General features: G+C 60.8%; 50 protein-coding genes, 2 tRNA genes and 1 riboswitch (2 of these 53 only partly in view). Of the genes, 29 read left to right on the forward strand and 23 right to left on the reverse strand.

Annotated elements, in window-relative coordinates:
• Positions 1–455, reverse strand: partial view of an LCP family protein gene (locus tag QNJ86_RS11450; protein ID WP_283832763.1) — the start only. Its footprint begins 1,201 nt before the window's first position; only the first 455 of its 1,656 coding nucleotides appear in the window; it begins with the start codon at positions 453–455; the stop codon falls past the left edge of the window.
• A 94-nt stretch (positions 456–549) separates the two neighbouring features.
• Complete coding sequence (locus QNJ86_RS11455) at positions 550–2,793, reverse strand: MurT ligase domain-containing protein (protein ID WP_283832764.1); 2,244 nt, start codon at positions 2,791–2,793, stop codon at positions 550–552.
• A gap of 279 nt (positions 2,794–3,072) precedes the next feature.
• Between QNJ86_RS11455 and QNJ86_RS11460 the strand changes: the two genes are divergently transcribed.
• The 8 genes from QNJ86_RS11460 to QNJ86_RS11495 all read left to right on the forward strand — a co-directional run bounded on the left by QNJ86_RS11460 (position 3,073) and on the right by QNJ86_RS11495 (position 8,455).
• Positions 3,073–4,653, forward strand: coding sequence for a polysaccharide deacetylase family protein (locus QNJ86_RS11460; RefSeq protein ID WP_283832765.1), 1,581 nt, complete (start codon positions 3,073–3,075; stop codon positions 4,651–4,653).
• Between the two features lie 177 nt (positions 4,654–4,830).
• On the forward strand, positions 4,831–6,105 hold the full coding sequence (locus QNJ86_RS11465) for an ArsB/NhaD family transporter (RefSeq protein WP_283832766.1): 1,275 nt from the start codon (positions 4,831–4,833) through the stop codon (positions 6,103–6,105).
• Positions 6,106–6,277: 172 nt separating this feature from the next.
• Positions 6,278–6,353, forward strand: a tRNA-Thr gene (locus QNJ86_RS11470).
• 184 nt (positions 6,354–6,537) lie between these two features.
• Complete coding sequence (locus QNJ86_RS11475; RefSeq protein ID WP_283832767.1) at positions 6,538–6,792, forward strand: helix-turn-helix domain-containing protein; 255 nt, start codon at positions 6,538–6,540, stop codon at positions 6,790–6,792.
• Positions 6,793–6,992: 200 nt separating this feature from the next.
• A complete protein-coding gene (locus QNJ86_RS11480; protein WP_283832768.1) occupies positions 6,993–7,208 on the forward strand; it encodes a helix-turn-helix domain-containing protein in 216 nt (71 codons plus the stop codon).
• 152 nt (positions 7,209–7,360) lie between these two features.
• On the forward strand, positions 7,361–7,666 hold the full coding sequence (locus tag QNJ86_RS11485) for a CdiA C-terminal domain-containing protein (RefSeq protein ID WP_283832769.1): 306 nt from the start codon (positions 7,361–7,363) through the stop codon (positions 7,664–7,666).
• Positions 7,667–7,955: 289 nt separating this feature from the next.
• A complete protein-coding gene (gene relB, locus QNJ86_RS11490; protein ID WP_283832770.1) occupies positions 7,956–8,183 on the forward strand; it encodes a type II toxin-antitoxin system RelB family antitoxin in 228 nt (75 codons plus the stop codon).
• Positions 8,180–8,455, forward strand: a complete 276-nt coding sequence (locus tag QNJ86_RS11495; RefSeq protein WP_283832771.1) for a type II toxin-antitoxin system RelE family toxin — start codon at positions 8,180–8,182, stop codon at positions 8,453–8,455. The genes relB and QNJ86_RS11495 overlap by 4 nt, the downstream gene beginning before the upstream one ends.
• A 10-nt stretch (positions 8,456–8,465) precedes the next feature.
• Here QNJ86_RS11495 and QNJ86_RS11500 read toward each other — a convergent pair whose 3' ends face one another.
• Positions 8,466–8,906, reverse strand: coding sequence for a helix-turn-helix domain-containing protein (locus tag QNJ86_RS11500; RefSeq protein WP_283832772.1), 441 nt, complete (start codon positions 8,904–8,906; stop codon positions 8,466–8,468).
• 66 nt (positions 8,907–8,972) lie between these two features.
• Between QNJ86_RS11500 and QNJ86_RS11505 the strand changes: the two genes are divergently transcribed.
• The 7 genes from QNJ86_RS11505 to QNJ86_RS11535 all read left to right on the forward strand — a co-directional run bounded on the left by QNJ86_RS11505 (position 8,973) and on the right by QNJ86_RS11535 (position 15,163).
• Positions 8,973–9,800 carry a stress response protein nst1 gene (locus QNJ86_RS11505; protein ID WP_283832773.1) on the forward strand — a complete coding sequence of 276 codons (828 nt, stop codon included), beginning with the start codon at positions 8,973–8,975 and terminating at the stop codon, positions 9,798–9,800.
• A gap of 194 nt (positions 9,801–9,994) precedes the next feature.
• Positions 9,995–10,480, forward strand: coding sequence for a universal stress protein (locus QNJ86_RS11510; RefSeq protein ID WP_283832774.1), 486 nt, complete (start codon positions 9,995–9,997; stop codon positions 10,478–10,480).
• A gap of 129 nt (positions 10,481–10,609) precedes the next feature.
• Entirely contained in the window at positions 10,610–11,308 is a 699-nt protein-coding gene (locus tag QNJ86_RS11515; protein WP_283832775.1) for a response regulator transcription factor, read from the forward strand.
• Complete coding sequence (locus tag QNJ86_RS11520; RefSeq protein ID WP_283832776.1) at positions 11,296–12,915, forward strand: sensor histidine kinase; 1,620 nt, start codon at positions 11,296–11,298, stop codon at positions 12,913–12,915. The genes QNJ86_RS11515 and QNJ86_RS11520 overlap by 13 nt, the downstream gene beginning before the upstream one ends.
• Before the next feature lie 54 nt (positions 12,916–12,969).
• Positions 12,970–13,716, forward strand: coding sequence for a TVP38/TMEM64 family protein (locus tag QNJ86_RS11525; protein WP_283832777.1), 747 nt, complete (start codon positions 12,970–12,972; stop codon positions 13,714–13,716).
• 178 nt (positions 13,717–13,894) lie between these two features.
• Positions 13,895–14,266 (forward strand): demethoxyubiquinone hydroxylase family protein, encoded by a 372-nt coding sequence (locus QNJ86_RS11530; protein ID WP_283832778.1) that lies wholly within the window; start codon positions 13,895–13,897, stop codon positions 14,264–14,266.
• 87 nt (positions 14,267–14,353) lie between these two features.
• On the forward strand, positions 14,354–15,163 hold the full coding sequence (locus QNJ86_RS11535; RefSeq protein WP_283832779.1) for a family 1 encapsulin nanocompartment shell protein: 810 nt from the start codon (positions 14,354–14,356) through the stop codon (positions 15,161–15,163).
• A gap of 74 nt (positions 15,164–15,237) precedes the next feature.
• Here QNJ86_RS11535 and QNJ86_RS11540 read toward each other — a convergent pair whose 3' ends face one another.
• Positions 15,238–16,893, reverse strand: coding sequence for an ABC1 kinase family protein (locus QNJ86_RS11540; RefSeq protein WP_283832780.1), 1,656 nt, complete (start codon positions 16,891–16,893; stop codon positions 15,238–15,240).
• Positions 16,894–17,126: 233 nt separating this feature from the next.
• Here QNJ86_RS11540 and QNJ86_RS11545 point away from each other — a divergent pair, with 233 nt between their 5' ends.
• The 7 genes from QNJ86_RS11545 (at position 17,127) to QNJ86_RS11575 (ending at position 28,185) form a co-directional block, all read left to right on the forward strand.
• Positions 17,127–18,101, forward strand: a complete 975-nt coding sequence (locus QNJ86_RS11545) for a DMT family transporter (protein ID WP_283832781.1) — start codon at positions 17,127–17,129, stop codon at positions 18,099–18,101.
• Between the two features lie 891 nt (positions 18,102–18,992).
• The gene (locus QNJ86_RS11550) at positions 18,993–20,330 is read left to right on the forward strand and encodes an FHA domain-containing protein (protein WP_283832782.1); all 1,338 of its coding nucleotides are present in this window, start codon (positions 18,993–18,995) and stop codon (positions 20,328–20,330) included.
• 51 nt (positions 20,331–20,381) lie between these two features.
• Positions 20,382–20,795, forward strand: coding sequence for an FHA domain-containing protein (locus QNJ86_RS11555; protein WP_283832783.1), 414 nt, complete (start codon positions 20,382–20,384; stop codon positions 20,793–20,795).
• Positions 20,795–22,003 (forward strand): Stp1/IreP family PP2C-type Ser/Thr phosphatase, encoded by a 1,209-nt coding sequence (locus tag QNJ86_RS11560; RefSeq protein WP_283832784.1) that lies wholly within the window; start codon positions 20,795–20,797, stop codon positions 22,001–22,003. Before QNJ86_RS11555 ends, QNJ86_RS11560 begins: the two co-directional genes overlap by 1 nt.
• Positions 22,000–24,795 carry an FtsW/RodA/SpoVE family cell cycle protein gene (locus tag QNJ86_RS11565; protein ID WP_283832785.1) on the forward strand — a complete coding sequence of 932 codons (2,796 nt, stop codon included), beginning with the start codon at positions 22,000–22,002 and terminating at the stop codon, positions 24,793–24,795. The genes QNJ86_RS11560 and QNJ86_RS11565 overlap by 4 nt, the downstream gene beginning before the upstream one ends.
• A gap of 90 nt (positions 24,796–24,885) precedes the next feature.
• Positions 24,886–26,871 carry a Stk1 family PASTA domain-containing Ser/Thr kinase gene (gene pknB, locus QNJ86_RS11570; protein ID WP_283832860.1) on the forward strand — a complete coding sequence of 662 codons (1,986 nt, stop codon included), beginning with the start codon at positions 24,886–24,888 and terminating at the stop codon, positions 26,869–26,871.
• Positions 26,872–27,078: 207 nt separating this feature from the next.
• Positions 27,079–28,185, forward strand: a complete 1,107-nt coding sequence (locus QNJ86_RS11575) for a C40 family peptidase (RefSeq protein WP_283832786.1) — start codon at positions 27,079–27,081, stop codon at positions 28,183–28,185.
• A gap of 74 nt (positions 28,186–28,259) precedes the next feature.
• Here the strand turns inward: QNJ86_RS11575 and QNJ86_RS11580 are convergent, their stop codons facing one another.
• Genes QNJ86_RS11580 through QNJ86_RS11595 form a run of 4 tightly spaced genes read right to left on the reverse strand, consistent with a single transcriptional unit; the run spans position 28,260 to position 33,665 of the window.
• Entirely contained in the window at positions 28,260–29,651 is a 1,392-nt protein-coding gene (locus QNJ86_RS11580; protein WP_283832787.1) for an ABC transporter substrate-binding protein, read from the reverse strand.
• The gene (locus QNJ86_RS11585; RefSeq protein ID WP_283832788.1) at positions 29,648–31,783 is read right to left on the reverse strand and encodes a hybrid sensor histidine kinase/response regulator; all 2,136 of its coding nucleotides are present in this window, start codon (positions 31,781–31,783) and stop codon (positions 29,648–29,650) included. The genes QNJ86_RS11580 and QNJ86_RS11585 overlap by 4 nt, the downstream gene beginning before the upstream one ends.
• Complete coding sequence (locus QNJ86_RS11590) at positions 31,780–33,309, reverse strand: HD domain-containing phosphohydrolase (protein WP_283832789.1); 1,530 nt, start codon at positions 33,307–33,309, stop codon at positions 31,780–31,782. The genes QNJ86_RS11585 and QNJ86_RS11590 overlap by 4 nt, the downstream gene beginning before the upstream one ends.
• Positions 33,306–33,665: an Hpt domain-containing protein gene (locus QNJ86_RS11595; RefSeq protein WP_283832790.1), complete on the reverse strand. Its 360-nt coding sequence runs from the start codon at positions 33,663–33,665 to the stop codon at positions 33,306–33,308. The genes QNJ86_RS11590 and QNJ86_RS11595 overlap by 4 nt, the downstream gene beginning before the upstream one ends.
• Positions 33,666–33,901: 236 nt before the next feature.
• Here QNJ86_RS11595 and QNJ86_RS11600 point away from each other — a divergent pair.
• Positions 33,902–33,977: transfer RNA gene (locus QNJ86_RS11600), tRNA-Arg, on the forward strand.
• Positions 33,978–34,291: 314 nt separating this feature from the next.
• Positions 34,292–35,005 carry a hypothetical protein gene (locus tag QNJ86_RS11605; RefSeq protein ID WP_283832791.1) on the forward strand — a complete coding sequence of 238 codons (714 nt, stop codon included), beginning with the start codon at positions 34,292–34,294 and terminating at the stop codon, positions 35,003–35,005.
• 155 nt (positions 35,006–35,160) lie between these two features.
• Here the strand turns inward: QNJ86_RS11605 and QNJ86_RS11610 are convergent, their stop codons facing one another.
• Entirely contained in the window at positions 35,161–36,918 is a 1,758-nt protein-coding gene (locus QNJ86_RS11610) for an FAD-binding protein (protein ID WP_283832792.1), read from the reverse strand.
• A gap of 335 nt (positions 36,919–37,253) precedes the next feature.
• Between QNJ86_RS11610 and QNJ86_RS11615 the strand changes: the two genes are divergently transcribed.
• Positions 37,254–38,918 (forward strand): helix-turn-helix transcriptional regulator, encoded by a 1,665-nt coding sequence (locus tag QNJ86_RS11615; protein WP_283832793.1) that lies wholly within the window; start codon positions 37,254–37,256, stop codon positions 38,916–38,918.
• 43 nt (positions 38,919–38,961) lie between these two features.
• Here QNJ86_RS11615 and QNJ86_RS11620 read toward each other — a convergent pair whose 3' ends face one another.
• Positions 38,962–39,210: a hypothetical protein gene (locus tag QNJ86_RS11620; protein WP_283832794.1), complete on the reverse strand. Its 249-nt coding sequence runs from the start codon at positions 39,208–39,210 to the stop codon at positions 38,962–38,964.
• A gap of 313 nt (positions 39,211–39,523) precedes the next feature.
• On the opposite strand from QNJ86_RS11620, the gene QNJ86_RS11625 reads away from it, so the two are divergent.
• Positions 39,524–39,820: a hypothetical protein gene (locus tag QNJ86_RS11625; RefSeq protein WP_283832795.1), complete on the forward strand. Its 297-nt coding sequence runs from the start codon at positions 39,524–39,526 to the stop codon at positions 39,818–39,820.
• A 274-nt stretch (positions 39,821–40,094) separates the two neighbouring features.
• Here the strand turns inward: QNJ86_RS11625 and QNJ86_RS11630 are convergent, their stop codons facing one another.
• The 6 genes from QNJ86_RS11630 to QNJ86_RS11655 all read right to left on the reverse strand — a co-directional run bounded on the left by QNJ86_RS11630 (position 40,095) and on the right by QNJ86_RS11655 (position 47,189).
• Complete coding sequence (locus QNJ86_RS11630) at positions 40,095–41,063, reverse strand: 4Fe-4S binding protein (protein WP_283832796.1); 969 nt, start codon at positions 41,061–41,063, stop codon at positions 40,095–40,097.
• Positions 41,050–41,805, reverse strand: coding sequence for a 4Fe-4S dicluster domain-containing protein (locus QNJ86_RS11635; RefSeq protein WP_420052748.1), 756 nt, complete (start codon positions 41,803–41,805; stop codon positions 41,050–41,052). Before QNJ86_RS11635 ends, QNJ86_RS11630 begins: the two co-directional genes overlap by 14 nt.
• A gap of 48 nt (positions 41,806–41,853) precedes the next feature.
• On the reverse strand, positions 41,854–42,531 hold the full coding sequence (locus tag QNJ86_RS11640; RefSeq protein ID WP_283832798.1) for a TorD/DmsD family molecular chaperone: 678 nt from the start codon (positions 42,529–42,531) through the stop codon (positions 41,854–41,856).
• A 305-nt stretch (positions 42,532–42,836) separates the two neighbouring features.
• Entirely contained in the window at positions 42,837–43,703 is an 867-nt protein-coding gene (locus QNJ86_RS11645) for a dimethyl sulfoxide reductase anchor subunit family protein (protein ID WP_283832799.1), read from the reverse strand.
• Positions 43,704–43,705: 2 nt separating this feature from the next.
• Positions 43,706–44,278: a 4Fe-4S dicluster domain-containing protein gene (locus QNJ86_RS11650; RefSeq protein WP_283832800.1), complete on the reverse strand. Its 573-nt coding sequence runs from the start codon at positions 44,276–44,278 to the stop codon at positions 43,706–43,708.
• Between the two features lies 1 nt (position 44,279).
• Positions 44,280–47,189, reverse strand: coding sequence for a molybdopterin-containing oxidoreductase family protein (locus tag QNJ86_RS11655; protein WP_283832801.1), 2,910 nt, complete (start codon positions 47,187–47,189; stop codon positions 44,280–44,282).
• Positions 47,190–47,885: 696 nt separating this feature from the next.
• On the opposite strand from QNJ86_RS11655, the gene QNJ86_RS11660 reads away from it, so the two are divergent.
• Positions 47,886–48,326, forward strand: a complete 441-nt coding sequence (locus QNJ86_RS11660) for a MarR family winged helix-turn-helix transcriptional regulator (protein WP_283832802.1) — start codon at positions 47,886–47,888, stop codon at positions 48,324–48,326.
• A 227-nt stretch (positions 48,327–48,553) separates the two neighbouring features.
• On the opposite strand, the gene QNJ86_RS11665 is transcribed toward QNJ86_RS11660, so the two are convergent.
• A complete protein-coding gene (locus tag QNJ86_RS11665; protein WP_347278127.1) occupies positions 48,554–49,264 on the reverse strand; it encodes an ATP-binding protein in 711 nt (236 codons plus the stop codon).
• Between the two features lie 34 nt (positions 49,265–49,298).
• Positions 49,299–50,828, reverse strand: a complete 1,530-nt coding sequence (locus QNJ86_RS11670; RefSeq protein WP_283832803.1) for an alanine/glycine:cation symporter family protein — start codon at positions 50,826–50,828, stop codon at positions 49,299–49,301.
• Between the two features lie 192 nt (positions 50,829–51,020).
• A riboswitch (glycine riboswitch) is annotated at positions 51,021–51,125 on the reverse strand.
• A gap of 655 nt (positions 51,126–51,780) precedes the next feature.
• Between QNJ86_RS11670 and QNJ86_RS11675 the strand changes: the two genes are divergently transcribed.
• Positions 51,781–52,587, forward strand: coding sequence for a hypothetical protein (locus QNJ86_RS11675; protein WP_283832804.1), 807 nt, complete (start codon positions 51,781–51,783; stop codon positions 52,585–52,587).
• A 56-nt stretch (positions 52,588–52,643) separates the two neighbouring features.
• A complete protein-coding gene (locus tag QNJ86_RS11680) occupies positions 52,644–53,057 on the forward strand; it encodes a hypothetical protein (RefSeq protein ID WP_283832805.1) in 414 nt (137 codons plus the stop codon).
• A 190-nt stretch (positions 53,058–53,247) separates the two neighbouring features.
• On the opposite strand, the gene QNJ86_RS11685 is transcribed toward QNJ86_RS11680, so the two are convergent.
• The 5 genes from QNJ86_RS11685 to QNJ86_RS11705 form a co-directional block, all read right to left on the reverse strand.
• Positions 53,248–53,760: a shikimate kinase gene (locus QNJ86_RS11685; protein WP_283832806.1), complete on the reverse strand. Its 513-nt coding sequence runs from the start codon at positions 53,758–53,760 to the stop codon at positions 53,248–53,250.
• Between the two features lie 18 nt (positions 53,761–53,778).
• Positions 53,779–54,819: a DMT family transporter gene (locus QNJ86_RS11690; protein WP_283832807.1), complete on the reverse strand. Its 1,041-nt coding sequence runs from the start codon at positions 54,817–54,819 to the stop codon at positions 53,779–53,781.
• Between the two features lie 33 nt (positions 54,820–54,852).
• Entirely contained in the window at positions 54,853–56,172 is a 1,320-nt protein-coding gene (locus QNJ86_RS11695) for a histidine kinase (RefSeq protein WP_283832808.1), read from the reverse strand.
• A gap of 147 nt (positions 56,173–56,319) precedes the next feature.
• A complete protein-coding gene (locus QNJ86_RS11700) occupies positions 56,320–57,231 on the reverse strand; it encodes a sulfite exporter TauE/SafE family protein (protein WP_283832809.1) in 912 nt (303 codons plus the stop codon).
• Positions 57,232–57,421: 190 nt separating this feature from the next.
• Positions 57,422–57,671 carry the 3' end of a glycosyltransferase family 2 protein gene (locus tag QNJ86_RS11705; RefSeq protein ID WP_283832810.1) on the reverse strand. Its footprint extends 1,049 nt past the window's final position, so the window shows 250 of its 1,299 coding nt (coding positions 1,050–1,299); its start codon lies beyond the right edge, outside the window; its stop codon occupies positions 57,422–57,424.

Genomic DNA, 57,671 nt, shown 5'->3' on the forward strand with positions numbered 1-57,671 from the left:
ATATCGAGCGCGCGGCGAAGGTCGTCGTCAATGCCGTCGTGCAGGTTGCTGGAAAGCGTTTGGTAGTAGGCGAACGCAGCACCGGCTCCCACCAGGCACACCACCAGCGCAACAGCGAGAACGATAAGCGCGGTCTTCTTGCGCTTGGCGCGCTTGCGGCGTTGCGCGTATTCGGCTTGCGAGATGCGGCGATTGTAGGGGGCGTCGCGGGAATCGCGCTCGGGACGCGCGTCGCGCAGTGCGCGTGGGTCGCGCGGTTCGCGTTCAAGGCGGTCGGCGGGCGCGGGGCGCGCCTGGTCACCGCCGCGGGTGCGCGTGGACGCTCGCCCGTGCGCCGGGCTGGAAGCGCCACGACGCTCGGCTGCGTCGCGCGATGAGCCACCCGACCGGGCATCAATTCCAGCGGAATCGGACGGTCGACGGGTGGAACGGCGTTGGCTGCTTTTTCTGCTCATAACAGATTATTGTGACGCGGCCGACGGGTGTCGGCAAGGGAACGCGGCCGTTTCCCGGAAAAAGCCACACCCATTTTTCTTGGGGTTTTGCGCCTTAACTCACGTTGAGACGACGAACCACCCAGTCGTTTGCCGCCTGTTCTGCGGCATCATCAAGTGCGGTGAGCTGCGGCGCGAGGGTGCCGGTGCGCTGGGCGCGGCGTGCGAGTGCGCGGCGCAAAAGTTCGTCGGCAACCTGGGGGTTTTTCGGCAGAAGCGGGCCGTGCAAATAGGTTCCCACCACGTTTTTGTAGCGCACGCCGTCGCTCTTGTCCGTGTCGTTGTTGCCGTGGCCGCCCGACGACACCACGTCGCCGAACGCCTCCACGCCATCCGCCAGGTGCGTGCGCCCCGCGTGGTTCTCGTAGCCCACGACGGGGGCCGATGCCAGCGGCGAGCGCAGCGCAATGTTGCCGATAAGCCGGTTGCCCGACCCGCCGGACGCGCGCTCGGTGGTCATGTTCACCAGGCCGAGGCCCTCCACCACCTCGTCGCCCAAAAGCCACTCGCGCCCGAGAATTTGGAAGCCGCCGCAGATGGCCAGCAGCACGCCGTCGTCTTCCACAAATACGTGTAGGTCGTCGCGCAGGCTCATGAGTTCGGCTGACGCCAAGCGTTGCTCACGGTCGGGGCCGCCGCCGAGGAACACCAGGTCGGCCTCGGCAAGGTTCGTGTGCTGGCCGTGTTCCACGCGGCGCACTTCAACGGGAATACCCCGGTCACGGGCGCGGCGCTCCAACACCTTCACGTTGCCACCATCGCCATAGAGGTTCAGCAGGTCGGGGAAGAGGTGCGCTATCACGAGCGGAGGCTCGTCCGCTGACGCGGGCGGCGTCCAGGGGAGGCGGAGTTCGGCGGAGGCGGCGGCTGACGTGGCGGCTCCGGACGTGGGCGCGCCCCCAGCCTCGCCTTCCACGCGCGCGTCCAGCACGGCCTTCACCACGGGAAGAGCCGTGTAGTTCGCAATAAAGTACGCGTTCACATCCGCGGGTAGGGCGGCAATGCGCGCCAACAGTTCGTCGGTATCGGCCACCACGTCCGACGAAATACCCGCGTACTTCAAGCGCACCTGCACGTCGTTCGCACGAATACCTCCCGCGAACACCGCAAGTTGCCCCTGATCAGCCAGTTCTTCGAAGTCGACATCCCAGAGCCACGACACGTCGCGCCCATCGCCCTCCTTGTCGTTCACGAAAAACGCCACTATTTTGGGGTTCGGATCCTGCGCTACTATTTTAAGGTTCTGGTTGAAGCCGGTGGGGTTCTTCGCCAAGTTCAGCAGAATGCGGCGGCCGCTCAGCGTGAACGTTTGCAGGCGTCCGTTTTGCGGGTCGAACGCGTCGATGGCACCCTGCAGCGCCTCGCCCGGGCACCCAAGCAGCACCGATGCGGCGGACACGGCGGCCAGGTTGTACACCATATACGCCCCTTTGAACGGCGCGCTCACCTGTCGGTCAGCGCCCGGCACGCCCGACGCGCTCGCGACACCCGCGACACCCGCATCCCGTCCCCGCACGCTAAACGACAGCCCCTCGCTCCCCAGTTCCACCTGCTCAACCGCGAAATCCAACGCCGGTCGTGCAAACCCGCAGTTCGGACAAACATACGCCCCCAGCTGACCGTACTGGCGATACGCGTACTCCAGCATAGTGGAGCACTGCTGGCACATTTGCGCGTCGGCCACCGTGTTCTGCGGCAGACCCATGTCTTCGTTCACGCCAAACGCGATGGACGGCGTGCTCTCGCGCCCGGGCAGTTGCGCAGCGCGCACAGCGATGGCGGCGCACAACGGGTCGTCGGCGTTGTACACCAACACAGTGGAGGGCGACGCGCCCAGCGTGTTCGCAATGCTTTCCTGAATGCGGTCGATTTCCCCCACGCGGTCCAACTGGTCGCGGAACAGGTTCAACAGCACCACGTAATCCGACTTCAAGAACGGCAGGATCTTCGCCAGCCATAGCTCGTCGCACTCAAACACGCCCCAGTCGGCGCGGCCGCCATGCAGAAGCGCTGTGGCAACACCGGAATCCAGGTTCGCGCCCGTGCGGTTGCACACCACGCGCTCACCCGCGCGTTCCAGCACGTCAGCCAGAAGATTCGTCACCGTGGTCTTTCCGTTGGTGCCCACCACGCACACCGAACCCTTCTGCAAACGCGGCGCCAGGTGCTCGATGAGGCGCGGGTCGGCGTACAGGCCAATTTTGCCGGGGAAGTTCGCGGCGGGGCGATGGAAGACGTGCTTCAAACCCCAGGTAGACACGGCGCCAACAGCGCGCGCGGAGGCGAATCGCAAGCCCATGGAAGTCCTTTCCGTTCGGAGTGCGCCCAGTATAACCCTTCCGCGCCGCCGCCCCGGCCCTTCCACGCGCGGGCGCCGCCTTACCTCCATACAAATTTCAGTAGAAAGCCGCGCAGGAATCACTGATGGCGTTTTGATGGTGATATGGTGTTACTTTGGCTGAACTGGAACAGCTGTGCGAATTCGATGCCTAAAGCGCAAAAGGCTAACGAATTACGATAAAATGGGACACGCGACAGAGGCAGAACACCTGCTTTTCGATTGCACTAGGGGACGGGTATGCACGAGAACTACGACGACTACTCCGCGCGGCGCGCTGGTGCCAACCGGGCGCCTCGGCCCGGCGAGAGAGCGCGCTCCGACACACGCCGTTCCTCGGCCTCTGATCAGGTGGAACGCGAGCGACGCGGCGCTACCGGCCGCACGCGATTCATCGACGATGACGACCTTTCCACCACCAACAGACGGGCTTCAAGTCGCCCGGTTTCGCACCCCTCTTCGCGCTCGAACGCACGGCCCTCGCATTCGGGACGTATTCCCGCGCAGCGCGAAAGCGGCGCGGCAGCACGACCGCGACGCGCGACTACTGCGGCGAGCAGCTACGGACGCGACACCTACAACGCCTACGATGAACAGGCAATTCCTGCAACACCCGCTTCGCCTGCAACGTATCGCGACCGCGAACGCTACCGCCGAACTTCACCCCAGCAGAAAAGCGGCCTGCGCCGTTATGCCGGGCTGTTCGTTAGCATTGGCGTGGTGGCCGCCGTGGCGCTGGGCATCTTCTTTTTTATACAAAGCCTGCCCGTTAGCATTACGCTGAACGGGGCTCCCGCCGACGTGCGCGGCGCAAAAACGCTGGAAGATGCGCTGAAGGCCAGCGGCATCAAGCCGAAGCCGGGCGACCTTGTGGCCGTGGACGGCAGCGTGCTGGAAGCAGGCAAGGGCGAGCCGTTCCACGCCACCGTAAACGGCACCCAAGTGAGCGAGCTGACTACCAAGCTTTCCGCAGGTGACGTGGTGGAAATTGGCAACGGCGGGCCCATCGAGGAACCGTGCGATTCCGTGGAGGAAGCCATTCCTTGGGAGATTACCGAGGAAGGCAACGGTGCCATCCACCTCATTGAGGGCGAGGGCACCGACGGCGTGAAGGCCACGAAGACCGGCCACATTTCCCAGATCACGGCGCAGCAGATCACGCGCGAGCCGAGCCACATCAAGCGGCGCAACGTCTCGGCCGACACCGGCGGCGACAAGGTAATTGCGCTCACATTCGACGATGGCCCCTGGTCAGACCAGACGGATAAGGTGCTAGACGTGCTGGCGGAACACGGCGCGAAGGCCACCTTCTTCACCGTGGGCGACCGCATCGAGCAGAACGACGGCGCTTCCCGCATTCAGCGCGCCGCCTCCGAGGGGCATCAAATTTGCACGCACTCCTACGATCACGCCTCGGGCAGCGGTCAAGGCGTAAACCTGGGTTACATGACTCCCGAAGAGCAGCGCGCCGAAATTGAGAAGGGCTACGCCGCCATCGAGGCTGTCACGGGCGGCGAGGCCAGCCGCGTGATTCGCACGCCCGGCGGCAACTTCGGCGAGGACGTGGTGAAGAATATTGGGCCGCTGATTACCGCTGAAATTGGTTGGGATATCGATTCACGCGACTGGGAAAAGCCCGGCGCCGACGCCATTGTGGAGCAGCTAGAAAATGCCTGGTCGGGAGCCATTATCCTCATGCACGATGGAGGCGGCGACCGCTCTCAAACCATCGAGGCCTTAAAGATTGCCCTACCGCGTTTGAAGGAGCAGGGGTACAAGTTCGTAACGATTGACGAATTGATGAAGTACCCGCTGGCATAGGGCTTCCCCTTCCTCGTCACCCCGCTGACGTGCGGGCATGTTGATTTTCCCTTCTTCTCCCCGCTTGATATTGGTATAGTGATGCGGTTGGATATGGCCGCGCGCAGGCGGCCGAAAATGCAGCGGAAGGGGATGCGGTGAGCATCGCACAGTTCGATTCGCGGGGAGCGCAGCGCCATGGACGTTAGTCAGATTGTGTCTGTTGCCGTGTTCGCGGTGTGCATGCTGGCCATCATGACCGAGAAACTGCACCGCTCGCTTGCCGCTATTGTGGGTGCCATGGTGCTGCTGGCGCTGCACGTGCTGCCGTTCGATGCCGCCATGGAGCACATTGATTTCAACACGCTGGGCGTGCTTCTGGGCATGATGCTATTCGTGAGCGTGGTGAAACTATCGGGCGTATTCGAGTTCCTGGCCATCAAGTGCGCGCGACTGGCCAAGGGCGACCCGTGGAAAATCATGCTGCTATTTGTGCTGCTCACGGCTGTGCTTTCGGCATTTCTGGACAATGTGACCACCGTGCTGCTTATCGGACCGATGACGCTCACCGTGTGTCGGCTGCTGGACATCAACCCCATTCCGTTCTTCATGACCGAAATTTTGGCATCGAACATTGGCGGCACGGCCACGCTCATTGGCGACCCGCCGAACATCATGATTGGCTCGGCCGCCGGGTTTACCTTCTTCGACTTCATTCTGTACGACGCGCCCGCCGTGGTGGTTATTTTGGCCGCAGTGCTGGGGGTGTTTTACCTGATGTACGGCCGCAAGATGCACGTAAGCGAGGAACATCGCGCTCGCGTCATGGAGCTAGACGAGCACGCGCAGATCAAAGACCGCCGACTGCTGAAGCAGAGCGTGGTGATGGTGGCGCTGGTGGTAGTGGGCTTCATGGCCCACGGCGCGCTGGGGCTGGAGTCGAGCGTGATTGCGCTTGGCGCCGCCGGCATTATCCTGCTGATTTCGGGCGAGAGCATTGAGGAAGCGTTGTCGCAGGTAGAATGGACGACGCTGGCGTTTTTCGCCGGCCTGTTCATCATTGTGGGCGCCATGGCCGAGACGGGCGTCATCGAAATGCTGGCACGCGCCCTTATCGACGCGACGGGCGGCAACGTGTTCATCACGATGTTGGTGCTGCTGGTGGGCTCGGCCGTTATTTCCAGCTTCCTGGACAACATCCCGTTTGTGGCCACGATGATCCCCATTCTGCTGGCGATGGAATCCACCGGCATGGACGTGACCCCGCTGTGGTGGGCCGTATCCCTTGGCGCCTGCCTCGGCGGCAACGGCACCCTGATCGGCGCCAGCGCGAACGTGGTCCTGTCCGACATCAGCAAAAAACACGGCTACGAGATTACGTTCGTCCAATTCTTGAAGACAGGCTTCCCCATCATGCTGTTGACGGTAGCGATCGCAGGCCTGTACCTAGTAGTGCGGTTCCCGCCAGCGTAGGGTTTGAGGGTGAGCGCGAGTAGTGCGAGAAGCGTCGGGGGGATGCCGCAGGCCGCTTGAAGCCTCGGCCGCGCGAAGCCATTGAATTCGCGCATATTTGCGGCTTGGACCCCTTGCGGGGTGGGCGAGCTTTCGGTATACTACCGATTCGCGCTTCTTAGTGAAGCCGTTTGCCAACGTGGCTCAGCTGGTAGAGCAACGCACTCGTAATGCGTAGGTCAGCGGTTCGAATCCGCTCGTTGGCTCCAGAAAAAGCGCAGGTCATCGGGGAAACCCGGTGACCTGTTTCTTTTCCTCAGCCAGAAAACACCCCCGTGAGTTAACGGGATGAACGTGTCCGTCGTGCGCCTTGGTGCACCTTCGAATTGTTTTACCACGTAGACGCACCTTCAAGACAAACTCAGCGAACTCGCCGGCGAAGGGTGTACCCGAATGGATACTCAATCCCGCAAAGCACTGCTCGGATCGCGCATCAGGAAGTATCGCGAGGCCGAAAACATTACCCAAAAACGCTTCGCAAGCATGGTTGGCACCGCCCAGTCGTACCTAAGCGACATCGAAGCCGGCCGCGTCAACATAGGCTTCGACCTCCTCTGCCGCATAGCCGAAGGCCTCGACATATCAATAGGCGCCCTAGGCGACCCAGACCCCGACCGCTGGCAAACCCCCAACCAAAAGCGCAAGTGACATGCTAAAATAAACAACGAAAGCGCCCGAACGGTGCGTATTGTACCTACCTCCGGCGCTTTCTTTGCATTTGTTGTGCTTGATCGCCCGCTTTTTGTGCGCGAGATGAGGGGTTTTCAGCGATGCTACGAAACGCATCCTTTAGCTAAAGTCATCCTATGGGATGACCATCACATGATTCTAGCGCATATGCTCGGCGAATGGGAATCGATCAGAGAAAAATACTTGGCAGCAGCATTCGGAGACTCCGCGACGAGCAGGGTTTGACTCAAGAGCAGCTTGCAAGCATGATCGGTAATGGAAGTAAGCAATACATTTCCGCCATCGAAAACGGCTCAAAGAATGTCACCATAGATGTGTTGTGCCGAATAGCTGAAGCGTTTGGCATAAAGGTGAAAGACCTCATAGATTTCTAGACAAGAAACCTGATAAGAAAGATCATATTTCTTCGCTTTCTAACCATATTTAGCCGTATAATGGCCCCATGAAGAATAAAAGGGGAAAGATCATCATTGCGCCAGACCTTAACGTTTGGCCTCACGAGTATGAAACCGCCAAGGCACTTGCAATGGCAGGCATGACCGTAGAATTCATCCGAAGAAGCGAAGAATACCGAACGACCTCGGCAGATGTGATTATCAATGGGCTGGCATGGGAAATTAAAGCACCTGAATCAGAGAAGGCAAAAGTTATTGAAAAGAACCTACGTAAAGCGTTGCATCAGTCAGAAAACGTGATCTTTGATTCGAGGAGAATGAAAAAGTTACCCGATATAGCAATCGAACGCGAAGTTCGGAAATGGTGCTGCGAACTGCGAACCATGAAGCATCTGATCTATGTGAATCGCCACGGCAAAGTTTGCATCTTTAAGTGACGCGTGATAGACTCTCAATCAGCAAAGCGCCCGAATGGTGAGCATTTCACTTCCTCCGGCGCTTTCTTTCTTTTCTACGCCAAGCCTCAATCCTATATATAGAGCACATGGGTTTACTTCATAGCGTAACGCATGGAAAGTACAAACTGCAAAGCGCCCGAACGGTGAGTATATCACCTACCTCCGGCGCTTTTTTATCTCCGCTCCAAGCCTTCCATACAACATGGACGAGTTCAATCCTGTCGTGTTACAATGTCATACGGAATGGGTAGAGGGAAAAGGAGTCGTTATGCTTGAGTCGACGATGACTGTTCGATTGGATGAGAACGAGAAGTCGCTCATTTCCAACTATGCCCGCATGTTTGGCATGAGCGCATCACAATTCGTGCGTCGCTGTGCTCTTGAACGCATCGAAGATGAAATTGATATCGAAGCATATAAAGCGGCAAAGGCGGAGTACGATGCCAACCCCACGTCTTACAGCCTTTCCGAAGTTAAAGAGATGCTCGGTTTATGAGCGCCTGGAGGCTCAAATTCGCGCCAAAGGCAGTCAAGCAGCTCGCTAAACTTGATAAGCCAACAACAGCACTCATTCTCGCCTGGCTCGAGAAGAACATTGACGGCTGCGCAAATCCAAGACAGCGGGGCAAAGCGCTCGTCGTAAATCTTGCCGGATCATGGCGTTACCGAATTGGCGACTACCGAGTACTGTGCGAACTTCGTGACACCGAGTTGGTAGTACTCGCCGTCGAAATAGCGCACCGCCGAGAGGCGTACAAGAAAAAGTAAATCACACACCCTAGTTGCGCGTGTAGCTTCCTACGCCTTCTAGTAATTCTGATGGGGTCATGTTGAGGCCGGCGGCTATTCTTTCTATGGTGTCGAGGGAGATGTTGCGGTTGCCGTGTTCTATCTGAATGATATACGGCTTGCTGAGGCCTACCATCAGCGCAAATTTCTTCGTCGACAGGCCCGTTTGTTCTCGGAGTGCCCTCACGCGGGTTCCGAAGTCTTTTTTGATCAGCTCGCTCATAGTAAAAGGATATGCGCTCAGGAGGTCAGGCAGATAAACTGTCGTTAACCACTCTACGCAAAGTTTTGACTCTCTCAACGTGTTAAGAAGGGCAGAAGAGGAAAAGTGCGCCGCCGCACTCTCTTCCACATGCCACGTACGAACGCGCATCGCCTCGCCAACAACGCGGGCGGGCCAGTACGCAGCGCCGCCGCTCGATGCTATCATCGGCCGCCAACGCCGATGCGAGCCCCCAGCGAGGTGCCTATGAAACCGTATTACGAAGGCTGGTACATGAAACAGCAGAAGGGCGACGACGTGCTCGCCCTCATTCCCGGTCGCGCGCAGGACTCCGCGTTCATCCAGGTGGTGACACAGCAGGGCGCGCGTTTCCTCGAATTTCCCCTGGAGGACTTCAGTCAAGGGAAGGGGTTTCTGCGCGTCGGCGAAAGCTTGTTCACGCCGCGCGGGATGTTCCTGGACGTGCACACCCCCGACTGCACGCTCACCGGCCGACTGCGCTATCACGAGGTCACGCCCCTGCGCTCGGACATCATGGGGCCGTTCGCGCTTCTGCCCATGGAAACGAAACACACCGTGTTCAGCATGCGCCACCGAGTGGAAGGCGACGTGGTGCTGGACGGGCGCGCGCTCACTTTCGACGGCGGCCTCGGCTACATGGAGGGCGACCGCGGGCACAGTTTCCCGCGCGGCTACACGTGGGTGCAGAGTCTGGATTTTGGGTGCGCGGCCTCGGTCATGGTGGCCATCGCCGAGATTCCCCTGGCCGGACTGCGATTCACGGGCTGCATCGCCGTGGTGCTGCTGGCGGGCACCGAGCACCGCTTCGCCACGTATCGTGGCGTGCACATTGTGGAATCGACCGAGCACACGGTGGAACTACGGCAAGGCGACATGAGCCTGCGCGTGGAGGTTCCGGAAACGCACGGGCATCGTCTGCAAGCGCCGCACGAGGGTGCCATGGAACGCCCCATCCACGAAAGTCCGTCGGTGCCGGGGCGCTTTCGTTTCGTGAAAGATGGCCACACGCTGCTGGAAAGCGACGGGGCGAATACGAGCTTCGAGTACGTGTCGCCGGAACCGGTGGACGCGCGTGCGTAGGGGCGCAGCGCTCCGGTGCGCGATGATTTACGCAGGTCGGTAGCTTGTTCGTGCCCGCCGGCGCCCTTCCCCACCTTCCCAACCTTGCCCCGCCTGTCCGCCGAGCCAGCCCACGCCCGCCCCTTCCCTGCGGCTGCTATACTTGAGGCGACGCGATGCGCGCCCGCGGGAGGGCGCGGAGGGAGGAGGCGGCCATGCTTTACGACAACATCATGGTTCCGTACGACGGCTCAGCATCGGCGCGGGCGGCACTGACGGAGGCGGTGCGCTATGCGCGCGAGGACCCGGGGCTTTCGCTGCGCATCGTGCAGATTTTCGACCTAAAACAGCTGGTCATCGAGCGGATGGAAGCCGAAGGGCGCGACGGCGCCGAGGAACTTTCGCCCCAACTTCTGCACTCGTATTACGAAGTGGCCACCGAGGAAGCCCTCGCGGCGCTACACCGTCAGGTTGACGGGGTGGTGAAGGGGCTCATGAACGAGGTCACGGTAGAAATTCTCGAAGAAACGCTGCCGGGCGAGCAAATTGTGAGCTACGCGACCGAGCGCGCGTGCGACCTCATTGTCATGGGCTCGCGCGGCCTGGGCGCGCTGCGCGGTATGCTGGGCAGCGTGAGCAGCTACGTGTTGCGCAACGCCGAGATTCCCGTGCTAGTGGTGAAGCAGCGTAACGACGACTGACCTGGTGGCTGCGCGGCCGTTGACCGTTTGTAGAGTTTTGGGTGGTAGGATCGGCGAGCGCGCGGGGCGCGAGACGCGAAGCTAGCGGGCGCGCGAGCACAAGGAGAAGCGAACGGAGGAACGCACGGCATGGATGAGCAGGAACGCAAGCAGCAGACGACGCTGCTTGTGGTGGACGACGAGCCCGGCATTGTCGAAATGCTGGACGAATACTTCTCTGGCCAGGGCTTTCGCGTGCTCACGGCCAGCGACGGCCCCACCGCGCTCAAGCGTGCCGAGCAGAACCCCGACCTCATTGTGCTGGACGTGGGTATGCCGCTCATGGATGGCTACGCCGTGTGCCGTCGCCTCCGCGAGCATCTGACCTGCCCTATTGTGTTTCTGACCGCGCGCGTGGAAGATGTCGACGCACTTGAGGGCTTCGAGGCCGGCGCGGATGACTACGTACTGAAACCCTTCTCGCTGGCGGTGCTCGGCGCGCGCGTGAGGGCACACCTGGCGCGCGAGACACGTCAGCAAGCGAAGGCCGAAGTGCGCTTCGACGGCGACTTGGCCATCGACTACCGCGCGCGCACCGTCACGGTGGCGGGCGCGGCGGTGGACTTCACGCGGCGCGAGTTCGACATAGTGGCGTTTCTCTCCAAACACGCAGGTCAGGTGTTTGAGCGCGAGCGCATCCACGAGCGCGTAGGCGGCTGGGAAAGCGAAAGCGACCCGCAGGTGGTGACCGAGCACATTCGTCGCATTCGCAAAAAGCTGGCCGCTGCGGGCGCTGCGCCCGACCCAATCGAGACGGTGTGGGGCATGGGATACAAATGGCGCGCGTAAAACGCACGCTGCGCGAGCGGTGGCGCAACGCGTCGCTCAAAACCTCATTTATGGTGTATATGCTAGGATTTTTGGTGGCGGCGCTCGTGCTGTCCACCGTGACCGGCAGCATGTTCGCCACTTTGCAGAACCAAGCAACCGAAGATGCCTCCGAAGGCACCGGGCTGTTTATATACGACGCCAACGCGGGCTTGCTGCAACCGGCGCGATCGGTGCAACTGGACGAGCAGGGTTCAACACTGTATGTACAAACCGCGTCCGACTACCGCAACCCACTAACCGTGAGCCAGCTGAACGAGAGCACGCACATCAGCGACGCGAGCGGACACACCTACACGACGTATTCTGCCGCCGAAAGCCCTGATGGCGAAGGTAGCGGCGAAAGCGTCGAAGGCGACAACTCTTTCGAATTCGCCCTCGCGAGCGACAGCGACCTCGCGTTGTTCTGGAACGATGAGGGCTACCTTCCGCCCGCCAACCTGGCCGCTTACGACGCGGCTGCGCGCTTGCTTTTCGCGGAATGGGCGGCGGCGCACCCGGACGATCCGCTGGCCGACTTTGCGCGCGCGAGCACGTCGCGCATGCCTGCCTCGCCGGTGGGCTACTACGTGTACTCGCTACCCAGCCCCGAGGCACGGGCGCTGTCCGGGCTGTTTGGCCTGCTCACCTTTCTGATGTTCCCGTTGTGGTTTGGCGTGTGCATCTTTGCGGCGGCGCGGCGGTTCTTCCGCATGCGGCTTGAGCCGGGGCTGGCCGTGCTGGACGAGGCGGCAACGAAGATTGGCAACCAGGACCTTAACTTCCACGTGGCGTACAACCGCAACGACGAACTGGGGCATTTGGCCACGTCATTCGAGACCATGCGCGCATCGCTGGCCGATTCGCAGCGGGCGCTCTGGCGCACGGCCGAGGAACGCAAGCGCCTGAACGCCGCGTTCGCGCACGATTTGCGCACACCGCTTACTATATTAAAGGGGAAGATTGAGCTGCTGGATGCGCACGTGCAGGCGGGCAACGCTTCGCGCGAACAGCTGGAGGCATCGTCCGCGGCACTCGCTCACCAGGTGGAACGCCTTGAGCGCTACGTGGCGGCCATGAGCGGGCTACAGAAGTTGGAAGACCGCACGGCCACGCCCGAGACGCTGGCGTTTGACACAGTGGCGGCGGGCCTCGACGACATCGGGCGCGGGCTGGCCACTGCGGCGCACAAGCAGTTCGCGCTGTCGCTGAGCCCCGGCTGCGACGTTGCGCGACCTGCGCTGCACGTCGATCGCACCATTGTGGGCGAGGTGGCGGAAAACCTTATTAACAACGCGCTGCGCTTCGCGCACTCCCGCGTGGACGCGCGGCTCGACGTGAGCGAAGGCGCGCTCACCCTGGTGGTGGACGACGACGGCCCCGGCTTTTCAGCTGCGGCGCTCGACCACGGCTGCGCCCCCTTCTTCAGCGAAACGCCCTCGGAAAACCACTTTGGCCTGGGGCTCAACATTGCCTCGCTCCTGTGCGAGCGCCACGGCGGCACCCTTTCGCTCGAAAACCGCCCCAGCGGCGGCGCGCGGGCAATCGCGCGTTTTGCCATGACTTTCCCGGACGTTGACCGCCCGTAGATATTTGCTCCGTACTATCGAATCGCACCCAACGAATCGAGAAACGGAGCCCCCATGGAAAAGTCCGCGACCTGTTCGCCGTCGCCCGCTCAGACAAGTTTGTCCAGCGAGCGTCGCATCCTCATGCGTAAGCGCATTGCGGTGGTGGTGGCGCTTGTCGCACTCACGGCGGGGATCGGCGCGTTCTGGGTGCTCTACGGGCCCGAGCTTTTGGCCTTCGTGTCTGACGCGCCGCGCTTCCGCGCGTGGGTGGATGAAACCGGCGCGCTCGCTCGCGTCGCGTTCGTTGCGGCGAATATGGCGCAGGTGGTGCTCGCCTTTCTCCCTGGTGAGCCGCTGGAATTGGCGGCGGGCTACGCGTTTGGCTTTTGGGAGGGCACGCTCTGGTGTCTCGTGGCCAGCGCGCTCGGAACAACCCTGGTGATGCTGCTGGTGCGCAGCTTTGGCATGCGCATCGTCGGGCTGTTCTTCCCGCCCGAAAAGCTGGCCTCGGTGGAGTGGCTGCGCGACTCGCGCCGTTTCGAGTTGCTGCTGTTCGTGGTGTTCCTCATCCCCGGCACACCGAAAGACCTGCTCACCTACGTGGCCGGCCTCGGCACAAGCCCCGTGTGGCGCATCGTCGCCCTCACCACGGTAGGACGCATCCCCTCCATTGTGTCCTCCACCCTGGCTGCTGGCACTTTCGGCGACGGAAACTACCTGGCCACCGCCCTCATCGTCGCACTCACGCTGATTTTGGCGGCCCTTGGCGTGGTGGCCTACCGCAAACTCGCCCGCACGCAAAGCGCCAAAACGCAGTAATTATTTCGCCACGTTCCCCCCTCTTCCCCACCGCTCGCTGGCGAAACGTGGTTATTGAGAGGAATTCTCAATAAGCCCAACGATTTTTCGAGACAAAAGGCGACAAGCAGAGTAGTATATCTTTCAAGGTTAGAGGAAAGGCCGCCCCGACGCGGCACCATTGAAAGAGAGGGATCATATGCCCAGTTTCGCCAATCCGTTCGCCGGAAATGTTGAGCGCAAGATGACCAACGCCGAGCTCATGCAGGCGCTGCGCCTGGACATCGCCGGCGAGCTTGAAGCCATTTACCTGTACGAATCGCACTACCTGGCCACCGACGATCCGGCCGCGAAGGCCGTGCTCGCCGACATCCGCGACGAGGAAAAGGCCCACATGGGCGAACTCATCACGCTGATGCGCCACCTCGACCCCAAGGAAACCGAGTTCTTCCTGGAGGGCGAAGGCGAAGTGCAGGAGCACCTGGCCGAGCTTGGCATCATCACCGACGGCGAGATTGCCCCCGCCCCGGCCGAGCCCGCCCCCGCCCCCACCGTGGGCGACCTGTCCTAAGCATTTCCCCCGGTCACGCGCGAATGTTTCACGTGAAACAGTGCCCGCGCACCGGCCACACGCATCAACCATCGAAAGGAGCCCGTTATGGATTACTTGGCTCGTGAATCGGCCGATCTCTCGGTCGAGTTGTGGAACCGCATCGACGACGCCGTCATTGGCACGGCGCGTGCGCATCTGACCTGCCGTCGCTTCCTGAAGACGTACGGCCCGCTGGGCCCCGGCATTACCACGGTCGCCGTTGACGGCGTGGCGAAGGACGAGGTGCTGGAAGACGGCATCGGTCGCATCGTCGGCCGCACGCAGCTGGAGTTGCCGCTGTTCTACGAGGACTTCACCCTGTTCGGCCGCGACCTCGACCTGGCCGCACGCACCGGCACGCCCGTCGACATGGCCCCGGCCATCGCCGCCGCCAAAAAAGCCACGCGCCGCGAGGACGACCTCATCCTGAACGGCAACAAGGCGCTTGGCACTGACGGCCTGCTCACCGTGAAGGGCTCGGTGAAGGTGAAGAAGGGCGACTGGAAAGTCGGCGAGAACGCGTTCACCGACGTGGCCGCCGCTGTTTCGCAGCTGGCGAAGAACGGCTATCTGGGTCGTTACGCCCTGGTGGTGGCGCCCGATTTGTTCCTGGACCTGCAGCGCCTGCAGCCGAACACCGGCATGCTGGAAATTGACCGCATCCAGAAACTCGTGCAGGACGTGTACATGACCAGCGTTCTTGACCCCGGCAAGGCCGTCCTCGTGTGCGCCGAGCCGGAGTACCTGGACGTGGCCCTGGGCCTGGACCTGTCCGTGGGCTACCTGGAGTTGGTCGACTTCAACCACACCTTCCGCATCATGGAAACCCCCGCCCTCCGCATCAAAGACCCCGCCGCCATCGCCGTACTGGCATAGAACGCGCGGAGCGCAAAGCGACACATCCAACGATTCACCAAGCGGCCCGCCCCCAAGCGGGCCGCTTCTTTGTACTACAACCGCTCCTCGGATTTTTGGCGGTGGCGGATGAGGAGGTTGCGCCAGACTACGTAGGCGGCTAGGACGAAGGCGCCTACGTAGCCGAAGACGGCGAGGAAGGGGACGCCGAGGAATTGGGGGTGCATGTTTGTTTGGGCGAGCAGGCTGGAGCCCACGAACAGGCCCGCCGAGATCAGCGCCATGGCCACCGTGCCACTGACGGAGTAGAGGGCGGCCAGCACGTCTGTAGGAATACCCAGTTCAGCGCCCACTTTCACCTGACCACGATTCACCATGTCCAGGGTGTGCGATGCCTGCGTGGGCAGGCGCACGGCGGACTCCGTGGATGACAGCGCGATGCTCATGAACTCGCGTGCCTTCGTCTCCATCGACTCCCACGTACGCTCGCGGCGGCGCACGTGGTCGGCGATGATATCAATAACGCTCTCATCAGGTGCAATATCAACCAGCACGCCCTCTATGGTCACCATGCCGCGCGCGAGCAGCGTAAATGACGGCGGCATGGCCAGATTCTGCGAGCGCAGAACGTCGAACACGTCGAGTAGCGCCTGCCCCACATTTATAGAAGCGAGGTTCGCCGTGGCGTACGAAGCCACCAGCTGACCCAGCTGGTCGAGCAGCCGCCCGTGATCGACGGGGCCATCCTCGCGCGTGGCGGTGAGCAGGGCTTGCATGAGCGCGTAGGGGTCGTTCTCGGCCGCGGCGCGCAGCATCTTGCCCACCAGCCCGCGTTCCACCGGGCTAAGCAAACCCACCATTCCCAAGTCAATCCATACAATGTCACCGTCGCTCACCAGCAGGTTGCCAGGGTGCGGGTCGGCGTGAAAGAAGCCGTTGTCCACAATCTGCGTGACGTAGCTCTCAGCCAGCCGATGTCCCAACTCGCGCGGATCCAACCCCCGCGCGCACAGCGCGGGTATGTCGTTAATCATGGGGCCCTCGATGAAGTCCATGACTAACACATCATCTGAGCTGATGAGCGGGTACGGCCGCGGACTTTCCACTCCCGGCTGGTCAGCCAAAAGCGTACGGAAGCGTTCAAGGTTGCGCAACTCCACGCGGAAGTCCAACTCCTGACGGGTAGTGCGCTCCAATTCTGTGACCAGGTCCTCCAGCGACAACTTGATGCCGTCGGTTGCGCGCGTCAGCCCGATAAGCGCAACAGCCCGGCGAATAAGCGCCAAGTCCTGCGTCATCTGCTCCACCACGTGCGGCCGTCGCACCTTCACCGCCACCCACGGGCCATCAGGCGCAATGCGGGCGCGATGCACTTGCGCGATAGACGCCGAGCCCAGCGGCCGTTCTTCAATGCACGAAAACGTCTCCCGCCACGGATGCCCAAGCGATACCTCCACCGTGGCTATCACCTGGGAATACGGCATGGGTGGCACATCGGCACGCAGGCGCTTGAACGCCTCGGCGTAGGCAGGCGGAATAACGTCGCTGCGGTTCGCCGCAATCTGCCCCATTTTCACGAACGTGGGGCCCAAGTCTTCCAACAGGCTGGTGGCCTCATAAGGCGTGAGTCCTTTCAGTACGTGATGCCGCCGCAGGATGCGCTCGATCTCGCGCAGCCGCCGGCCCGAGTGCGCGCCCTTGTCGCGCCGCGCCTCAACCGCCACCTGCGCCACTTCTCGAAACGTGGGCATGCGCACCTCCCTTGCCATTCGCCAGTTCGCCACCACGTTGCCGTGGCGCCGCTTCACCAAGCGTCCTACCTGCATCAACCTCCCAGCCTAGCACCACCGCGCGCCGCCCCACATGCGCCCGCGCATCGGTCATCCCCCGGTCGCCAAACCGCAAGCGCGCCGCCGACAGCCGCGCAACGCGCCGGCCAACGTCCCCGCGCGCGCCGCCCGCGCATGCTATCATGCACAACACCATGACGCGCATCGAACACACCTCAGCCCCGCTTCCGCTGGCAGCCTACAAAGGCTTCCTCTTGATCGCTGCCGCCATCTGGGGTTTAGGCACCGTCGTCATCAAATCCACCGTGGACGCATTTCCACCCGCATGGATCGTCGGCACCCGGTTTACGGTTGCGGGCATTGTGTTAGGCCTGATCATGCTGCCGCGCTTCCGCCGCTCACTGGACCTCGATCACCTGAAGAAAGGCGCCGTCCTGGGCGTGTGGCTGTTTCTGGCCTACTGGGCGAACTCCACGGGGCTCACCGACACCACGGCCTCGAACAGTTCGTTTCTCACATCGCTCTACTGCGTCATCATTCCCTTTTTGGGATGGGGCCTGCGCGGCACGCGGCCGACGCGCTACAACATTGCCGCAGCGCTCGTGTGCGTGGCGGGCGTAGGGTGTGTGTCGTTCGCGGGGGCGGCCGGCTTCTCGCTGCGGTTCGGCGACCTGATTACCCTGCTCTCAGCGCTGTTCCTCAGCTTCCACGTGGTGTATTCGGCGAAATTTGCGCCTGGCCGCGACATGACACTGCTCACGGTGATCCAATTCCTTGTGGCTGGCGTGCTGGGCTTCATCTTCGGCGGCGTGTTCGAACCCATGCCCAATTTCGCAGCACTCGGCACCGACACGTGGGTCAGCCTGGCGTACCTCGCGCTGTTCGCCTCATGCCTCGCGCTGCTGCTCCAAAACACGGCGGTCGCCCACGTCGATCCCGCGCCAGCCTCGCTCTTCCTGGCTACGGAATCGGTGTTCGGCGTGACGTTTTCCATCCTGTTTCTTGGCGAAGCTCTCACGCTGCCCCTGTTCGCCGGCTTCGCGCTCATCTTCGCTGGCATCGTAGCCAGCGAATACCTCCCCCAACGCGCCGCCGCCAAACAAGAGGCAGACGTGCTCGAACACCCAGAACTCGAACCAGCCGATTCGGCAGAACTGGAAGAAGTCTGACGCGCTATCGCGCTGGCTAGTACGCCACAAGGTGTCCAACCTTCTCGCTTTACGACGCGAGCTGACTAACTTGAAGGTGTTGACGTGCGACAAGGATCACCTCCGTAGAAGTGCTACCAGCGACGGCGCGCAGCGCCTAGTCCCTTTAGGGAAGCATCCGTTCGCGCGAAGCGCGAAAACGCAGGTTCCGGTTGAGTTCTCCGCCTGCGGCGGAGAGGGCGCTTCGTGAAGCGCCCCTACGAAGGTTATCGTTTTAGTTATGTTTATCGTACATGAACGAGCCCTCGTCATAGTGGTAGGGAGGGTACCCACCCCGTGGCGTAATCAGTAGCGCGTAAGCGCGTCACTTTATGTGAAGGTTCGCATGAAGCACGCGGATGGGGATACCGTTTTACGCCTTGGCATTCAAGTTGCCTCAAAATGGCACAGATCGCCCTTATGTACGGATTTGAACCTCTTGGGACCGCGGATCTTTCGCTGTTATTAAAGAAACGCCTGTTCGCTATTTTCCTCTTTTGATTTTGGAGCTTCAAATCCGTACACGAACGCGATTTTGTGCCAAATTCTCGGATGATTCTTACACAGCGCGCCCATCTCATGCCCCAATAGCCGGCGCGAAGCGCGTCACACTTTTGCGCAGCGGCGCAAAGCTTTCTCGCCGCCCCTTCCTCTTCACAATAATGACGATTGCGTAAAGGATGGGGCGCGGGGTAGTGGTTTATGGCAAGATGGAGCATTGCATAGTCATATGCAGAGACACACGATAGTCGAGCGACCGCGTCCGCGCCTTGCGCGTGGCCGGCGATGCAAGCGCGCACGCCGCAACCCGCGGCGACAGGGGTAGCTGCGCGGGATATCCGCAACCGGAGTTCGCGCGATAAAGGAGATGCGATGGGCTTTCTCTCAAGGTTCGAAGGCAAGATGGAAGACACGTTGGAAGGTGCGGCCGACCACATGTTCGACGCTCCCATTTCGCCTGTTCAGATTGCGAAGAAGGCGGAAAAGCAGATGCGGCGCGGCAAGATGGTGGGCGCGGGTAAGCAGTACGCCCCCACGCTGTACACCGTGCTGGTGAACCCGGATGACGACCAGCGCCTGTTCGGCTATTACCCTACGCTGGCGGGCGAAACGGAAACCTATCTTGCAGCGAAGGCGGCCGACGAAGGCCTGGTCATGGACGGGCAGCCGCTCGTGCGCTTCATCGTGGACGAAGAGTTGAAGCACGGGAAGTTCGACATTATTGCTGAACCCGTGGCGGCACCTATTATTGCTCAGTTGCGCGCGGAAGAAATGCAGCGCTACGGCCTGGGCGGCGCGGCTCCAGTGCCCGCGGGCGGACAGGCGGCTCCCTATGGTGCGCCGGCCGGGGGTTATGCGGCAGCACCGGCACCTGCACCTGCACCCGCGCCGGTGCCCGAGCCCGTTCCCTCGCGCGCGCCCGCCCCGCAGGCGCAGCCCTACGGCCACGGCCAACCCGCGCCCGCAGCCGACCCCTACGCACCCAGCGACCCGTACGCAGCCCCGGCCGCCTACCCAGCAGCCGCCTCACCTGCGCCGATGCCCCAACCCTACCAGGACTTGGACGCGGGCTTCACCGGCTATGACGACTTCAATGCCTACGATCAGGGCGCCAAGCCGCCCCTGCCCTACGTGCCGGAAGACGAAATCGACTACTCCATCGACTACGGCGAATACACCTTCGACAGCCAAGATTTCCAGGACTATCGCGAAAACGGCCGCTCGCAAGCCCGGCCCGTACCCGCGCCCGACTCCCCCGCCGCAGCCGCAGGCTTCGCGGGCGGCGCAGCCGCCGGTGCCGCAGCAGCAGCAGCCGCAGCAGCCGCCTACGCCGCGCATCCCGCAGCCGGCGCCCCCGTCGCGGCCGACACCGTGGTATTCGCAGGCGGCGGCCAGGCCACGCCCGTGCCCAACCAGCAGGCAGTGCGCGCCAGCCTCATTGACACCACGAACAACCGCACCTACACGCTGGCAGCATCGCGCCTACTCATGGGCCGCGAATCGAAAAACGACATCGTCGTGGACGACATCAACGCCAGCCGCACGCACGCCGAGTTGCGCTTCGAGCCCCAGGGTGTGTGGACCATCACCGACCTCGGCTCCACCAACGGCACCTTCGTCAACGGCGCTGAAATTGCCACCAGTCCCCTGCGCGAAGGCGACCGCATCACCATCGGCATGACGAACTTCGTGTTCACGCAGGCGCAGTGAGCGGAGCGAGCGCGCAATGGTACCTAACCGCATAGAGCGAGGGGTGTTCTCGTGATCGATGTCGTGCTGCTGATTGGCCGCCTGCTGTTCGTGGCGCTGCTATACCTGTTCCTGTTCGCTCTCATGAAAACGGGCGTGGGGCTGGTGCGCGGCCAGCGCAAAAAGGAACGCACCTGGAATCTGTCGGTCGAACGCGGGCCGAAAGAGCTGCGCGGCGTGTCCATTGTGGTGCGCGGTCCCGTTATTGTGGGCCGCAGCCCCGGCGCCGACATCGTGGTGGGAGCGGGCTACGTGTCCGGCCGACACGCACGCTTCAGCCTGATGGGACAGAACCTCTTCGTAGAAGACTTGGGCTCAACGAACGGCACAGCCGTAAATGGCCAGCTCATCAGCGAACCCGTGGCACTCAAGAACGGCGACGTGGTGAACGTGGGCGACGTCGCCATCCGCGTGAGGTTTGCCTGATGGCCGCCGAGCGCGCATACAAATCGACGCCCCACACCCGCAAAGGGGCCACCACCACGTTCGGCAGCCGCACCGACATCGGCTGCTTGCGCGACCACAACGAGGACAGTCTCATTGTGACGCCGCCGCTGTTCGCCGTGGCCGATGGCATGGGCGGCCACGCCGCGGGTGAAGTGGCCTCCGAAATTGCCGTGAACGTGCTGGCCGAACTGGCTCCCGCCCATCCCGACCCCGAGGCCCTGGGTCGCGCCGTGGAAGAGGCGAACCGCGCCATCATCCGCGCTGCTCACGAGGGCCGCGGGCGCGAAGGCATGGGCACCACCATGACTGCCGCCATGCTGGAAGGCGAACGCCTGATTATTGCCCAGGTGGGCGACTCGCGCGCGTACCTCCTGCACCAGGGCAAACTCCAGCAGCTCACGCGCGACCACAGCCTTATGGCCGACATGATTGAAGCCGGCCAGCTCACGCCCGAGGAAGCGCGCACGCACCCCAACCGCTCGGTGATCACGCGCGCGCTGGGCAGCGACCCCAACACCCAGCCGGACCTCTACGAGATCAACGTGGAAACGGGCGACAGGCTGCTCATCTGCTCCGACGGTCTCTCAGGCATGGTGTCCGATGCCGACATCGAGTCAACGCTCGCCCGCGTGCGCGACCCCCAGCGCTGTGCCTCGCAGCTGGTGAACGAGGCAATCGCGAACGGCGGCCACGACAACGTCACCGTTATTGTGGCGGACGTGTCCGGTTTCGCCGAGGTGCGCCGCAAGAAGATGGCGCGCAAGACGAAGTTCACCATCGCGCTGGTGCTGGTGCTGTTCGCCGCCATTGTGGGCGCGACGGCCTGGGGCACGAACACCTACCTGCACAATGCCGCCTACCTGGCCGAAGACAACGGGAAAGTAGCCGTGTATCGCGGCGTGCCCGGCGACGTGTTCGGCCTGTCGTACTCCGAGCACGTGGAAACCACCGACGTGAGTGTGGACGACTTGCAGCCCGGATTCGCCGAGCGCCTGAAAGACGGCTGGCGCGTGGATAGCGTGGAAGCGGCTCAGGAACTGGTGGAAGAATACCGCCAGGACATCGCCGCCCGCACGCAACCGGGCAACGGCGCGGACAATAACGGCAACAACAACGCCAACGCCGCTCCCAACGCCAGCAACTCCTCCACCACCGACAACCAACCCACCCAAGGCGGTGCCGCATGACGCGCCGCAACATAGAACTGGTCCTGTTGTGCGTAGCGGCGCCCATCGTGGTGCTGCTGTTTGCCATGCTGGCCATCAACCAGGGACAAAGCCTGAACGCGAACACACTGGGCGCGCCCATCGGCATCTTCGTGGCGTTCGTCATCGCGCATGTGGCCGTGCGCCGTTTCGCGCCAGGTGCCGACCCCGCTATCCTGCCCATCGCGTTTGCGCTCTCGGGCATTGGCATCGCGTTCATCACGCGCCTTGCACCCTACGCGGAGAAGTCCAACATCGCGCTTAACCAGGTGATGTGGCTCTTCCTGGGCGTGGCGTGCATGGTGGTGGTGCTGGTGTTGTTCCGCAACCTGGAAAAGATTGCCAACTACAAATACACCCTCATGATAGTGGGTTTTGTGCTGCTGCTGTCGCCGCTTATCCCGGTCCTCGGCCAGGAAATTAACGGCAGCCGCATCTGGATTGGCATCCCCGGCGTATTCTCATTCCAACCAGGCGAAATAGCAAAAATAACCATCGTGCTCTTCCTCGCGGGCTATCTCGCGCAAAACCGCGAGATGCTGTCGGTGTTCACGTGGCGCGTGGGGCCGTTCAACCTGCCCGATATTCGCACGCTACTGCCGCTTTTGCTCATGTGGGTGGTCGCCCTGCTCATCGTCGTGTTCGAGAAGGACCTCGGCAGCGCACTCGTGTTCTTCTTCGTGTTTCTTATTATGTTGTACGTGGCTACGGGCAAGAAGTTTTACCTGGTGGTGGGCCTGGTACTTATCGCTATTGGCGGCGTAGGGGCCTACCTGGAGTTCACCCACGTGCAAACGCGCGTGGACATTTGGCTCGACCCATTCGCGGACACGCAGAACCGAGGCTACCAGCTGGTGCAATCGCTCTACTCCTTCGCCGACGGTGACCTGTTCGGCGTGGGCGTGGGCCGCGGCCTGGCCGGCGGCGGCAACGGCCTGCCCCCCATCCCCGTGGCCGAGAGCGACTTCATCTTCACCATCATTGGCGAAGAGATTGGCCTTTTGGGCGCGGCCGGCGTGCTGCTGCTGTTCCTGTGCTTCGCCATCCGCGGGTTCGTGACGGCGGCGCGCGCGAAGAACGACGTCAGCTCGTTTGTGGCCGTGGGCCTCACGTCCATCATCGTGCTGCAGGCGTTCATCATTGTGGGCGGCGTCACGCGGCTCATCCCGCTGACAGGCCTCACCCTGCCCTTCATCAGCCAGGGCGGCTCGTCGCTGCTGGCCAGCTTCATTATTGTAGGCTTCCTTCTGCGCTGCGGCGACGAGGGCACGGGCGTGGGCACCGAAATGGCCAGCGCCACCACCTCGCTCCATGCAAACAGCGTGCTGGGGCGCGTGTCGCTGGGCAAGCGGCTCACGCACGGCATGATTATTTTCTCCGCCATGTTTGCCCTGCTGGTGGCCAACCTCACGCTTATCATGGTGGTGCAGGCCGACTACTACCAGAACATGCCCGGCAATAACCACACGCTGGCGAAAGAGGCCAACACCGAGCGCGGCACCATTTCCACCTACGATGGCGTGGTGCTGGCGCAAAGCGTGCGGCAGGACGACGGCACGTACGAGCGCGTGTACCCGGCGGGCGACCTGGCCAGCCACGTGGTGGGTTACGCGTCGCAGCAGTACGGCACGTCCGGCATTGAAGCGGCTGAAAACGACACGCTGAAAGGCCAAAGCAACTTCGCCAGCTGGACTGACGTGTTGAACTCGTTCGCGGGCATCAGCACGCCGGGCAACGACGTCACCCTCACGCTGAACTCGAAGATCCAGCAGGCGGCGCAAGACGCGCTCAGCGGCTACTCCGGCGCGTGCGTGGTGCTGGATCCCGACACGGGCGCCGTGCTGGGCATGGCCTCCGCCCCTACCTACAACGCCGCCGACTTCGAGGCGCTGCTGCAAAAGGCCGCGGAAAACCCCGACAGCGGCGACAGCACCCTGCTGAACCGCGCCACGCAAGCGCTCTACGCGCCGGGCTCCACCTTCAAAATTGTCACCCTGTCCGCCGCGCTGGAGGACGACGTGGCGAAGGAAGACACCGTGTACTCCTCGCCCGGTACCATGGAAATTGGCAACGCGCCCGTCACGAACTTCAACAAGAACGACTACGGCGACATCACGCTGGCGCGCGCCATGGAACTGTCGTCGAACACCGTGTTCGGCCAGCTGGGCATTCAGCTTGACGCCGAGCGCCTGGTGGCGGCCGCCGCGAAGTACGGCTTCAACCAGGACCTCGACTTCGAACTGCCCGTGAGCACCTCGCTCATGCCCGAGCCCGCCGAAATGACCGAGTGGGAAACCGCCTGGGCCGCCGCCGGCGAGCCAGTGGGCAACCACAAGAGCCCGGCCGGCCCGCAGGCCACCGTGCTTGAGATGGCACTCGTGGGCAGCGCCATTGCCAACGACGGCGCCATCATGGACCCCTACCTGGTGGAAGGCATCTACAACGCCAGCGGCGAGCGCAGCTACACCGCCTCGCCGGGTAAGTTCCTGCAGGCCGTGAGCAAGGAAACGGCCAACCGCGTGAAAACCGTCATGGAGGGCGTGGTGAAGAACGGCACCGGCACCGCGGCCGCCATTGAGGGCGTGTCCGTAGCCGGCAAAACCGGCACCGCTGAAAAGCCCGACGGCAACGACAGTTGGTTCGTGGGCCTAGCCCCCGCCGACAACCCGCGCGTGGTAGTGGCCATCAACCTGGAGCACGCACAGGAGGGCACGGGAACTGAGCGGGCGCAAAATGTGTTGAAAACGGCCTTGCAGGTGCAAGGGCTTTTGTAAATAAGGTATGCTTGTGGCGATCATATCAGCTTTGAAAACGCAGCACGCCAAGGGCATGTGACCTAAAGGAGCAAAAACGTGACCGGAAACATGACGGGCAAGGTGTTCAACAACCGCTACCAGATAACGGAGCGCATCGGCATCGGCGGCATGGCCGAGGTGTACCGCGCGCAGGACAACGTCCTGGGGCGCCTGGTTGCCGTGAAGGTCATGCTGCCCCAGTACGCCGCCGACCCCAACTTCACCAAGCGCTTCAAGCAGGAAGCCGCCGCGGCCGCCAACCTGCAAAGCCCCTACATTGTGAACGTGTACGACTGGGGACAGGACGACGGCACCTACTATATAGTGATGGAGTTCGTCCGCGGAAGCGACCTGAAAACCGCCATCAACGAACGCGGCGCCATCAACCAGCGCAAGGTGGCCGAAATTGGCTCGCAGGTGTGCCAGGCGCTTTCGGTGGCGCACGGGCTGGACATCATCCACCGCGACATTAAGCCGCAGAACATCATGGTGCAGCCCGACGGCAACGTGAAGGTGATGGACTTCGGCATTGCGCGCGCGAAGAACTCCGTGATGACGCAAACGTCCTCGGTATTGGGCACGGCCCACTACATTTCGCCTGAACAGGCGCAGGGTAAGGAACTCACCGCCGCCAGCGACATGTACTCGCTGGGCATTGTGATGTACGAAGCCGCCACCGGCCGTCTGCCGTTCGACGGCCCCGATGCCGTGAGCGTGGCCATGAAGCAGGTGAACGAGCTGCCCGCGCCGCCGCGCGAGATCAACCCCGACATCGACCCGGCGCTTGAAGCCATTATCATGCGCGCCATGGCAAAGAACCCCTCCGAGCGTTTCGCCACTGCACAGGACATGCGCTACGCGCTAAACGACTACCTGGCGGGACGTCCCGTGAATGTAGGCAACGCAGGCAACTTCACCAGCGCTGAGACGGCCGTGATGGGCGGCGTGGTGCCCCCCATGGCTGTGGCCGATGGCACCGCCGTGATGCCCGCCATGGGCAAGGGCGGCGTCAAACCCGCGGTTTCCAGCAGCGGCTCCAAAAACTACCGCAACGACAACAATGCTCCCAAGGGTTCGAAGAAGACGCTGTTTATAGTGCTGGGTATTCTGGCCGCGCTCATTGTGGTGGGCGGCATTGCGTTTGCGCTGATGAGCGGTCTTGGCGCGTCGGGCGACCCCGTGCCGGACTTGAAGGGCATGACACAGGAGCAGGCCGAAGCCAAGCTGAAGGAACAGGGCTTCCAACTGGGATCGGTCGACCAGAAATACGACGAGGCCGAGGCCGGTAAGATTATCGGCCAGGACCCCAAAGCAGGCGACAAGCGCGAAAAGGGCACCAAGGTGAACATCACCGTGTCGCAAGGCGCGCAGCAAATTGCGGTGCCCGACTTGAAGAATATGACCGTGGATGACGCGAAGAAATTGTTGATTGAGAAGGGCCTCGTGCCCAGCGCCGGCACGCCAAAGAGTTCCGACGACGTGGAGAAGGGCAAGGTCATGGGCCAGAGCCCCGAGGCCGGCTCCAAGGTAGAGAAGGGCGCAACGGTTGAATACTACCAGTCGCTTGGGCCCGAGGGCACCGACGTGCCGAGCGTGGTGGGCAGCATGGAAGGCGAAGCGGTAGCTACGCTGCAGAACGCTGGCTTCAAGGTGACGACGGACTACACTTCGAGCGATAGCGTTGAGTCGGGCCTGGTTATTAGCCAGAGCCCCAACGCGAAGCAAAAGTTGAAGCCTGGCGAGACCGTAAACATTGTGGTGAGCACCGGCAAGCAGGCCACGTACTACAATGTGAACCTGAACGCCAACGGCGGCGGCACGGTGAACGCCTCCAGCTTCTCCGTTGAAGAAGGCGACAGCGTACGAATTACCATCATGCCTGACCCCGGCTACATCGTGGCCTCGGTGATTGGCCTCGACGGCGTGCCTCAGTCCGGCGGTACGTTCACCGTGCCGAACGTCAAGAACGACGTGAACATAACGGTAACGTTCCAACAATCAACCCCCACCACCCCTGACCCCCCGGACGACGAGAAAACCCCCACAACAAACTAACCCAAACGGGCACCCCACGGTGCCCGTTTTTTTGCACGAGCGAGTCGCCTCCCGCCTCATAGTGTGACGCGCTAACGCGCTATCCATCTTCTCCTTACACCTTGGGGGTTTGGAGTATTGGCGGGCTTTTTGGTGAGGGCTGAGGAGCGTGGTAAGATAGTACCCGTATGCTCTGCCATGCCCCAGGCCCACTCAAGGAGGTACCGCATGCCCGAGCCGTTCAACGCCCTCAGTCGGCGCACGTTTATTGGAGGCGCCGCCGTCGCAGGTGCTACTGCCCTCGCCTTCCCCTCAACCGCGCTTGGCGTAAGCGCCGCCGAGAAGCAGGCCGAAGCGGACGCCGTTCGCAATCAACTGGTAGGCCTTCAGGCCGACCTCGAGGCCGCCGCCGAAAACTTCTACACCGCCGAAGCTGAGCGCGACGCTGCAAAGCAAGCCATGGAGGCCGAACAGGCCAAAATCGACCTCGCCAACCAAGAGATCGCCGATCTGCAAAGCCGCCTGGGCCTGCGCGCCCGCAGCATGTATCGCTCCGGGTCGGCCACGTTCCTGGACTTCCTCATGGGAGCCACCTCATTTGCCGAGTTCACCCAGAACTGGGATCTGCTGAATGGCCTGAACGAGAGCGACGCCGAAATGGTGGCGCAGACCAAAGACCTGCGCGCCCAGGTGGAAGCCTCGAAGGCCGAATACGAAAAGCAGGAACAGATTGCTGCCGAAAAGGCCGCCGAGGCCAAAACCATCAAGGATCAAACCGAGGCCAAAGTACAGCAAGCCCAAGACCTCATGAACTCACTCGACGCCGAGGCGCGTCAGTTGCTGGAGCAGGAACAGGCCGCCGCGGCCGCAGCTGCGGCCGCGCAGAAGCAGGCCGAACTCGAAGCTCAGCTGCAGCGCGAGCAGGGCGGCGGAGGCTCCGACGGGGGTAGCTACGACATACCTTCCGGCGGCAATGGTGTGGAAGTTCCCTCGCAGGGTTCGGTGGTTGATTACGCGCTCTCACGCATTGGCTGTCCGTATGTATGGGGGGCCGAAGGACCCGACTCGTTTGATTGCTCGGGGTTAGTGACCTGGGCATATCGCCAGGTGGGCATGTACGTGCCGCACCAGAGCGAGTCTCAGTATAGCGCTGCGCGCCAGCGCGTTCCCGTGTCGGAGGCGCGCCCGGGCGACGTGCTGTGGCGCTACGGCCACGTGGGCATTGCCGTGGGCTACGGCGGCGTACCGTACGTACACGCTCCCACCGAAGGCGCGCTCGTACGCGACACCGACTCGCTTGGCTGGTCGGGTTTCACCTGCGCATTACGCTTCTAAACCTGTTGCGCGTCAGCGCGCGGCAACCCGCAATCTCACGGCCACCCAACCCACAGCAGGTGGCCGTTCTCGTTTTACGACCTTGCCGCCTCTATTGCAGCCAATCCCTCTGCCCGCGCCGCGTTACAGCCCTCGTCAATAGCAGCGGCCACTTCCGCAGGCGCTTTTGTGCCGCGCAACAAATCCTGCATGTTGGGATAGAATGCCGCGCGCACGCCTTCCCAATTGGGCGTGTTGTTCAGGAAGTCCACCGTGTTTTGCGAGTTGCGACTGTACGTATCAAGGTACGCAATCTCGTCTTTGTGCTGCTCCACCACATGCTTGTTCACCGGAATACTGCTCAGCGCATAACGCAGCATATCATCGTCAGAATAGATGAAACGCACAAAATCCTTCGTGGCCTGCACCTTGTCCGGATCACCGTTGTTAAACACTGTAAAGCCATTCAAGAACGTAGTGGCAATGCCCGCGCCCGTAGGGTCAGGGAAGTTTGCCAAAAACACATCCAAGCCCGCTTCGTCGCCAATACGCACGTTAACCATATTACCCGGACACAAAGCTACCTGCCCGCTGTTGAATAGCTGAATGGTATCAATGAACTCCAAGTTCTCGGCACCCTTTGGAATGATGCCGCGCTCGTTCAGCGACACCAGCCACTCAAGCGCCCGTACGCCCTCCGGTGAGCTGACGTCAAAGGTGCCGTCCGCGTTGTAGAACGGGGCGCCAAACGCGCGCAGCAACGTCATGATATGCGTGTCACCCTGGTTGTTCGCTGCATAAAACGCCAGAGGAAACGTGCCGCCTTGAGCCATGGATGCCTTGAGGGCGTTCAGAATCTCATTAAACTCGTCGATGCTCCACTGGGCAATTTCGCCCTCGGCGGGAATGAATCGGTCCAGGCCAGCGGCGCGCATGAGCTCGCCGTTTACCATCAGCGTGTTTTGCAGCTGATAAAGCGGCATGGTGTAGGTGACTCCATCCACGCTGCACTGTTGCCAGATGGCGTCGTCGATATCTGCACGCAACTCGGCATCAATCACATCATCAAGCGCCGCCACGCGACCTTCGCGAATGTAGGTGGGTAGATTGAACGACCCCGCGAACAGCACATCGGCGGCCTCGGGCGTACCAAACTTATCGATAACCTGCGTCTTTTCATCCACATACTGGAACTTCGTGTAGTTAAAGGAAACGTCGTAATTCTCATAGGTGGCAGCAAAGCGCTCACCCGCCTCCTGAAACAGGTCAAACACCTCAGCATCGGGATGGTCCGCATCATAAGCCATGGTCACAGGAGGACATTTCACGTTGATAGTGACCTGCTTCTTACCTGCGGTACCATCACCAGCGCCACCCGCACCGCCGCCGCCCACACAACCCGTCAGCGCGCCGCTCGTCAACACAGCCACGCCGACACCCGCCGAGGCCAGCACGAACTCCCTCCTGCTCATAGTTTGTTCGCTCATCGAGTCCCTCCCTTTCCCTCTGAGCCAATTGCGCGCAGTTTATCCAGCAAAAGCCCCACGTCAAGTGGCTTGGTTACCACATCATTCATACCGGCGCTTAAAGCGCGATCCACGTCATCACGAAATGCGTTCGCCGTCAGCGCCAGGATGGGCACAGCGGCGCTATCTGTGCGCTTGAGCGCGCGGATGGCATCGGTAGCTTGGTAGCCATCCATTCGCGGCATCTGTAAGTCCATCAGCACCACATCGTAGGTGCCTTCTTCGCTGGCAGCAAAAGCCTCCAGCGCTTCTGCGCCGTCGCTTGCGGCGGTCACCACACAGCCTTCATCTTTAAGGATATCCACAATAATCATGCGGTTCACGCCGTTGTCTTCGGCCACCAGCACACATTTTCCCTCAAGCGTAACGTCATCTGCAGCCGCACCTACGGCATCGGCGGTCGATTGGTCGGCTGCCATCTGCAACGGCACCGTCACCGTGAACGTCGACCCGCATCCCTGCTCGCTTTCCACTTCAATGGTGCCACCCATTTCTTCCACCAGTATCTTGGAAAGCGAGGCACCCAAACCTGTACCGTTGCGCGATGCCGCTCGTTTCTCCTGTTCAAACGGCTCCCATATACGTTCAAGGAAGCTGGGGCTCATGCCACACCCCGTGTCAGACACCACAAACGTGGTGCGCGCCACAGTTCCTTCGCCCGCCACAACTTGGCTCACGTTCAACGACACCCGGCCGCCCTCGGGTGTAAACTTAAGCGCGTTACCCAGCAAATTAACAATGACTTGTTTGATGCGCATTTCGTCGCCCACCACCCGGCGAGCCGGCAACTCACCATACACAACAGAGAACTGCAAGTTGCGCGGCTTCGCCTGCAGACCGATGAGCGTGTCGATGTCGTCCAGCATAGCCGCCAGGTCGAACGACTGCGCGTACAGCTCCATCTGGCCGCTTTCGATTTTTGACATGTCCAACACGTCCGTGATCACACTCTTCAGGTAGTCCGCGGACACGTCCGCCTGATCCAGATAGCCGGACAGTTTTTCCTTGTCATCCACATTCTGCCGCATGAGATACTGAAGTCCCACCAGGCCGTTCAGCGGCGTGCGTATCTCGTGGCTCATGTTGGCAAGGAAGGTGGATTTTGCCTTTTCGGACTCACGCGCCACACGCGCGTCGCGCACCGAGCGAAACACCGTGAACAGCACGCCCGCTATCAGAAGTCCCAGTAGGCCAAAGAACAAGAGCGAGCGCGTCATGAGCTCGTTCACCTGGTGCGATGTCACCGACGCGTTCACCTTCACCACCAAATACCACCTGCTGTCAGCAATGGGCACCATGGTAACGTAGTAGCGCTCGTCGCCCATGCGATACTCAGCAAACACGTTTTCGCCGCGCTCGATAGCGGCGCGGCTTTCGGCAAGCGAACCTGACACGAATGAGGCATCTTTCAACTCGGCGAAAAAGTCCTGACCATCGGACCCGCCGTAATAACGGCTGGCCGTCACAATTTCGCCCGTATTGCGAATAACTAGGGCGACGCCTTGGCCATCGAAGCTTTCGAACCGCATGCCAGCCTCGATATCGGCTACAGGCACAAGCCCCACCACGCTTTCGATGCGCTCTCCGTCGCAAACTACCGGAGTATCCAGCTTCACACCATATACCAGGTACTCGCCCCACTTTTCGCGCTCTTCCAGTGTGTAGCGTATGACGAAGCGGTCGTCGGCAGCGCGATAGGTGTCGGCCCATTCGACATCATTAAGAGTGGAGGCAAGGTAGGTATTATCGTAGAGATGTTCCTGGTCAGTTACCAGATAGATACGTTCGAATGAAGAGGACCGCACCTCCACGCTCAGCTGGTACGACAAGTCAGCCACTTCGCCCTTGCGCGCAAGCCGAATGCGCTCGGATACTGAATCCAAATAATCCCACTTGCTGGTCATTTGGTTGTGAATACCCTGCGCATCGTGGTCGGCAATTTGCTCCATGAACGAAAGGGTAGTTCCGTTCACCGCTTGCGTGATACTTTGCTGGTAGAGCAGATAGCCGCCAGCTAACACCACCACCGCAACCGCACACATGGCCAGGTAAACCAGCGGGCGAACTCCTGTGCGGGGCGTCTTCGGTGTCATGCAGCCGCTCCCTCCACTGCGACGATGCGCCCCACCACACCCAGTTTGTGCAGGGTGTCGCCGTCTTCGGCCCACACTACCAGGCACGCCACATTACAGCAGAGCAAGGTGCCATCAGCCAGCGGTAGGTCAACCTGCGCCTCGAATACGGGGCTGGTCGGCGACGAGTTCTCGCTCACCCGCGCAAGAACCCCAATGGCCTTTGCGGTGTCGGGCAAAAATTCCCTGGCAGAGGCGCCCACCACAATTTCGGCGTACCCAAACCGTTCGCAGCCACGTCCGGAGAACACCACCGTGTCGCTTTCAATGTCATAGTCGAACAGCACCCCGTCGAAGTACGAAGCAGTGAACTTGAATTTCGCGCGCTCGCGCTCAAGCAGCAGCACCGTGCGGTCGGCCAGCCCCGGCTCGCTGCGTTCCATCACTTCGCGCGAGAGTTTGCCCACGTCGAACAACTCAAGCGACCGGTCGCTGCGCAGCGCTACCATGTCACGCAAATGGTCGGCCTCTTCCAAAAAGCAACGCATGAGGTCGGGGTTAAACGCACCACATTCGCCATTTTCTATCATGGCCACGGCTGTTTCGTGCGAGAAGGCGCTCTTGTACACGCGCTCACTCACCAGTGCATCGTACACGTCGGCCAGCGCCACCACCTGGGCCGCCACGGGAATTTCTTCACCGGCAAGACCGTCGGGGTAGCCGCGACCGTCCCAGCGCTCGTGGTGCCAGCGGCAGATCTCGCGCGCGCACGTGACCAGGGCCTCGTTCTTGCCGAAGTGGAGGCCTTCCAGCATCTCGTCGCCGATGGCGGCGTGTGTCTTCATGACCTCGAACTCTTCTTCGGTCAAACGTCCCGGCTTATTGAGAATCTCTTCGGGAATGGCAATTTTGCCAATGTCGTGCAGCGCTGCCGCGTTCGAGATGAGCGCAATCTTTGACGGCGTGAGGTTGTAGTCAGGGAAGCGGCTTTTCATGGCTTCCAGCAAAATTTCGGTGATGATGCGGATGCGCGCCACGTGCAAACCCGACTCGCCGTTGCGGAATTCCACAACGGTGCTCAGGATGTCCACCATGAGCGTGTTGGTTTTTTCACGCTCTTGCACCTGCTCAGCTATCAAATCTTTCAGCAGGTTTTGCTTCGCGAACAGCGCGATGGTGTTGCGCACGCGCTGCAGCACCACCTCGGGGTCGAACGGACGGTTCACGTAATCGACCACGCCCAGCTCGAAGCCCTTGCGGATATAGGCGGGCGACGTCTCGGCGGAGATGACGATAACCGGCACGTCGTCGCTCCAATGGTTGCGATGCAAGTGGGTAAGAACGTCGAAGCCGTCCATGTTCGGCATGACAATATCCAGCAGAAGAAGCGCGATGGAGCCTTCACGGCGGCGCAGGATGTTGAGCGCCTCTACGCCATCGCAGGCTTCCAGGATGTCGTAGTCATCCGACAAGATGTCGGAAAGCATGGAACGGTTGACAGCGGTATCGTCGGCAATGAGGATGGTTTGGCGTTTGCTGGCCGTCATGCGAGTTCACCGACTAGTGCGGTGAGATGCTCACAACTGGCTTTAAGCTGGCGATACAGTGCGTGCGCCCGCTCTTCCTCGCCAGGAGCAAGTCCGTCGCGCAAACATTCCACCAGTTCAACTGCGGTTTCGGTCATGGGCTTCAGCATGAGGTTCATGCTCATGCCCTTGATGGTGTGCGCGGCGCGAAAGGCGGCCTCATGGTCACCTTGCTCCATAGCGCTATCCAGCGCGGCAAATGCCGGGTCGTCCATAGTTTGAACAAGATACGCTTTGATGCGTTCCTCTTTGCGAAGCAGCGCCAAAACATCGGCGAAATCAACACCGATGTTTTCATATAACGCGCGCACGTCCATGCTTGAGCCTTTCGAGCTTTTCGAGCCGATTTTGAGGCTCTGGGGTCAAGCGAATATGATACCGGTTGAACACCTTTTTGTTAAGGAAACCGGCTTCAAATAAATAAGAAACCACACCGGGGAGCGCTATCGGCGCAGCACCTGACGCTTGCGCCATGCGAACCTTCTGCACGAAGGCGAACGCGAACGCGCACCCCGTTCCCCGAAGCAGAAGGGAATGCTACAATACCAAGCACGCCTCCGTAGCTCAGGGGACAGAGCACCGCTCTCCTAAAGCGGGTGCCGCGCGTTCGAATCGCGCCGGGGGCACCACCTAAAGTCGCAGGCCACCAGCATACTACTGGTGGCCTGTTTGATTCTTATCCAAAACCCTACGGAAGACAATCCACGGCCAACCGCAGGAGGAATCGTCCCTAACTCTTCTGGGAGAGGCGAATGCCCCCACTACCCCCCCCCCCGCAATGTTTGTGCGGTTTTTGCGAGGGGATGAGGGCTTAGCTACGGGTGGGTGACGGTTCGGTATGGTGGGCGAGGATGGTCGCGCGGGCGGCCGGGCGCGCGGGATGCGCGCTGAATAGTTGACATGGGCCGGGCGTGGGACGCGCGGTCGTGCGATAGGAGGTATCGTGTACAAGATTGTTGCATTGGGTGCGGCGGCGCTGTTGGCTGCTACTCTTGCGGGGTGTGCAAGCGAACCGGCTGATCAACCGACTGAAGGCGGCGGCGCACCCGCTAAACAAACGCAGACGGCGCCGGAGCCGAAGGAGAACAAAGTCTCACTGGTGGATTCCGGTTGGTCGGTAGATGAGCAGGGCTATATCCACTATGGCGTCATCATCAAGAACGAAGGTGCTCAGGGGGCGCTGTTTCCCACGGTGAAAATTGTGAGCAAGGATGAAAGCGGCAACGTCATTTCCTCCGACGAGCAGGTACTCATGAGCATTCGACCTGATCAGGAACTTGCTTGGGGTGGTCAGGCGGGGCACGGTACGCCTCCTGCTACCGTTGAGTTTGAGGTGAGTGTGGGTTCCGGCAACTGGCAGGATTCGGACCCGAATATCGAAATGTTCCGCATCGACGGGCTTAATGTCCAGGATAGCGGATACGGCATGGTGCACTTCGTGGGTGAGATTACCAGTCTGCTTGAGGATACCAACATGAATCAGGTTGCTGTCAGTGCCCTCTTGCGTGACGCGAATGGTGTCATCGTGGGCGGCTACACGGGCTTTGCCGACAACCTATCGGCGGGCGGCACCACCGCTTTTGACATTATCGGCTACGGTGTGCCGGAATACGCCACCGTGGAGGCTTGGGCCCAGCCCTGGAGCGTGGCTAAGTAACAAGCAGACGAACACAGCGAGGGCAGCAAAACCAGCACAAACGCACTAGGCGCCCTCTAAACGCGAAGCGACGCCCGGGGGAGGGAGGGGGAGTCTCCGGGCGTCGCGTGTTGCGTGCCGCGTGGGCAGGCGAAATAGGTCGAAACGGTTGCCGCTTACGCAGTGGCCATCTGCTTCACAACGTGGATGGCTTCGGTCATCGTGCGACCGCAGGCGAAGCCGTGAAGCTGGTCGGGGTAGCAGCCGCTGAACACGCTGCCGGAGCAGTCGCCGGCGGCGTATAGGCCCTCAATCGGGTTGCCCTCGGTGTCGATGGCCTGGCAGTCGTGGTTGATACGCACGCCATCGATGGTGGTCAGCAGTGTGCCGCCCAGCGTTGCGCCGTAGTACGGCGGCTTGCGCAGCGCGGACAGGCGATACGCCTCTTTGCCGAAGTCCGGGTCCTGCTGCATGTCGAAGAGCTCGTTGTAGCGCTCCACCTCAGCCAGGAAGTTCTTCTTGGCATCGCCCTCGAAGCCCAACTTGTCAGCCAGTTCCTCGATGGTGTCGGCCTTCTGCAGGCGGCCGTCATCAAGCTGTTTCTGGAAGTATTTGTCCAGGTCGTACGTACCGTCTTCCTTCTTCACGCCCAGGACGCCCATGCGCGTGCCGGCCGAGCAGCCCAGCGTGTGGAAGCGCTGCACGTCGTCGCCGAAGTTGGAGTCCCACACGGAAATGTACACGCCGCCCGGCTGCTGCGTTGCCGCGTGCGGCAGGTAGTCGTAGTCGGCGGACTCGTTGGCGAAGCGCTCTCCGTTCAGGTTCACCTTCAGGAAGGGCTGCGTGCCGGGGTTGAACTGGCCATTGCTGGGGAACTGCGGGTCGCCGGCCTTGATGCTTTCCTCGGTGTAGCCCGCCTTCGTACCAGGAGCCACCAGGCCGCGGTCGAAGATCATCGTCGCGGACGTGAGGTCCTTCGCAGCGCCCGCCCACAGGGCTGCCTTAATGCCGTCGCCCGTGTCGTTTTGGTTGTAGCCAAGCGCGGTCACGCTCTGCGCCGTCACGGGGGACAGCGCCTGCACCATGGCGGGGTTCGCCGGGTAGCCGCCCGTGGTTAGAAGCACACCCTTCTTGGCGTTGATCTGCACATAGCCGCCGCCGGTTTCGAAGATGGCGCCCGTCACGCTGCCCGTGCCGTCGCCCTCGCGCACCAGCTTGGCCAGCGCGTGCTTGTACATGACCTCGTGGCCAGCCTTCTGAATGTGCTGTTCGAATAGCTTGTTGCGCTCTTCGATGTCGCGGCCGCCCTTTTCGTCGCCGTAGTGATGCTCGAACGGCGGGGTGTAGTAGGGGGTGCCGCCCATGCCGCCGGGCATCTCATATTCGTCAGCGATGACGCGCGCACCCGCGGCCGTCATGATGCCGTCGACGAACGCGAACATGTCGGCGCTTTCGTCCATCCACATGCGGATGAGGCGCTGGTCGCAGTTGCCCTGCGAGTAACGCACGATCTCACCCATGAGACGCTGGCGGTCGACGGTGACACCCTGGCTGGTGAACGGCGGGGTGTCAACTGCAGCGAACCAGTGACGGGTAGCACCCACGGTCTCGCCCTTTTCGCAGATCATGAAGTCGACGCCCTTGTCGGCGGCGTACGCGGCGGCGGCCATGCCACCGTTGCCAGCGCCGACGATAAGCAGGTCGCACTCCTTCGTTTCCTTGATGTCGCTCTCGGCGATCTCAGGGGCGGTGCCCAGCCAGTCGGCTGCGGCGTTCTGGCCCTCGGCAGCGCCGTCGGCCTTCTTGGTGTCGCCAGTCGCCTCGCCCTGCGCCTTCGGAGCGCAGCCGGCCAGGCCAAGCGCGGCCAGCGCGCCGGCGCCTGCCATGCCGCCAATAAAGTTGCGGCGGGAGATGCCTGTGGTGTTCGTTTGCATAGTGAATCCTCCTTAGATGTTCTGCGACGGCGTTTCGCTCTTTCGACGCGGCACGGAGCCTCGTGCGAAAGAGGGCGCGGTCGCTCCCTCGCGAAGCATCGTAGCGCGCAAAGAGGGCACGCCACACCACCCCACGTGGGGCGTTTCTGCGTAAAGAATCGTTGCGTGCGCGCTCCCCCCGCTGGGGTGACGCAGTAAGAAACCCCAGATCACATGGCGCTGTTGTAAGAGGCAGGCAAACTCAACAACAGGGCAAGGAATGCGCCCGCCCCTCGCGCGGAGGCGTCCGGTAGCGTACAATGCAGTAAGGGGGAACTGAACAATTTGGGAGGGATATGAGCGACAGCACCCATGCTGGCGCGAACCAGCGAAGCGACACACGTGCGCTCCGCGTGGGAGGCGCAGCCGCCATTGCGGTGACTATTGCGCTGACCACGTTCGGCGGGTTCGTGCTGAATGCAGGCCTGTATTCGCAGGTGGCAACCTACTGTGGCATCGCGCGCGAAATCAACACGTTCGGTAGCGCAGCGTTGTTCTTTGTGCTGTTTGTGGTTGCTGTGCGCTGGCCGTCGCTGCTGGATAAGCGCATCATGACCGTGGGCGCGCTGGGGTGTTTGGCAACCGCCGCTGTCGTTTTGGAGTTAGCTGTGCGTTTTGCCGATCCGGCGGCTACTGTTGTGGGGTTGTTGTTTTCGACGGCAGGCAAGACGTGGGCGGCGGCTCTGATTGCATGTTCGCTTGGGTCGCTCGGCTCGGCGAAAGAAGCGGCTGTGGCTGCTGCGGGCGGCATTGCGCTTGGCGGCATTGTGGCCATGCTGGCGCCCACGCCCAACTGGCAGATTGCTATTGCGCTGCACGTGGCTTTTCCGGTACTTGTCGTAGCGCTTCTTTACCGGCGTAGTTCCGACGTGCTTGACGCAGTGCGCCGAGGTGCGCCCCCGTTCGACCTTGAAGTGGCGAACCCCGAGTCGTTTTTTGCGCCCACGCACGCGCTGTTTCTGTGCGCGTTTTTGTTCAGCGTGGCATCCGGCTACGCACTCACCATCAATGAGGTGGGACATGCGCCGGTGACCAGCGACTTCTCCGCGTTGCTTACCGTCGCGTTGGCGCTGTGGGCTATCTTTGGCCGCGACGGAGACAAGGAAGATACGCTGTTTTCATGCGCGGTACTGCTGGTGATTGCAGGATTTTTGCTAGCGCCGTTCACCTTCTCAACGGGGCTGCCCTCGGCAAACACGCTGTTGAGATGTGGCAACGACGGGTTCAGCATGCTGGTGTGGATGGTCATTGCCGCAGTGGGGCGACGCAATGTGTTCGCGCTGTTGCCCACGTTTGCGCTCATCCGAGCGTGCGGTGCGCTGGGTACGAATCTCGGCGCTATCGCAGGTCACACGTCCAATGGCTTCGTGGGTGCGAACCAGCAAGCCGCTGAGCTTATTGCCGCCGTGGCGCTGTTTCTGTTTGTGGCGCTTCTGTGGGTGGGTTTCAGGAAGTTCAGCTTCTCGGGCACCATCCGCGGCATGGCGGGCGTGGCCGAAGGGACCAGTGCTGCGGGAAAGGAAACTGCGGAAGGTGTCGCCGTGAAGGCAGACGCGCACGTTGCGAGTACGGAAGCCGCAGATTCCCCCGGTCAATCGAGCGAAGATCAAGCGATCCCTCAAAGGTCTCACACGCCCAGCATCGAAGAGTGCTGTGCTGTTTTGGGTGCGCAGCACGGCCTCACCGAACGCGAAACAGAAATCTTCTCCATGCTGGCCCGCGGCCGCAACGGCACTTTCATCATGGAGCACTACGTCATCTCGCGCAACACCGTAAAGAGCCACATCAAACACATCTACGCCAAACTAGACGTCCACTCCCAACAAGAACTCATAGATTTGGTAGAGAGTGAAGCGACCAATCACGCTGGAATTCTGCGCGACGCCACGACCTATCGCGCGGGCAAGCTTGAAACGTTCACGCTTGATGAAGTAAAAACCCACTATGGCTTGGACAAGTAAGGTTCAAGTATGAGAACCTCAACCTGCTGCGTTAAGACTCTGTCTAGCGTGCTTCCTTATCATCTGATGAATCAATAACGAGAGCTCTCTTTGTCAGTTCGTCGGCGGGTACCAGTGCCAGCTTGTAGCCGCACACGTCAGCCATGCGGGCCATGGTATCGCAGCGCGGTACGCTGCCTCGGCTGGCACCATTGTTAATGTAGTTCGCACTTTTGCCAAGTGCCTTGCTTATGGCATAAAGGGTAATGCCGCTATCTTTGCTCATCGCCCGCACTGCGCTGTAAGCATCCATACTTGTATCTCCTATCGTTACACGATGCAATATACCATAAAGTGTATATGTATCAATTTGTGTAGGTATCATGTATCTGATAAGTACGCTAGTGAATATGCATACCTTTTAGAGTAGTATTGACCTATCGAAAGGTTGCTGGCACTCCGTGGACGCTTGGGAGGATTACAGGCGAGCGCCGCAGTTCTATCACCTAACACACAAAACCTTTCTAGAACAATCAAAAAGACCCCGCATAAAGCGAGGGTCAAAAGCCCCCGGCGCTGTACGCCCCAGAAAAAGCTCAGCGCCGGGAAACCGAAAGGAGTATAGCATGGCGAAGGGGAGAAAGTATGTGCGCGCGTCTGTGAGATTTGCGGATAAGTTGGGGATGCTGACGGACGAGACAGAGGATGTTGCTCAGGGGCTCAGGTGCGTACGAACGGCATTAGGGCACGATGACGCGGAATGCGATGACTATATCCGCGGACAAGTGAATGTTTTACTTGCAACCGCCGAGGATGCGTCAACAAAAGCCTCCAGCCTCACCGAGGAAGTAGAGAGATATTTGGCAATTCTTCGGCAGGAGAGGCAAGAAGCAACGGCGCGGAAACAAAATAAAAATGCATAGCCAGTGTGCTTCCCCATACGTGTAACTCGTACGGGGTTGTCGCTATGGAGCAACCACGAGCGCTCGACCTCGAAGCACGCAACCCTACCTTCATCGAAAGCGCAGCCCACCACCAAGAATTCATGCGCGCCGTACGCGAATGCCTAAAATCATTCTTCTAAACCGAAAAAGTACTAGCCTTTTCAGACGTTCTTTTCCTCAAATTACCTAGTTATGAAACACCGGCGGCCTGTGGGGGCCGCCAGTGGGGAGGGTTTGGATTTTGGGGTTGGGGTTAGGCTACTAGTTCGGGCTCCTCTTCGGGGGTGGGGTTGGGGGTGGAGGTTTGTTTGGGGTCGGTTAGTTTGAGGGAGATTGACTTGGTGGGGCAGTTTTCTACGCAGTCGAGGCAGAATGTGCAGGACTCCAGGGTTGCTTTTGCAGGGTTTGCCACGTTAATGTCCTCGGGGCAGACGGTGGAACAGGTGTGACAGCCCTCGCGCGAGATGCACGTTGCGCAGTTCGCCTGCGGACGCACGCCGAAGCCCAGCTTAGCGCGCAGTTTACCCATGAGACCGAAGAAGAAACCGAGCGGGCACACGGCCGAACACCAACGCTTGAACAGGAACAACTCCGCCAGCAACATGAGCGGGAAGATGATGAGTTCCCAACCGGGCTGCAGCAGCACAAACACACGGTTGAGCGCCCACAGCGTACCGAACACCAAGCCAATGGGGCACAGCAGACAGAACACGGGGAACTTCACGGCGAACGACACCACCAAAAGCACGGCCAACACAATGCCTTGCGTTTTCAGGCTAACCGTTTCGCCCGCGCACGAGGCGCAACCGGCAGTTTTGGCCGGAGCGGCAACAGCAGCGGAACCACTCGCGTTGGCGTCCGCACTTCCCTCAGCAATCGCCGCTTTCGCCAGAGCATCTTCACCTTCCACATCCTTGCCACTGCGACCAAGAATGCCGCGGGGCGTGTGACCACCAAAGATGTTCTTCAACAGTTGCGAAGGGCACACCCATGAGCAGAAGGCGCGACCCAGCAGAAACACTACAACCAGCACCACCAGCACGCCGGGAAGCAGTTGCCATGGAATACTGCCCGACGCGGCTGCTATCTGGGTGAACCCGACGGGACAGAGCGCACACAACGTGCCGATGGCCGCGCCGCCGCCCAGATGCGCGCACACCACTGCCGCCACGAGCACGGCCGTGGCCACAAGAATGCGGATGGTCTTGTTACGCGTTTTCATGCAACGCCCCCTTGCCCTCGGCCGAGCGCGTGTTGTCAGGCCCGTCCGGATGAATACCCTTGCTGTGCGGCGCGACTGGTTGCGCGGCGGGCGCAGTGCGCCCGGCTTCAAGTTCGGCACTCATCACCGCACCTAGCAGCTGCGCAGCCTCGCTCGCACGCGACACCACCACGATGCCCTTCTCGGCCACGCTGGCGTCATAGGCGCGCAGCGACGCCGAGGGGCACACCTGCTCGCACTTGCCACAGCCGTCGCAGAAATCCGGGTGCACCACGGGGCGATCATGATCATCCAACGTGATAGCTCCTTCAACAGGGCATTCATCCTTGCACACCGTGCAGCCAGCCCAATCCCAGGCCACGCACGCATCCTTCACTACTACGGCAACGCCCAAGTCGCGCTCGGCTTCGCCGCCGTAAGATAGCGCGCCCGTGGGACACGCATCCACACACTTCATGCAGAAGTCGCAAAAACCATTTGCGAACGCGAGCGTCGGCGTGCCGTAGGCCACAATGCTTTCGGACAGGGGCGCCGGCGTGATGATGCCATAGGGACACGCTTGCAGGCAGCGGTCACAGCGGTTGCACGCTGCCACCAGCTTGACGTTCGACGTCGTTCCCGGCGGGCGCACAAACGCCTGATCAGCCTGTCCCGTCACCGCACCAAACCCGCCGACGCCCACCAGCGCTGCGCCCACGGCCCCCGCAGCCAGAAACCCTCGCCGCGTGATCTCTTCCGCCACCTCTATCATCCCCTCATAATTACGTTCGCGAACGTTCCGCGAAACGTCCTATTCCACAACCTCGGCCACGGCCTCGGCATCGGCCTGCAGGTAGGCCTCGGTAAAGTTGGCCAGGTGCTCGTAGAACCCACCCTCGGCAGCCGCGCGCATGTCCTTCGCGAACAGCGGCACCCAGTTCAACAGGTGCTCGCGCACAAACGACAGTTGATCGCGCAGCGACGCCTCAGCCGCGTTCTCATCGCCGGCACGCAGCGCCTCCACGGCGCGCTCGCACAGCTTCGCCAAAAACGCCAGCTCAACGGCCAGATGATCTTCCGGCTCCTTGAAGTCAGGGTTTTTCGCGAACTGAGCCTCTCGGTACAAGCCCAGGACCTGGCTATAGGCGTCCTGCATCATGAGGCCGCCCTCACTCGTGTACACCGACTCATACGGAAACGCCTTCTGCGCCGAACGCGGTCCCATACCGAAGAACACGCGGTTGAACACCACCGCCAACTGCTCCAACTTCGCTTCATCGCAGTCCGCGAGGTCAGCCTTCAAGGCCGTGAACCCCTGAACAAGCGCTTTGTCGTCAGACTGAAGCTCCGCACGCGACACCAGGTCGGCCGCAAAGTTCGCGTCAATCTCAGTCTCGAAGCAGCGCGACAGCAGCAGGTAAACGCGCTCGCGATTCTCGCAAAACTCAATCAGGTTCTCCGCCAACTCGGCAGGCATCGTCTCAGTCATTCATGTACTCCTTCGCATCATCCGCCACAACTCAAGCTGCGCGGCATTCGTCATCGGCCGTCCCCCGTAGCGGAACGCAATCGGGAGGGAGAACTGCGTTCCGCCACGGGGCGCGCCCGACGTACTTTTTACACATTGTATTTAACTAAGGAACCGAAGAAGCGGGGTGCGCCGCGAGATTCCGCAGGAGCCGAACAGCCCAGTGGGCTGTTCGTGCGACCTCAGGACTGCCCGAGCGCCGTGCCCCGCTTCTCCGGTTCCGGGCAGGTTGACCGCACGCTGCAATCAACCTGCCCGTACACAGCCTACCGGTAAATAAACTGCTCGACGCTTGTGCCCACGCCGTACATGATGATGCGCAGAACCACCGCACCCACCACAGAGCACGCGCACGCCGCGAACAAATAACCAGCCAGGTTCTTCGGTGCCGAAAGCTCGGTGCTCTTCCCCACCGACTTCATCGCCACCAGCGTCAGCGCAACCGGCAGGGCCAGGCCTACCACAACCACGCCCAGCCAGAATGCCAGCGCCAAGTCGCCCGAGATCAAACGCCCGATGGAGCGCGATTCTGCCTGGTACGGAGCCATCGCAATCCACGCGACGTAGGCCAGCGACAGCACCACCATGGCAACAACGCCCACCAGCGCCAGCTTCACCGCGAACGCGGCTTCGTCGGCCTTGCCGCGCAGCACCACGAGGGCCGCCATCAGCGTCATGCCAATGCCCAGACCACTGCCCAAGAACATGAGCGGCAACGTGAAGCTATCCCATGCGGGACGGGCAGCAATCAGGTACGATGCGCCAGCCACCACGGGAAGCACCAGGCCCAACACGGCACCGATGATGCCAAACACCTTGGAAGCGCCCGGGTAGTCCTTCTTCGCCAACACGAGGTACACCAAAGACACAATGCCCATGATGGCCACGGTGAACAGCTCTTTCGACAGGCCAGAGCCCAGGTTACCCAGCAGGTGCGTCGCGCGCTCCGGGTGCCCCATGTGTAGCACCGACACGCAACCGCCCACAGCCAAGCATACAAACGCAATCAGAGCGCCCAGGAATCGTACGTCCTTGAACTTGCCCTTGATCTCGCCCACGCCCAGGAACACAAAGCATCCCGAGGTCACACCCAACAGCACACTAAAGATAAGAAGGGGCCACTGAATATCCATGCTTACTCATCCCCTTTCCAGGTGCACTTGTCCAAGCCGTAGGTCACGCCGGGATGGTTCCCCACGTCCTTCAGCTTGTAGGTCTTCTTCTTGGCAATCATCTTCGACACGTCGGACTCGGGGTCGTCCATATCGCCGAACAGGCGGGCCTGACCGGGGCAGTGTTTCACACACGCCGGCTTGTCGCCCTTGTCGATGAGGTGCGCGCACATCGTGCACTTCTCGATGACGCCCTTGTCCTTGGCCTCGTCGTACGTACGCACGCCGTACGGGCAGGCCATGACGCAGTACTGGCAGCCGATGCACTTGGAGTGGTCAACCAGCACCACGCCGTCGTCGCGCTTGTAGGACGCGCCGGTGGGGCACACGCTTACGCACTCGGGGTTGTCGCAGTGCTGGCACGCCACGGGCAGGTAGTACATCTCCAGGTCAGGGTACGTGCCGGACGGGCCCACGGTCAGCACCTTGTTGTAGTAGGTGCCCAGGCCAACGTTGTTCTCCTGCTTGCATACCACGGCGCAGGAGTGGCAGCCGATGCAGCTATCCAGATCGATTGCAATAATGTTGCGCGTCATGCTACGCCACACCTCCCTTCACGGTCACTTGCGTGACGCCGTTCTGCTGATCGTCCGCAGCAATCGCGTCGGCGCTCATTGGCAAGAAAATCTTCAAGTCCTCTTCGTTCATGCAAATGTTGTCGGGCGCACCCTCTTCGGCCTTGTAGATCTTGCACAGGCCGCCGAAGTTGTCGGTGCCCACAGCGGGGTCGTAGGGACCGTTGTTCTCGAACAGAATGTTGCAGTTCGAGTCCAGCGCGCCGTGCAAGTCGTCGGTGGCCTCGCGCTCGGGGAACCACCAGTCGTGCTCGACGTGAATCATGCCGGGTTTGATGGCCTCAGTCAGGTTCGCGCGCTGGCGAATCTTGTCGACGTAGGTCTGAATCCACACCCAATCGTCCTGCTCAATGCCGTGTTCGGCGGCGGTGGCGGGGTTGATGTCCACCGTCGGGAACATGTGCACCTCGCGCATCCACGGCGAGTTGCGGTACTCGGTGTGGAAGAACGCGTGGCTGCGGCCGCCCGTGATCAGCGTGTAGGGATAGTCTTCCAGCAGGTCGGGGCGCGACAGCTTCGTGATAGGCGGCTCGATGTACATGGGCAGCGGGCCGTTGCCGTACAGCAGCAGGTCCTCCGACCACATTTCCATCTTGCCGTTGTCAGACTGCGGGTGACCAGGGATAACCTTGCCGTCCGGCGTCTTGGTGCCGGGGAAGCGGTACACGCTGCCCATCTTGTTGCCGCGATACATGGTGTTGAAGCCGGGGCGGAAGTCGCTCGTCTTGCGCATGAAGCCCGTCTCGTACTTCGGTGCCTGCTTCACGGTGGCCATTTCCACGCCGGTCACACTGATGCGCTCGCGGAAGTCCTCGAAGCTCGCGCACGACAGCTGCGGCGGCAGAGTCTCGGGGCCCTTCACCATGTAATCGAAGAACTCGTACTTGTCCTTCCAGTACATATCCACGTCCATGTACTTCGCGAATTCGAAGCAAATGTCCATGTCATCCTTGCACTCGCCCAGCGGCTCGTGGAACGGCTGACGAATGAGGTAGGTGTGGCTGGTCGGGTAGCCGTGGCCGGAGTGCGCCCACTCCACGCGGTCAACCTCGTTGGGGTGCGCGGCCGGCAAAATGATGTCGGCGAGCTCGCCCGAGGGGGTCATGTAAATGTCCACGTTCACGAAGAAGTCCAGGTTCTTGAAGCCCTCGATGATTTCCTTGCCACCCTCAATGGACAGGATGGGTTCGGAGGTCTGCTGCCAGTAGCCGTGAATCTGGAAGGGGTCGCCCTGCGCCATAGCCTTCGTGGTTGCCGCGCCGAAGCCGCCCTGCTGGCCGTAGATGACCTGGCCGCCGGAGTTCTGCGTGGTTTCCTTCAACTCGCCGGTGGCATCGTCGGCCACAAGAATCTGCTGGTAGCCGGTGTTCTGGCACACGGACAGCTTCTTGATGTTCATGGCCGTTTCCTTGCGGCGCTTGCCCATGCGGCCTTCCTTGTTCGGCACGACGTCGAACATGAAGGAGTCGTAGCCGGTGGCGGGCTCGCGGCCGATGTTCTGGCCGCCCTTCGAGTCGAAGTTGCCGGCCAGCGCCATCATGATGGTGAACGCCTGCGAGATGCCGGAAGTGTTGATGGAGAATTCCACCTTCTGGCCGCGCGTGAAGCACGCGTGCGGGCTGGCGTCGATGTAGGCGGTGATGGCCTCGCGGATTTTACCTTCGTCCAGTTCGCAGAATTCGGCGGCACGCTCGATGGTCCACGGGGTGACGTGCTCCACCAGAATGTCCCAGCTCGTGCGGTACTTCTTGCCGTTGATTTCACGCGTGCCGGACAGCGCGGGCTTTGCGTCTTCCACAATGTTGCCGGCTTCGTCCAGCCACTTGAAGGCCTTCGGACCGCCCACGCCCTTCGCGTTCTGCCAGTCGCCCGACCAGAAAATCAGCTGGTCATGCGCTTCATCCCACGCGGGGTACAGCTCTTCGTTGCCGCCTTCTTTAATCATGGATTCGCGCAGCTGGTAACCCGTGCCCTCTTCGTCGATGAAGAACGGGGCGTTGGTGTAGAAACGCGCGAAGTCCGTGGCGCACTTGTCCGAGTGGATGATCTCGTTGATGAACGCCAGCACCAGCGCCATGTCCGAACCCGGACGGATGGGCAGCCAGATGTCGGCCTTGCTGGCCGTGCAGGTGTAGCGCGGATCGACGCAGATCACCTTCGCGCCACGCTCCTGCGCGCGCTTCACAGTGAGCCAGTCGTAGTAGCCGCGGCTGCGCTCCTGACGGCACCAAATAAGGATGCAGTCCGTGTTATTGCCGTCCCAGCCGGTGTACTGCGTTTCATCGCCGTACAGGCGCTGGCTGGTGAAGTACGAGCCTACCCAGCACAGGTTGCCCACGCCGAACGTGGCCGTGGAGCCCAGCTCAAGCCACAGTTTGTTGATGGCCTGGAACTGCAGCATGTCGCGGCCGGTGCCGTACTGGTGGGCAATGGTGTGCCACCCGTACTTCTCGCCGATTTCGGTGAAGCGGTCGCGCGCCTCTTCGTAGGCTTCTTCCCAGGTGATGCGCTTCCACTGGCCGGAGCCCTTCTCGCCCACGCGCTTTTGCGGGTAGCGCACGCGCAGCGGGTTGTACAGCTCCTGCGGAATGGCGAAGCAGCGCCCGCACAGGGTGCCTTCGCTGAACAGGTCGGGGTTGCCCTCGATCTTCATCAGGCGTCCGTCCTTGACGTGCCCGAACAGCGCGCAGCGGCCATAGCACTGGCGGCATGCGCTCGGGATGATTTTCACGTCGTCGGACGAGGTCGCCTTCGCGCCGTTTGCTGCGTCGTCCGCGAAAGCCGTGGCGGCCTGCGAACCCAGCAGCAGCGACGAGGCGGTCGCGACGGCCGAAGCCTTCACGAAGCCTCGGCGGCTCATCTTAAGTGACATCTCTCCTCCTCCTTTTGCCTCTTGTTGACAAGTGTTGCCTGGGGAGAAGGGGAAGGCGCGCGAGCGATGCGCAGGTGGGGAATGCAGGCGGGCCGCGACGTTGGTGCGGCGCATTGTCGGGGTTCGCGGGCGCAATGTGCGTGCGATCCCTTTGCCAGCTGGCGGCGTGCGTGTGGCGCTTGGGATGCGCATTCTGCGTACCTACCCCGTGCGTCGCCGCACCTTGTAACTCCCCCGGTTGCGCGCCCCTCGCGCGCTTCCCTCTCCTCCTTGCAGCAATTTACTTGCATAGCTAATTATATTGTGCACAACTATTAGTGCAACAACTTTTGATTATCTAATGAAAAAATAGTGTTGAAATGGGGAGATAGTGCACTTGGTACTGCTTACGCGCACATTCGCGGGCGCTTCGCCTTCCCGCAGCACTTCATCTCAAACCACTTCCTCATCTCGGGAAACAACGGCGCACCTCCCTTGCTCTTTCGCCCGAACGCCCTACCCTGGCAGCGAAGACGGAGATTCAACCGAACAGCAACCGGCTTCTTGACGCGGCCGCGCGGCATGTGGTTTCGTGTATCGCGAGAGAACGAGACCGCTGTCTGCGCGCGATAGCCCCGCGCCTCATCGCTCGATATCGACAGACACCATGCGCGGCGACGCTTCGCGCCGCCCACCGCACTGCAGAAGGGATCCGCTGTGGAAAGCAAGCACAACCGCCTGATAGGCTTCCTCGTGTACGACGCGCAGCGGTGTATCACCCGGTCGTTGGAGGCCACCCTCAAGCCCTACGACCTCACCCCTGGTCAATGGAACCTTATTAACCAGTTGGATCAAGCTGGCGAACTGTCACAGAAGGAACTGGCCGACCGCACGCGCAAGGAGCAAGCCACTATCACGCGCTACCTGGACACGCTGGAGCGCAAAGGCCTCGTGGTGCGCAACAAGCATCAAAGCGACCGCCGCGCCCACGTGGTCAGCATTACCGACAAGGCGCGCGAACTTATTCGCGTGGTGCTGCCGCTCACTGCCGACACAGCAAATCGCCTGGTAGAAGGCATCGATCAGAAGGACATCGACACTTTCGTCACCGTTCTTGCCGCCCTCAAAAAGAACGCCGACAACATCACAGGAAGCTAACGCCCGACGCGGCGGATTCTCTTTTGGCGCGACGGGGCCACAACCCCGCTTCACAAAATTGTGACGCGCCTCGCGCTATTGATTACGCCACGAGGTGGTTGCCCTCCTCACCACTATGGCGAGGGCTCATTCATGTACGATAAACCTAGCTAAAAAGGTTACCTCTGTAGGGGCGCTTCACACTTTTGTGATGTGCGGGACTTTTTGTTACAGCCTCACGGCATTTGTTATTGAAAGAGCGGCACCTTCCCCAACAGGAAATCTTCGATGGGGAAATCTTTCGAGCCGATGATGAGGCTATAGGTTCCAGGGAAGCGACTCACGAATTCGCCGAGGCCTTTTGTGCGTTTGGGGCGGCCGCTTTTTACTTCCAGGGCGGTGCGCTTCTTCCCCTTTTTGATAACGAAGTCCACTTCGGCCGTGCCGTCTCGCCACCAGTACAAATCGAAATGTTCCTTGCGGCTGCGCGCAAGTAGGTACGCGCCTACCGCGCTTTCGACCAGATGACCGCGCCGATCCGGGTCCTCCATAAGGGCGGCGCGATCTTCCCCTGAAGTTGCAACCATGAGCGAGGTGTCGTGGACAAGCAAGCGCGGAGAACTGGTTTTTGCTTCAAGCAACTTGTCCGAATACTTCTTCAAACCCGACAAAAGACCAGCCTGCGACAGGAGATCAAGGTAGTGCGTGATGGTGTCGGTGTTCCCCTTGTCGTCAAGTTGTCCGATAATTTTCCGGTAAGAAATTTCCTGTCCTGAATACAATGCGCCCAGTTCAAACAACGCGCGCAGCAGCGCAGGCTTGCGACGCCGGGCCTGGGAGGCTCGGCGTTTTTGTTGCGTATTCTTTTTAATTGCGTCGTTTTTTCGTTCGCGCGAATTTTTGTTGTCGTTGTTAAGGCGTTGACTCCGTTTGGCGAATTCGTTATCCGCGTTCGTTATCCGCTACGTTATCTGCGTTCGTAATCTGCGTTCGTTATCCGCGGGCGGTGCCTAGTTCGCTGTCGGGGGTGTTCAGGGGGTCGATGGGCGGGATGTCCCAGTTGTCGCCGGGGAGGTGAGGCGCCATGGCGTCCTCGGTGCCGGCGGCTTTGAGGCGGTCGAAGTAGTCGCGCGTTTCCTTCACCACCACGCCGGACAGCGCGATAAGGGCCACCATGTTCGGCAGTGCCATCAGGCCGTTAAAGATGTCGGCGATGGTCCACACCGCAGCCACGGTCATGTAAGGGCCAATGAACACAGCAGCAATGTAGAGCCAGCGGTACACCTTCACGGCTTTCATGCTGCCGTTGCTGAAGTACTCAAGGCAGCGCTCGCCGTAGTAATCCCAACCCAGAATAGTGGTGAAGCCGAACAGCACCAAGCACGCCATCAGCACAAACGATACCACCTGGCCCGGAATGAACGGCAGGCCCGCCTGGAACGCAGCGGTGGTCACGGCCGCGCCCTCAAGCCCGGGAATCTGGTACGCACCAGTCATCACCAGCGCGAGGCCCGTCATCGTGCACACCACGATGGTGTCCAAGAACGTGCCGGTCATGGACACGAGGCCCTGGCGCACCGGCTCCTTCGTCTGCGCAGCCGCCGCGGCAATAGGCGCAGAACCCAGACCCGCCTCGTTCGAGAAAATACCGCGCGCGATACCCTTCTGCATGGCCACAATGATGGCGCCAAGCATGCCGCCCGCGGCCGCTTGCAGGCCAAACGCGCTCTGGAAGATGGTGACAAACGCCGCCGGCACCTTATCAAGGTTCGTGCAAATAAGCACCAGCGAGAAGCCCACATACAGCACCACCATGGCGGGGATCACGCGCTCGCTCACCTTCGCGATGCGCTTTAAGCCGCCGATGACCACCAGGCCCACCAGCACGGCCAGCACCAGCGAGCCAATGACGGTGAAGATGGAGTAATCCATGCCCAACAGGTTCACCGTGATGTTCTTCTCGGGGTCAAAGAACCCGGTGATAGCCGTCGAAATGGAGTTGACCTGCGTAAACGTACCAATACCAAACAGGCCCACACACATGCCGAAGAACGCGAAAATCTTCGCCAGCCAACGCCACTTCATGCCCATGCCGCGCTCAATATAGTAGAACGGGCCGCCTAGCACGTGGCCGGTTTTCTTGTCGATGCTGCGAAACTTCACCGCCAGCAGGCCCTCGGAGAACTTGGTCGCCATGCCGAACAGCGCGGCCAGCCACATCCAAAACAGCGCGCCGGGGCCGCCGGTGACGATGGCCGTAGCCACGCCCACGATGTTGCCCGTACCGATGGTGGCTGACAGCGCGGTGCACAGCGCGCCGAAGCTGGTGACTTCGCCCTCGCCGCCCGTCTCGTTCTTAATCATGTAGCGCAGCGCGCGCGGCAGCTGACGGAACTGCACGCCACGCAGGCGTACCGTCAGCAAAATGCCGCCGAACAGGATGAGCACCATCAGGGGAATGCCCCAGATGAAGTCATCGATAGCGACAAGCGCATCGTTTATGACACCGAAAAACCCTTCCACTTCTCGTTCCTCCTTCGCATGACAGCAGATGATGCGCAAGCCGCTGACCTCGTATAACACGGGGTGCACAACACAGCGCACGCGCAAAGCTTGCCCCAAAGGGTGCGCGAAAGAAGGCGGGTGGAAAATACACGGGGTGCACGGGAAGGACGCGGGCGCAGCGACAGGTATCGCGTGCGCGCGACAAGCGGGTAGCTTTGCTCTGTCCTTTGGCCTGAGAGTTTCGACAACGCCGCAGCAAGGCGGCGCGCCTTGCCCCTTCGGCACCCGTAACCGGGATTCTCCAGAGGCCCCTAACGCGCCCTGTCTCATGTAGATCCAGGGAGCCTCAACGGGGTGACGCTATGCACAGCCGCACAGTGTAGCAGAGAATTCAGGAAAAGTTAACAATTTCGTGACAGATCGACGGCAATCGGCGAGCATCGCCGCACGAGACAAAAGTGTGACGCGCTAGCGCGCTGGCTATTAGGCCAGGAGTTTTCTCGCGTCCCTTGCCTTACGACGCGGGTTGACTGACTTGAAGGCGTCAACTTACAAGTGGTACAACCTCTATAGGGCGCTTCGCGATGAATTGAACCCCCTTCGCAAAGCGCGAAAACGCAGGTCAGGGTTGGGTTCTCCGCCTTCGGCGGAGAGGGCGCTTCGTTTTTAGTTAGGTTTATGATACATGGATGAGCCCGCGTCATAGTGGTCGGGAAGGCAGCTGCCTTGTGACGTAATAGCTAGCGCGATAGCGCGTCACACTTTTATGACGCGGGAAGGAACTCTTGGTACAGCCCCTTCGCTTTTACACGCACTGTTTCACGTGAAACAGTGCGTTCGTTTTTCGTGCAAACTTTTTTGATTGCTGATGAAGTTTCTCACTTTTGGGTCTTGACAGAGGGGGGGGGGCCTCACATTACAATGCAGAACAAGGGAGCTCCCATCCGGATCATGATTGAAAGGATGGAGCATGGCTAAAATCAGTAAACTTATCGACGACCTTACCGGTAAGACCGAGGAGGAGGCGAAGCTGCGCGAGCAGTTCACCTTCTTGCAGAAAATGGCCCGCTCAAAAGCGGAAACGTTCGAAACTCAACTCAAGGTGATGTTGAGCAACAAGGAAGCCATGGGGCAGCTTGAAATTGTGGGCGACCGCGCTTTCGAGTATCGGAATTCCCAGCATGTCAATATTTCGAACGGGTGCAACGCGGCCATCGGCGAGGCGGTCGATGATTTCTTCAAAGGTTCAAGTGGCGTGAAAGATGGTTTCCAAAAAATCGTCAAAACCGCGCTTAGCGGACTTATCGGCGACACCTCCATTGGCGAAACCCAGGAAAAGATGTTCTTCGTATATCCCGAGAATTATTCTATCGTGCGCGTCGACGTGATGGCCTACAAATACACCTTCACTTCGAAAGGCGTGCTGTCAAAGGATGTCGAGAACATCTTTGTTTACACCATGGCCAAATCTATTGTGGACCACAAGAAGGTAGGCATTGACTTTCTGTTGCACTGCGTTGTCGACATGATGCAAAAGCCTGGTCAGGAAAATCCTCCTCTCGAAGAGGTGATGGACTTCATCAAGGAGCTGAGGGCTTGTTGGAAAATGCTCGATGACAGCGATACCTCACCCGACACGGTGCTGAACGCTTGGGAATCAGGTAACGAAAACGATACGTTACCGAATTTTGTAACACCGGAGATGATTGAGGCAAAGCAGCAGATAGATGAACAGCTTAACGCCATGACCTCCGTTGAAGAAGTTCTGGCTGTGTAGATTCTTCCGAAGTCACCAACTATCACATACATTTTGAAACAGGAAGGGAGGGCGCTATGCCCAGAACAACAGTAACAACTCCCACCAGGGATGATCTCATCAACATGAATCGCCTGACCCAAGATGGAACAGGAGAAGTGTTTAAAGATGAAGATCTCGACGATATTGTCAGTCTCAATAATGCGGCATTTGATTATTACATCGACGATATAAATGACACTACGAGCATCGGCATTGTCTTTGCCCACCTGATTGGCTCTGGCCACATCTTTACGGATGGAAATAAGTCCACTGGCACCCGTGCTTTCAAGTGGATTCTCGCCCATAACGATAAAGAACTTAATCCTGATCTTTCCGAAGAGGCCCTGATAGAAATTATCAACGACTTGGTTGAAGTGGATGACCCGGCGGAAGCCGTACAAGCGGCTATTGAAAAAGTTGCACCGTATGTAAGGGAAGTAGACCTTTAGAATGACGGCTGATTAACGGTCGTGAAGCGTAAGAGGGGACTGCAACAAAAGCCCCTCACCTGCCAGGTTGACTGTAGGGCAAGGACTCTGCCTTTGCCGATAACTACGTTTGACCTGGCAGGTTTATTCTGACTGAGCGGCAAGGGCAGAGCCCTTGCCCTACGGAGTGCCCGAAAAAGGCTTTTCTCCCCTAGCGCAGGGCGTCGGCTACTTTGCGGGCGGCGGCGGTTATGGACAGGTCGTCAACGTTGACGGTGATCTCGGCATACTTTTCGTACAGCGGCTTGCGCTCGTCGTAGAGGTCGCGCAGGCTCATGCCGATGCCGCCCTTCAGCACCACGCCGCGCTCCTGCAAGTCATGCAGGCGGCTCACCAGTTCGTCGTAGGAAATCTGCAGGTATACCACGCGGCCAATCTCGGCGAGGTGCTTCATGGCCTCATCGGAGTACACGGCCGAACCACCCGTGGCAATGATAGAGTTGTCGGCCTGAATGTCGCGCAGAATTTCGTTTTCCACCTGAATGAAGCCCTCGGGGCCGCACGCGTCAATGAGCTTCTGCAGCGTTTTGTCGCACTGGTTCTGAATGACCAGGTCGGCGTCCATGAAGTCCTTGTTGAGAATCTTCGCCAACACAATGCCCAGGGTGGACTTACCCGCGCCGGGCATACCAATGAGGACAACGTTGTTCCGCTCTTGCTCCATGATGCCTCCTTGAACTCGCTACTCGGTAACCCCGTCCGCGCGCTCGGCGGCAGCGCTGCCCACGCACTCGTCGGCCAGCACCGGCGCCTCCACGGCCACCACCGGGCCGCCGGGCGTCTCAAGAGCCAGCGGCTCGTCGTCCGCCCCGCGCTTCAACGGGAATGTTTCGCTCACCACTATAGCAATGAAGATGAGGGCAAAGCCTCCCACCAGGCGAAGCCCTATCTGTTCCCCATACAGCAGCACGCTGAACAGCACGCCGAATACGCTTTCCAGGCTGAGGAACAGCGACGCCTGCGCGGGCGGCACGTGCGCCAGCGCCACATTCTGAATGACCAGCGCCACGCACGACGCGAACACCACAAGATACGCCATGTTTGCCCAGAACGCGGGCGTGAGCGCTTCCATCGGCGGCAGCGTTTCGAAGCACGCGCCGTACGCCACGCCGCAGATGCCGCCCACCACGAACTGCATCACCGTAAGCACCAGCACGTCGTTCGTCTCTGAGAACTTCGACACGTACACAATGTGCACGGCGAACAGCAGCGCCGACACCAGCGTCATGGCGTCGCCGTAGCCCATCGACAACTCGGAAAGCGATCCCGTCAGCGACACCAGCCCGATGCCCGCCACCGCCATGATAGCTGCCACCAGGTTAAACACCGAGGGTCGCTTGCGCGCAATAGCCCACCAGGCAAACGGCACAATGACGCAGTACGTGGCCGTGAGAAACGCATTTTTGCCCGGCGTAGTGTGGTCGAGCCCGATGGTTTGAATCCAGAACGCTAGATAGCACAGCACGCCCAGGATGATGCCCTTCACTAGGTAATCCTTCGCCATCTCGCCCGTGAAGGCACGGCGGATGCGCCCGAAGAACAGCACAATTAGAATGGCACCCGTGGCCAGAAAGCGAAAACCAATAAGGTACGCCGGTTGCAGCACATCCACGGCGTCTTTCATCACCACGAAGCTGAGGCCCCAAATGATGGTGGCCACCACCAGCAGCAGCTTATAGACCCCGGTAGGAATGCGGTTTTGTATGTTCGCGAATTTTCCCATGACGGCTCATTATAGAGGTAGGGCGTGCCCTTGTCAGCGCTCAAACTCCCGTTGCGCCCCGTTCTTCAGCACGAGCGTCACCTTTGTGCCGGCACCCAACTCGCTTTCCACGTCCATGTGCGTGTCGGGGCCGAAGTACCCACAAATGCGGTCGTGCACGTTCTTCACCGCAATGCCGCAGCCGGTGGACGACTCGGGGTGCAGAATATTCTGCCGCGCCTCTTCCGTCATGCCCACGCCATCGTCGGCCACGCACACGATCACGTCATCGCCCTCCACCGTGCCGGTCACGCGAATGGTGAGTTTGCCCTCGGAGGGCATGGCGTGGCGCACGGCGTTTTCCACGAGCGGCTGAATGAGGAACGGCGGTACCATCATGTCGTCGACGGCGGGGTCGATGTCCACCTCCATGGCCACGCGGTCCTCACCGAAGCGCGCAATTTCGAACGTGAAGTAGCGTTTCGTCTGCTCCATCTCGCGCGCGAACACAATAAGGTCGGCCGAATCCTCCAACGTGCGGCGGTAGAACACCGCGAACTCGCGCAGCAAAATGCGCGCCTTCTCCGGATCGGTGCGAATGAGCGAGGCGATGGTGTTGATGGTGTTGAACAAAAAGTGCGGGTTGATCTGGCTTTGCAGCGCCTTCAGCTCCATGCTGGTGGCAAGCTTCGTCTGCTCTTCTAGCGCCGAGGCCGCCATCTGGGTGGACAACAGCTGGCCGAACCCTTCGGCGATAGATTTCTGCGTCTCGCTGATGTGGCGCGCGCGACGGTAGTAGAACTTCAGCGTGCCCGCCACGCTGTGGCCCACCGTGAGCGGCACAATGATGGCCGCCTGAATGGTGGTTGAGCTGGACGGGAACCCAATTTCCTCGGGCGTGAGCAGGATGCGGCCGTGCCCATCGGCCAGCGTGGCATGCGTCGCGTGCGTGCGAATAATGCTACCGGAGGGGTTTTCGGCCTCTTCGTAGCCGGCGTAACCCAGAATGTGATCCTTGTCGGTGATGGCCACCGCGATGGCGGCCGTGGAAGGAAGCAGCAGCTGGCAGATGCGCTGCGCCGCGTCGCGCGTGAGGCCTTCCTTCATGCAGTCGAGCGTTTGACTGGCCAGGCGCAGCATGGCATCTGACTGACGCGCGCGCACTGAATCCGGGTCCATGAGCAGCCGAATGACGATGACCAGCGAAAACGTGAACACGATGCCCGCCACAATGAGCACCGCAATGTTGCGATACGGCGACACCGACGACCATATGAGCACGAGCCCCGACAAGGCCGTGAGCGTAAACATAAGCATTTCAAGCGTGAAGAAGCGAGGCAACGCTGGCTTCACTTCCGTCGTCTCCTGAACCAACGGGGACCTCCTTGCTGTAGGTGGGCCACCATCCTACCAGCTACGTCACCAAGATGCACGCTTTTAGACAGGGGTGTATGCGGGGGCGCGCGGTCAGCGAGCCGCGGGCGGGCTGCGACGCACGCCAACGCGCGTGGTGCGCGGCCGCTAGCCCAGGATGCCCAGCTCGTTCAACACCAGCACCACGGCCGCTACAATAAGGAAGCCGCCGAAGATGAAGCGCAGCATGCGCTCCGGCACAATGCGTACGAGCCGCGCGCCCAGGATAGCGCCCGGAATGGAGCCGATAGCCACCGCGATGCCCGCCATATAGTTGATGTTCCCCAGAATGCCCTGCTCAATGACACCGGGAATGGCCAACAGCATCACCGCAATAAGCGAGGTGCCCGACGCCTGTTTCATGGAAATGCCCACCAGCGACAACATGAGCGGCACCATGATGAAGCCACCGCCCACGCCCACATACCCCGAGGCCAAGCCCGCGCCCAGGCCAATGGCCGCCCCAATAAGCAACTGCTTGCGCGTCAGCTTGGGAAACGACTTGCCCGTGTCCGCCGCAATGGGCGTGGGCGCCAGTTCCGCATCCTCGTTCGCCGCCGCATCACCCACCTGCTCAACGGCCGTTTCCGCCAGCACTGCAGGGTCATCCGCAGCTGCAGCCGGAACTTTCTTCGCCGCGGGCTTCATGCGCCAGGCCTTTATCAGCGTATTCACCGCTGAGTACCCAATGATGAGCGCGGCCACCAGCATGACCAGCCAAGCCGGCGAGATCTGCGCCAGCCACACGCCGATGGGCGAGGTGCACGCGCCGCCCAGGCCGGCGGCTATGCCCAGCGACGGCACGCACGTCTTGTGTCGCACATGCGACACCGCGCCCGAGATGGACGTGGGAATAATGGTGAACAGCGACGTAGCCGTGGACATGATGGGGCTCATGCCGAACGCCAAGCGGAAGATGGGCACCAGCACCGTGCCTCCGCCGATGCCCAGCATGCCCGACAGAATGCCGATGCCGATGCCCACCACAGCAGGCAAAACAAACGAAGTGAAGAGGTCCATGCGCGCGCCGTCCGTTCCTTGCAGATTCGCGATTTGTCCACGTCACAGTGTAGCCGAAGCGGCTGCGGGCGCGAACATAAGGCGCCGGGATTCCGCCAAGCGTCACGACAGCGTTTCCCAGCGACAACGCCTCACCGGCAAACGGCAGCGCCAACGCGCGGACACGCAAAACACGCCATGCGCGCAGGCGCTACTCCGCAATATTCAGGCGAATCTCACTCGTCGCTCCGGGGTCAATACCGGCAGCTTGCGCCGCGATAGCGGCAGCCTGGCGCGGTGCGTCAACGCCAATTTGACGCTGCGCGGCGCACTGCACCAGCGCCGTGCGCAGAATCTGGTCGTTCTCAAAGCGCGCCATGAGTTCAGGCCACACAAACTGGAACTCGAAATACTTCGAGCAGTTCCGCTGCGCATACAGGGTAGCCTCGCCGGTAGCCGCC

This window comes from Gordonibacter faecis (assembly GCF_030077735.1).
GTDB lineage: Bacteria > Actinomycetota > Coriobacteriia > Coriobacteriales > Eggerthellaceae > Gordonibacter > Gordonibacter faecis.

Coding starts and splice junctions, on each gene's coding strand:
- QNJ86_RS11510 (WP_283832774.1), top strand. CDS start 9,995: ATGCTTTACGACAACATCATGGTTCCGTACGACGGCTCAGCATCGGCG.
- QNJ86_RS11560 (WP_283832784.1), top strand. CDS start 20,795: ATGGCCGCCGAGCGCGCATACAAATCGACGCCCCACACCCGCAAAGGG.
- QNJ86_RS11585 (WP_283832788.1), bottom strand. CDS start 31,783: ATGACACCGAAGACGCCCCGCACAGGAGTTCGCCCGCTGGTTTACCTG.
- QNJ86_RS11575 (WP_283832786.1), top strand. CDS start 27,079: ATGCCCGAGCCGTTCAACGCCCTCAGTCGGCGCACGTTTATTGGAGGC.
- QNJ86_RS11540 (WP_283832780.1), bottom strand. CDS start 16,893: ATGCCCACGTTTCGAGAAGTGGCGCAGGTGGCGGTTGAGGCGCGGCGC.
- QNJ86_RS11625 (WP_283832795.1), top strand. CDS start 39,524: ATGGCGAAGGGGAGAAAGTATGTGCGCGCGTCTGTGAGATTTGCGGAT.
- QNJ86_RS11700 (WP_283832809.1), bottom strand. CDS start 57,231: ATGGACCTCTTCACTTCGTTTGTTTTGCCTGCTGTGGTGGGCATCGGC.
- QNJ86_RS11620 (WP_283832794.1), bottom strand. CDS start 39,210: ATGGATGCTTACAGCGCAGTGCGGGCGATGAGCAAAGATAGCGGCATT.
- QNJ86_RS11655 (WP_283832801.1), bottom strand. CDS start 47,189: ATGTCACTTAAGATGAGCCGCCGAGGCTTCGTGAAGGCTTCGGCCGTC.
- QNJ86_RS11610 (WP_283832792.1), bottom strand. CDS start 36,918: ATGCAAACGAACACCACAGGCATCTCCCGCCGCAACTTTATTGGCGGC.
- pknB (WP_283832860.1), top strand. CDS start 24,886: ATGACGGGCAAGGTGTTCAACAACCGCTACCAGATAACGGAGCGCATC.
- QNJ86_RS11535 (WP_283832779.1), top strand. CDS start 14,354: ATGGATTACTTGGCTCGTGAATCGGCCGATCTCTCGGTCGAGTTGTGG.
- QNJ86_RS11675 (WP_283832804.1), top strand. CDS start 51,781: ATGGCTAAAATCAGTAAACTTATCGACGACCTTACCGGTAAGACCGAG.
- QNJ86_RS11465 (WP_283832766.1), top strand. CDS start 4,831: ATGGACGTTAGTCAGATTGTGTCTGTTGCCGTGTTCGCGGTGTGCATG.
- QNJ86_RS11595 (WP_283832790.1), bottom strand. CDS start 33,665: ATGGACGTGCGCGCGTTATATGAAAACATCGGTGTTGATTTCGCCGAT.
- QNJ86_RS11685 (WP_283832806.1), bottom strand. CDS start 53,760: ATGGAGCAAGAGCGGAACAACGTTGTCCTCATTGGTATGCCCGGCGCG.
- QNJ86_RS11645 (WP_283832799.1), bottom strand. CDS start 43,703: ATGGATATTCAGTGGCCCCTTCTTATCTTTAGTGTGCTGTTGGGTGTG.
- QNJ86_RS11455 (WP_283832764.1), bottom strand. CDS start 2,793: ATGGGCTTGCGATTCGCCTCCGCGCGCGCTGTTGGCGCCGTGTCTACC.
- QNJ86_RS11480 (WP_283832768.1), top strand. CDS start 6,993: ATGGGAATCGATCAGAGAAAAATACTTGGCAGCAGCATTCGGAGACTC.
- QNJ86_RS11615 (WP_283832793.1), top strand. CDS start 37,254: ATGAGCGACAGCACCCATGCTGGCGCGAACCAGCGAAGCGACACACGT.
- QNJ86_RS11580 (WP_283832787.1), bottom strand. CDS start 29,651: ATGAGCGAACAAACTATGAGCAGGAGGGAGTTCGTGCTGGCCTCGGCG.
- QNJ86_RS11515 (WP_283832775.1), top strand. CDS start 10,610: ATGGATGAGCAGGAACGCAAGCAGCAGACGACGCTGCTTGTGGTGGAC.
- relB (WP_283832770.1), top strand. CDS start 7,956: ATGCTTGAGTCGACGATGACTGTTCGATTGGATGAGAACGAGAAGTCG.
- QNJ86_RS11530 (WP_283832778.1), top strand. CDS start 13,895: ATGCCCAGTTTCGCCAATCCGTTCGCCGGAAATGTTGAGCGCAAGATG.
- QNJ86_RS11680 (WP_283832805.1), top strand. CDS start 52,644: ATGCCCAGAACAACAGTAACAACTCCCACCAGGGATGATCTCATCAAC.
- QNJ86_RS11650 (WP_283832800.1), bottom strand. CDS start 44,278: ATGACGCGCAACATTATTGCAATCGATCTGGATAGCTGCATCGGCTGC.
- QNJ86_RS11545 (WP_283832781.1), top strand. CDS start 17,127: ATGACGCGCATCGAACACACCTCAGCCCCGCTTCCGCTGGCAGCCTAC.
- QNJ86_RS11565 (WP_283832785.1), top strand. CDS start 22,000: ATGACGCGCCGCAACATAGAACTGGTCCTGTTGTGCGTAGCGGCGCCC.
- QNJ86_RS11525 (WP_283832777.1), top strand. CDS start 12,970: ATGGAAAAGTCCGCGACCTGTTCGCCGTCGCCCGCTCAGACAAGTTTG.
- QNJ86_RS11520 (WP_283832776.1), top strand. CDS start 11,296: ATGGCGCGCGTAAAACGCACGCTGCGCGAGCGGTGGCGCAACGCGTCG.
- QNJ86_RS11505 (WP_283832773.1), top strand. CDS start 8,973: ATGAAACAGCAGAAGGGCGACGACGTGCTCGCCCTCATTCCCGGTCGC.
- QNJ86_RS11590 (WP_283832789.1), bottom strand. CDS start 33,309: ATGACGGCCAGCAAACGCCAAACCATCCTCATTGCCGACGATACCGCT.
- QNJ86_RS11690 (WP_283832807.1), bottom strand. CDS start 54,819: ATGGGAAAATTCGCGAACATACAAAACCGCATTCCTACCGGGGTCTAT.
- QNJ86_RS11500 (WP_283832772.1), bottom strand. CDS start 8,906: ATGATAGCATCGAGCGGCGGCGCTGCGTACTGGCCCGCCCGCGTTGTT.
- QNJ86_RS11485 (WP_283832769.1), top strand. CDS start 7,361: ATGGCAGGCATGACCGTAGAATTCATCCGAAGAAGCGAAGAATACCGA.
- QNJ86_RS11640 (WP_283832798.1), bottom strand. CDS start 42,531: ATGACTGAGACGATGCCTGCCGAGTTGGCGGAGAACCTGATTGAGTTT.
- QNJ86_RS11475 (WP_283832767.1), top strand. CDS start 6,538: ATGGATACTCAATCCCGCAAAGCACTGCTCGGATCGCGCATCAGGAAG.
- QNJ86_RS11460 (WP_283832765.1), top strand. CDS start 3,073: ATGCACGAGAACTACGACGACTACTCCGCGCGGCGCGCTGGTGCCAAC.
- QNJ86_RS11550 (WP_283832782.1), top strand. CDS start 18,993: ATGGGCTTTCTCTCAAGGTTCGAAGGCAAGATGGAAGACACGTTGGAA.
- QNJ86_RS11630 (WP_283832796.1), bottom strand. CDS start 41,063: ATGAAAACGCGTAACAAGACCATCCGCATTCTTGTGGCCACGGCCGTG.
- QNJ86_RS11495 (WP_283832771.1), top strand. CDS start 8,180: ATGAGCGCCTGGAGGCTCAAATTCGCGCCAAAGGCAGTCAAGCAGCTC.